This is a genomic window from Rahnella sp. GSA61A, from assembly GCF_019969905.1.
GTDB lineage: Bacteria > Pseudomonadota > Gammaproteobacteria > Enterobacterales > Enterobacteriaceae > Rahnella > Rahnella aceris.
The window spans coordinates 1-57,372 of record NZ_JAHXYO010000008.1 but is presented as its reverse complement, the minus strand read 5'-3'; the positions used below and the strand labels follow the sequence as shown (position 1 = coordinate 57,372).

Here is a 57,372-nt window from a genome sequence, read left to right as displayed (position 1 = left end):
TGAAAAGCGCCGCGACGCTCAGGCTGGTCAGATACAGTTGTGTGGCGTCCTGCGCGTCCAGCCATTGCAGCACGTTCTTTTGCGGGAAGGGGCTAATCATCTCAAGGATGACGGCAGTATTGAGGATGATCATTTCGGTGGCAGTTCCAGATGTTCCACGCTCAGGGAAGAAAAGCGCTGGCGCAGCTGACTGCCCAGACCAAAATCAGGCACTGTAGTGGTCAGCGCCTGTTTTAGTATCAAACGTGCTTCTTCTTCCATCGAATGGCCTTTTCTGGCCGCCGCAATGCGCAATAATTCCTTCACATCATCATCCAGATTACGAACGGTAATCGTCGCCATATCAGGCTCCTCTGACAGCAATGCTGTCATTCTGAAATGCCGCTGGGCTGGTTGCAATAAAAAAGGCGCGGAAGCCCGCGCCTGATAAGAGTTTGCCAGCAGATTAGCGTTTCGGTCCGGCACTGACCAGTGCGGCGCCAGCCGGGGTATCGGTGTATTTGTCGAAGTTATCGATAAATAACTGTGCCAGATGTTCAGCTTTTTCCTGCCACTGTTCACGGCTGGCGTAAGTATTGCGCGGATCCAGAATATGCGTGTCGACGCCCGGCAGCTCAACCGGCACCGCCAGATTAAACAGCGGCAAGGTGAAGGTTTCCGCATCATCAATGGTGCCGTTGAGGATCGCGTCGATAATAGCGCGGGTATTTTTCAGCGAAATACGTTTGCCGGTACCATTCCAGCCAGTGTTCACCAGATAGGCCTGAGCGCCTGCAGCTTCCATGCGCTTCACCAATACTTCGGAGTATTGCGTCGGGTGCAGCATCAGGAACGCCGCACCAAAGCAGGCAGAAAAGGTTGGCGTGGGTTCAGTGACACCGCGCTCAGTTCCGGCCAGCTTCGCAGTGAAACCGGACAGGAAATGGTATTGCGTTTGCGCGGCTGTGAGACGGGAAACCGGCGGCAATACGCCAAACGCATCGGCTGTCAGGAAAATCACTTTACTGGCGTGACCGGCTTTCGATACCGGTTTCACGATATTTTGAATGTGATAAATCGGGTAGGAGACGCGGGTATTCTCAGTCTTGCTGCCGTCATTGAAGTCGATTTTGCCGTCTGCGCTGACCATCACGTTTTCCAGCAAGGCATCGCGTTTTATCGCACCGAAAATTTCCGGCTCGGCGTCTTTGCTCAGTTTGATGGTTTTGGCATAGCAGCCACCTTCAAAGTTAAAGACGCCGTCATCGTCCCAGCCGTGCTCATCATCGCCGATAAGCTGACGCTTCGGATCGGTGGATAAGGTGGTTTTGCCGGTACCGGAGAGACCAAAGAACACCGCCACATCGCCTTTTTCGCCGACGTTCGCTGAGCAATGCATTGAGGCGATACCCTGCAATGGCAGCAGATAGTTCATGACTGCGAACATGCCTTTCTTCATTTCTCCGCCGTACCACGAGCCGCCTATCAGCTGGATACGTTCGGTCAGATTGAAAGCGATGAAGTTTTCAGAATTCAGACCCTGTTTCTGCCAGTCCGGATTGGTACATTTCGCGCCGTTCATCACGATGAAATCAGGCTCGAAATTTTCCAGTTCATTGACTTCGGGGCGAATGAACATGTTCTTGACGAAATGTGCCTGCCAGGCGACTTCCGTAATAAAACGTACTTTCAGGCGTGAGTCTGCATTGGCACCGCAGAAGGCATCAACGATAAACAAACGTTTCCCGGATAGCTGCTTGCTGACCAGCGCCTTGAGTGATGTCCAGATTTCCTGCGACAGCGGTTTGTTATCATTTTTCCCTTTGCCCTGATCAGCCCACCAGAGCGTATCGCGTGTGGTGTCATCACGGACGATATATTTATCTTTCGGCGAGCGGCCGGTGAAAATGCCAGTATCGACATTCACTGCACCGAGCTCTGTCACCTGCCCGCGCTCATAACCTTCCAGGCCCGGGGCCGTCTCTTCTGCAAAAAGAGTTTCGTAATCAGGGTTATAGACAATTTCGCTATTCTGGTGGATCCCATACTGGGAGAGTGTTTCGGCGGTGATCCCGATAGTGGTAGGCATTTCCCTGCTCCTTGCTGAATTTGAATCCCGTAAATAGGGATAAATCAGTTGCTATTGTAGGTATATATCGCTTTTGTGCCACGACAGCTCTCAAAGAATAACGGTAGATGTGAATGTTTTTCCAGAATTGTGATGAAAAACCCGAAAGGTGTGCAAATGAGGTTATGGAATAGCAATAAAAAAGGGACTTTTCAGTGAAAAGTCCCTCAGGCTGCGTGTGTTAACGATCAATGAACGTGGTCATCTCCGGAATGAACGTCGCCGCCAGCTTTCAGTGTCGCCATATCCATCGCGTCAAATTCATAGTCCGTGCCGCAATAATCGCAGTGCATCTCTATTTTTCCATCAGTTTCCAGCATGTCGAGCACATCTTCATCCGGCAGCGTCAGCAACGCTGCTGCACAACGTTCGCGGGAACAGGTGCAACGGAAACAGACATTCTGCGGTTCATACAGGGTGACCTCTTCCTGATGATACAGACGATAAAGCACTTCGTTGGCAGGCAGGGTCAGCAGCTCTTCCGCTTTGATGGTGGTGGTCAGTTGTGCCAGATGGCTGAACTCTTCCGGATCAGTATCTTGCGCTGGCAGAACCTGCAACAACATGCCGCCTGCAGCAGGCTGGCCTTCAACTTCACCCGTGCGGATGAAGATGCGGGTTGGCAGCTGTTCTGACTGCATGAAGTAGTTTTCCAGACACTCTGCCAGGTTTTCGCCTTCCAGCCCTACGACGCCCTGATAGCGTTCGCCGACGGTCGGAGAAATCGTGATCACCATGTAGCCGTTGCCAATCATCTCTTTCAGCGAGCTGCCTTCGGTAATGTCACCCTGCAGACGTGCGACGCCGCGCAGTTCCTGCTTGTTGTTACCGTTGATCACGGCCAGTTTCAGCGGACCATCACCTTGCAACTGCACGGTAATATCGCCGTCAAATTTCAGGGTGGCAGTCAGCAGGCTGGTCGCCACCAACATTTCACCCAGCAGATTGCGCACTTCTGCCGGATAGTCGTGACCGGCAATAACCTGCTGGAAAGTTTCTTTGAGCGAGACCAGTTCACCGCGAACGGCGTGATGATTGAACAGGTAGCGATGCAGTTGGTCGTGATTAGACATAATTTTCTCTCTGTTTAGCGAACTCAAATCCTTCATCCCTCCTGGAAGGACTTTGGATTTATTCAGAATCGCCATATTTAAATTTGATCAGGTTGCGGCGTTCCTTTTTGTCCGGACGTCTGTCCGGATGCGGCATCGCGTTCATTTTGCGTGCTTCGGAGATTTTTTCCCGGCTGGCAATGCTCGCCTCAGTTTCCTGATACAGTTTCTGTGCTTCTTCTGCACTACGGCGCTGAGTGGTCAGCCCCAGAACGATGATCGTTTTTGAGTCATTTCCCTGACGCAATGTAATTTCGGCATTCAGTTCCATCAGCTTGCTGGGTTTCCCCCGCTGGCCGTTGTAATGCACTTTGCCGCCATCAATCATCTCGCGTGCCAGCGCGCGGGTCTTATAAAAACGAGCCGCCCACAACCATTTATCGAGGCGCACTGCATTATCGTCGTCTTCCGTTTTACCTTTCATATTCTTCCCCTGAGCGTACCGGTGTTACTTAGCCGGGCCTGTTACGGGGTGAATTGCAGGCAACAGGCTGCGGTAATCATTGATGGAAGGATGTCCTTCAAATGACTTATTTGCCATGGTCGAGTCCGGATTTTCTATACCCAGACAATAGCGGATGCCGAAGGTTTTTGCCGCATTCAGGATCGGTTCACCGTCATCGACAAATAATGTCCTGTCGGGATTAAAGCCCGTTTGTTGCTGAACTGCAGACCACAGCCGCTGATCTTCCTTCGGATAACCAAATGTGTGGGTGGAAAGTAATAAATCAAGGTGCTGGTCTAATCCGGTATGTTCAATTTTAACGGAAAGACTGTGCGGATGCGCATTGGTGAGCAAAATTGTCTGTCGTCCGCTTTCACGCAGGTGAACCAGAAACGGCAGCGTGTCGTCGCGAAGACGCGCATTTTTGCCGATGTTCGTCGTCATCTGGTAGATATCCAGACTCAGCCTTTCACTCCAGTAGTCGAAGCAATACCAGTTCATGGTGTGCTGGACGGCAAGATATTCGTCATGAATTAACTGGCGCGCGTTTTCAAGCGGGATCGCACGCTGCTGGCTAAGGGCAAGAGGGACATCCTGCAACCAGAACTGGCTGTCAAAAGCCAGATCCAGCAATGTGCCGTCCATATCCAGTAAAACAGTATCGATGCATTGCCAGTCAAAATCGGGGGGCATGAAGACTCCAGGTTCTTGCGGCTGTGAGAAACCGCAGGGGCGAACAGATGAAAGCAGGGAAGGGCGTCAGGGTAGCATAATCTGACCGGGTGGCGCAGGGACACCCGGTGGTTTTCAGCCCAGTTTTTGCACGGGGATTGGCATTAACGTGGGATGAAAGCAGGAGTTATAATATTGCTGAATATCGTCGATTCTGCGCTTATCTTTGATGAAACGGCGGGTAAACAGCACGAGATTGACCGCCAGAACACCGATTAACAGTAACAGTAATAAGCTGGTGCCCAGATAGCGCCAGAGCGTTGAGATATCCGGCTCGCTGTGCAACGAAATGTGACGGGTTCCGTTAGCATCAATGCTGATACTGGTGATCACGCCCTGCGCACTGAACGGTGTATGTAGCAGGAGTGTCGATAATTGTTGCAGTTGCTTCCACTGCTCCTGAGGCGGGTTAGCAAACACGCTGACCGGAGGCGTGGGCATTTCAATCAACTGGCGTCCTTCATCGTTACTGATCAAGAATCCGCCCGGTGGCGGGCTGTTAAGGCTGTCAGCGGCGCGACGGGTTTCCTGAACAAAGAAAGAAGACGTTGCGTTATTCACCAGTTCACTCAGCGATTGCGCGCTGACCGGACGCAGCAGAACGTTAATCCCCTGCAATGTGCCTGCTTTTGCCCGCTTCACCAGCGAATTCCAGTTGCTCGAATTGCCCAGATTCACCAGCGCATTTTTCAGACGAACACAATCGTTACTGTTTCCGCATAGCGTTTCGGTTTTCAGCACGATATCCGCGAAATCATCAAGCAGGATCATCCCGGATTTCTCGATGGCGGTGGCCAGTTGCGGGTTAATGTTTTGCTCGGGGGTTTGGTTCTGGCCGGGATGCAGCTGGTTGTTCACCGTGGTTTGCAGCGCTGTAGCTGCATCAATAATTTCTGACTGCGGCACCGGCAGCGGCGTCGCGGTATTCCAGTAAATCGCGGAACAATCAAAAGGCATAAAACCGGATGCAGAACGGCTGGCCGCCGGTGGCACATAACACATGCCGGTACCCTGAACTTTCAGGGTGTCGCCGACGCGCAGGGCAGCCTTTTCCAGTTCCTGTACGCTGTTAACCTGCGAACTTTGTGCACCTTGCAGCCAGGCTACGCTGAGTTTGAGCGGCAGGCCAAGCGGCACATAAACCAGTAACGCCAGCAGCAAGAGGAAGGCGCTGGTGGCGAGCACCAGGTTTCTTCCCCACTGCTGGAGCGGGAATCTTTTCACTTCCTCGTGCAGTGTCAGATAGCTTCCCTGGCGGACAACGTGGCTGTTCATATAGACTTCCACGTCCGTTGGCTGTCCGAGATCACGACCAATATAGGGCTGCCAGTGAGGCGGATAAATCAGGTCTACCGCACCGAGCGAAATATTGCTGATATCACCTTGTTTGGATTCACCGAACAAACCCCAGCGTTTAGGTAAGCCGCGCAGGCAATGAATTTCCTTACGATTTTTACCTAAACGTTCAGACACAAACCGCCAGATAACCCAGGCGGCTAATCCTGCCGAAATCACCAGCAACCAGGGCAGAAATATCACCGGACTTTGCAGTGTGATGAAAAGCAGAAGCAGAATAGCGGAAACAGCCAGCGCTTCTTTTACACCATTCGAACGGGTCAGCGCATGCTCTTCACGTGTTTCGCGACGCACTTTGACCAGTTCAATATGCTCGCTTTCTTCATGACGGATAGACGCATTTTGCGGCTGAGAAGGTATCACCGCCGAAACCGGCGCCGGGCCTTCGTAAACGTGCTCGGTCAGCGTATGACCGTTGAGTGAAATCACCAGCGGCAGAGTCTGTGTTTTGATCAGCTCGACCTGGTTTTCCTGAGCAATGTATTGCTCCCAGAATGGCGGCAGGTGAATTTCAGTAGAATCGAGGAAGTAACGCCATTTGTTAGGATCTTCGCTCGCCACCCCATAACGGGTGATCGCGCGGGTCAGGCTATAAACATTTTCGCTTTTGGTGGTCAGCGTCAGTTTATCGCGCAGGATAATCAGATTATTGCGGTGGGTGATCGGTGTCTGGCCGAGGCCTTCATTTTGTCGCAGATAGCGTTCTACTGCGTCGCGTTCTTTCTGGGAGAGTTTGCGCTGACTGGGTGTGGAAAAACGCACGACTGACTCGCCGCGTTGGCGGCGACGCAATACGAGCCAAAAATAAGACGCTGTGGCAATAATTGCGATACACAACAACACCAGTGTCACGACTACTGTGCTCATCCGATCCCCGTTCAGACGTGGGTGACTTACGTCAACTCTGTGAAAGTATTATACATATAACGAAATGCACATTCTGCGCATGGGTGCTTTTTGATAGGAATTTTATTATTGTTAACCTGAATCGCGTGCACAAAAATACCATGCTAGAGGATACCTGCATTTGGGAATTAACGGGTATCGGTATAATCCTATTTTTAAGTGAGAGTGTTTTTGTTAAAGCAAAAATGTGACAGCCATGAGTCAACGTGTTTTTTTTGCGCGATTAACGGCGATTATTTAGTGACATTTTGAACGGGAAACAGGCAGGACAAAGACAGTTTTTCAGTAAAGATTGCGATGCTGACGCTCCTTAACGCACAATGACTACCGGTAGCGGCTTTTGAACAGACAAACGAACCCATTAGAACACCTCTGGTCAGGTGAATAATAAGTTGGGGATGAGATGACACAACACCTGCAAAAACCGAAAATTACGAAGGTGGAAACCGTAGCCCGTTCGCGATTATTCACCATCGAATCTGTTGATCTGACATTCAGCAATGGCGCTGAACGCGTGTATGAACGCATGCGTCCTTCCGATCGCGAAGCGGTGATGATTGTACCGATCATTGATGATGAGCTGTTGTTAATTCAGGAATATGCCGTTGGGATTGAAAGCTACGAGCTGGGTTTCCCCAAGGGCCTGATTGATCCGGGTGAAGGTGTGCTTGAGGCGGCGAACCGGGAACTGATGGAAGAAGTGGGCTACGGTGCACGGCACTTTGACGTGCTGGCAAAACTGACTATGGCGCCTTCTTACTTCTCCAGTCGCATGAATATCGTCATTGCTAAAGATTTGTATATGAAAAGCCTGGAAGGTGATGAGCCGGAGCCTTTGCCACAAACGCGCTGGCCGGTGTCACGCATGATGGAACTGCTGCAACATCCCGATTTTTGCGAAGCCCGCAACGTGAGTGCGTTATTCCTGGCGCATGAGTTTCTGATGCGCAATGCCCGCTGAGCCTGCGATAAAACATCATTAAAAAAGCCGGTCATGCATTACGCAGACCGGCTTTTTGCTTTACAGCTCAGGCATCAGAACAGTTCGTGTTCCTGACCGTTATCCATGATGGTTGTTCCGACCTCATGTACAGCATGTTCTGTCGGCTGAGTCCCGTCGATAAAGTATTCCGGGCGACTGTTACCGCCGCCGTCAGAAAGCTTACCGGTACTCTTATCGATAGTGACGGTCACCACACCCGGAGGCGGAGTCTGTGGCTGTTCCGGCACTCCTTCCAGCACGGCTTTCATGTAATCATCCCAGGCTGGCTGAGCACTTTTCGCGCCGCCTTCGGCACCGGAGATTTGATCCGGGATGACACCGGAAGCCGTCGAACGGCCCAAATCACGACGGTGATCGTCAAAGCCAATCCAGACTGATGTCACCACGTCAGGGCCATATCCGGAGAACCAGGCATCTTTCGAGCTGTTGGTTGTCCCGGTTTTGCCGCCAATGTCGTGACGTTTCAGGTCGCGTCCTGCGCGCCAGCCCGTCCCCATCCAGCCCGGTTCCCCGAAGATGTTGGAGTTCAGTGCATCACTGATCAGGAATGACAGAGGAGTACTGATCACATGCGGTGCGTATTGCTGTGCGGCATCAACCTGTGGCGAGTTCGGCGGAACCTGCTCAAGTTGTGGCGTTGGCACACTGGTATTGTTATTGATGGTGGACGTAGCAACATTTTCTACGTTGTCATCCGACAGCACGGCAGATTTCTGCGTATCCCCATAAATAACCGGAATATTACAGGTACGGCAGGCGATTTTAGGTTTGGCTTCAAACTGAACCTGGCCGGACTCATCCACGATTTTGGTGATGAAATACGGATCAACCAGATAACCGCCGTTGGTCAGTGTGGCGTAACCGCGTACCACCTGTAACGGAGTGAATGAAGCAGAACCCAATGCCAGTGATTCGGAATGAACAATGTTCGCCGCCGGGAAGCCAAAACGCTGCAGATATTCAGCCGCGTAATCCACACCCATCGCACGCATCGCACGCACCATCACCACGTTTTTAGACTCGCCCAGACCCTGACGTAAACGGATCGGGCCGTAATACGTTGGCGGGGAGTTCTTCGGCCGCCAGTCGGTACCTGCACCGGCATCCCAGCGGGTGATTGGCATGTCATTCAGGATAGTCGCCAGCGTCAGGCCTTTATCCATTGCTGCGGTATACAGGAAAGGTTTGATGTTCGAACCGAGCTGACGAACCGCCTGATTGGCGCGGTTAAACTTACTCTGGTTGAAGTCAAACCCGCCGACCAGCGCTTCAATGGCACCGTCGTTTGGATTGAGTGAAACGATGGCTGAGTTGACATCAGGCACCTGCGCCAGCCACCAGTCATCACCCACTTTACGTACCCAAACTTGCTGACCAGGGCGCACCACGTCAGTGACTTTTTTCGGAGTCGGGCCCTGAGCATTGTCATTACGGTAAGGTCGCGCCCAGCGCATGCCGCTGAATGGCAGGCTGATGACCGCGCGGTTGGACATCGTTGCCGTCGCCTGAGCGTCGTCCGTTGCGGTGATAACGGCCGGGAACAGCGGGCCATACACCGGCAGGGTTTTCAGCGACTGAACAATCTTGTCCTGATCCCACGCAGGTTCACCCACTTTCCATAACTGATTTGACGGGCCACGGTAACCGTGGCGCATATCGTAATTGAGCACGTTGGTGCGCAGGGCTTCCTGCGCGGCCAGCTGGGTTTTCTTGGTAATGGTGGTGTAAACCATGTAGCCATCGTTATAAGCGTTGTCGCCATAACGTTTCACCATCTCCTGACGCACCATTTCGGTCAGATACGGCGCAGAAAACTCGATATGTGGAGCATGATAATTCGCCACCAGCGGCTCAGCACGCGCCTGATCGTACTGGGCCTGCGTGATGTATTTCTCATCCAGCATACGCGCCAGTACGGTGTTGCGACGCGCCAGAGAACGATCGTGAGAATACAGCGGATTGAAGGTTGACGGTGCTTTTGGCAGACCGGCAATCACCGCCATTTCACTGAGCGTCAGTTGGTTGACATTTTTCCCGAAGTAAACCTGTGCAGCGGCACCCACGCCATAAGCGCGATAACCGAGATAGATTTTATTCAGATACAGCTCAAGGATTTCATCTTTGGACATCATCTGCTCAATGCGGATGGCCAGAAATGCTTCCTTGATTTTACGGGTCAGCGTGCGTTCAGGACTCAGGAAGAAGTTACGGGCCAGTTGCTGAGTAATGGTACTCGCGCCCTGTGAGGCGTGGCCGGACACCAGCGCAACGGAAGCCGCACGGAAAATACCGATCGGGTCCACGCCGTGATGTTCATAGAAACGACTGTCTTCTGTCGCGATAAACGCATGCACCAGTTCCGGTGGGATCTGGTCGAGTTTCAGTGGGATACGGCGCTTTTCACCATATTGAGCGATTAAATCACCCTCGGCACTGAAAACTTGCATCGGTGTTTGCAAGCGCACGTCTTTAAGCGTGGCGACATCGGGTAGCTGTGGCTCGATATATTTATACAAACCGAAGATCGAGGCGGCTCCCAGCAAAATGCAACACACTGCAAGAATCAATAAATACTTTACGAACTTCACCTGAGATTTCCCATTAAGTGTCAATTGGGCAGTTTATAAACAACCGCGCGGTAGTATAAAGGCAAGCCAGCAACATGGATACGTTCTTTTATTTACCTGACGATATGGAGATTGGGCGAAAATGCGACTACAAGCATGGCAGGTAGGTCTGGATATTCAAGCCGGTTTTGCCCGTGCGATCGCCGTTCAGTGGCGGCGTCATGGCTGGCAATTACGTCACTGGTGGCAGCATCCTTTGCCTCCTTTCACATTGCGGGAGGGGATATTACATGAGACCGCGCCGCTGATCGCCCTTTTATCGTGCTGGCGAAAAACGCTGCCGACGTCTTTTTCATTACGAATAAGCCTTCCTGCACAACGTATTATGCAACAGCGAATGGCCGCGCCCGATGCCCGGTTGGGTGAGCCGCAGCGCAGTGCGTTTATTTTCGCTAACGCCGCGAAACAATTCCCCCTCGGCATGGAACATCTGGTGATGGACTACCGGGCTGATCCTCATGGTGATAATCAGTTGGTGGTTACAGCCGCAAGGCAGCAGGAAATTGAACAGTGGGTGCGATGCATGGCGCAGGCACGGTTGTTCCCGGATGCTATTGAACTGGCCCCTTGCGCACTTCAGATGGCGGCCTGTGCTGCCGGCGTTCCGGGTGATGCATTGCTGATTCATCCCCTTGACGATGCCTTTCTCTGGGCTTCGCCGCACAGCTTGCCGTTCCAGTTTGGCTTGCTGGATCACGCAGAGGCCATGACTGAAACCTCAATTTCTCAGAAGATCCGCACACAGTATCGCGCGGCCGCATTATGCCACGCGGAGGACTATTTCAGTGGCGAATCGCCATCTGCGGTAATGCAATGCTGGTCGCCATTAAGCGCAATCGCGCAATTGTCCGCGCCTTTGCCTGCGAATCCCGGTGCATTTGCGCCCGCCGTCGGGCTGGCTATTCGTCAGGCGGATTACTGATGCTCCAGGTCAATTTATTACCGTGGCGAAAGCTGCGCCGTCAAAAGCGGATGCGTTGCTGGCTGAAGATTTTCGTTTCGTTTCCGGTCTCTGTGGTGGTCTGTGCCTGGCTTCTGGCCGCTTTCATTGTGCAGGAGCGGACGTTATTGCAGGTGAAGCTGTCAGCGCTAAATTCAGGCATTCAAAAGATTATGCTTCAGCAGCGTCGTGTGGAGGCCGCATCAGCACAGGTAAAGGTTCTGACTGAAGCACGTCTTTTGAGCCACCAGCGTGTGCAGCGGAGCCGGGACTATCTGCAATTATTGGAGCTGCTGGCGTTAAAAATGCCCGAAGAACTGTGGCTGACTGAGCTGACAGAACATCAGGGAATGCTGACGTTAAAAGGTGAAGGGCGGTTGTACCACGACATTCTGGCATTGAGCGACATGCTGTCGGCAGGAGACTTGCTCAGCAAGGTCAGTCTTTCTGATGTACAGCAACAGCCCAACCAGAATCTGAGCTTCGTGATGAAAACGCAGTTTCGCGCTGAAAGGCCACTGCCTGCGCCGGAAGTACCGCAATGACCGGTTTTCTATCAGAGCGTATTGAACCGCTGATGGAAAAACCCGGCTGGCAGCGGGTATTCATTCTGACCGCATGTTTAGTGATGATGGTTTTAACGCTGTATCAGTTCGGATTGCGCGGATTATGGCAGCAACAGGAAACCCTGAAACGGGAGATTGACATCGCACAACAGACCCTTTCCCTGGCTCAGGTGACGCTAATGCGCATGATTCCACTGGAAAGACTGGAGCAGGAACTGGCCGGTAATGCGACATCACTGCGCAAAAGCCTGCCTCTTGAGCAAGCGTTTTCCCGGCCACTGAAAGACTCTCAGGCGGTGCTGATTCGCTGGCAACCCGTTTCGCAACCGAAACAAGAACCGCAGGGTGAGTTGCAGTTGCAGGTGACTTTTACCGAACTGATGCATTTTCTTCATGCGCTGTTGCAACGTCCTGAACAGCCTGCGTTTAGCGAGCTGAATCTGCATACCACCGGTGGTGGTGGGATGAAAGCATCAGTGTTACTGACACAAACCGCGCCAGCGGCGGAGTTTGTTAGCAGTGTCGTCGCGTCGAAAGCCGTGCGTGATCCGTTTAATACGCCACAGACACCCGACTGTGCTGGTGTTTCTCCGTTATCTGAATGGCTGTTAAGCGGGATTTCAGATGTCGGAGGGCAACGTTATGGCTGGCTGCTTTCTCCGCAGGGGCGCTGGAATAAAGTCGAAACAGGTTCACTCGTTGGGATGCCGCAATGGACGGTTGAAGTGCTCAGCAGTGTGCAGGTTGAACTTAGCCTCAGTGACGCACGTTGCGGCTTACAGCGTCAGATTATCAGGCTGGGTAAAGGTAATGATTCTCCAGGGAAAGGAAAATAATGAAATACGTAAATAAACGGATTGTGCTGTTTTTGCTGTGTTTATGTCTTAGCCCGGTGAAAGCCGGTACGCCACCGCTGATTTCGCTGGAGTTTCAGTCCTCGCCGGTCGGCTTGGTATTGCAGGCGCTGGCGGATGCCCGGCAACTGAATCTGGTCACCGCACCGGGTTTGGACGGGCAGATGAGTGTGAAACTCAAAGATGTGCCGTGGCAGCAGGCGCTCGACATCATTCTGCAAATGAACCATCTCACCAGTCAGTTGCAGGGCAACGTTTTATTGGTGTCGCCTGAAGAAGACCCGCAGGTTGTACAACAGCGGATAAAAGATGCCGCCGATCAGCAGGCGCTGCAAAGCCCGCTGATCAGCCTCACCGTCCCTTTGCAATATGCGGATGCGAAAGAGACGGCGCTTAGCCTGAACGCTCAGAAAGGATCGCTGTTGTCGCAAAAAGGCAATGCTTCTGCAGATACCCGCACCAATACGCTATTGTTACGTGACACGCAGGCGGCGCTGGATGTGGTGGCACCGTGGGTAAAGGAGATGGATTTACCCCTCCAGCAGGTCCAGCTGGCGGCGCATATCGTCACCATGAACAGCGAAAGCCTGCGCGAACTTGGAGTGCGCTGGGGATTTACCGGGGAGGAACCCATTACAAAAGCGGTGCGCATGAACAATTTCAGTATGGGAATGCCGGTCGAAAATCCGATATTTACTGCCGGCTTCAATCTTGCACACATCAGCGGGCGGATCCTTGATCTCGAACTGACGGCGCTTGAGCAGGAAGATAAGGTCGATATTATTGCCAGCCCGCGGCTGCTGACGGCGCATATGCAGACTGCCAGTATTAAACAGGGAACGGAAATCCCGTATCAGGTTTCCAGCGGGGCGAGTGGCAGCACGTCGATCGAATTCAAAGAAGCGGTGCTGGGAATGGAAGTCATGCCGAAAATTCAGCGTGACGGGCGTATTCAACTGGCGTTGCAGATTAGCCAGAACATGCCGGGGCGAAGTATCAAACAGTCCGAAGGCGAGGCGCTGGCGATCGATAAGCAGGAAATAAAAACCCAGGTGACGGTAAAAAACGGGGAAACGATCGTACTCGGCGGGATATTCCAGCGTAAAAACCAAAAAACGGATACGAAAGTCCCTGTCCTGGGTGACATTCCGGTGGTCGGTTCTTTGTTTAAACACCAATACACCAATGAACAGCGGCGTGAGTTGGTGATTTTCATCACTCCGACCTTAATCCTCACCCGTTAAATGGGTATTCTTACCCCTTGTAAATGACTTAATAACGTTGAGCGCATGCAACTTTTTGTGTTGCAAGAGGCTTCTGAGTTTGACGCTGCCGTCGATTTAGCTTACAAGGGTTACCGAATTGAGCACCGTGATCTTTTTATTACGACAGACACGCCGATAAAAACGTACGGTTTCCCTCCTGCGGCGTGCAAAGTGATTTATTCGGTTGCCAAACTACCAAGAGTGTTGAGATAATTTTTTTCTGATCTCGCACTATATCGCTCATGAGGTTTCAGTTTAGGTCCCGCCGCTAATTTGATTGGCGGGGCGGGTTATCATCAACGAATTGTCTTAGTAATACCGAAAAACATGGCAGAGAAACGCAATATCTTTCTGGTTGGGCCTATGGGTGCCGGCAAAAGCACTATTGGTCGACAGTTAGCTCAGCAACTCAATATGGAGTTTTTCGACTCCGATCACGAAATTGAGCGACGTACCGGAGCTGATGTGGGCTGGGTATTTGATTTGGAAGGCGAAGACGGATTCCGCGACCGCGAAGAAAAAGTGATCAACGAACTGACCGAAAAACAAGGCATTGTTCTGGCGACAGGTGGCGGTTCCGTGAAATCACGTGAAACCCGTAACCGTTTGTCAGCGCGTGGCGTTGTCGTCTATCTTGAAACTACCATCGAAAAACAACTGGCGCGTACACAACGCGACAAAAAACGTCCATTATTACAAGTGAGTGCTCCGCCGCGTGAAGTGCTTGAAGCACTGGCGAGAGAGCGCAATCCTTTGTATGAAGAGATTGCCGACGTCACTATTCGTACCGATGATCAAAGTGCCAAAGTCGTTGCTAACCAGATTATCAATATGCTGGAAAGTAACTGATTATTGGTGTCCATCATTGCCTGAGGGTGTCAGTTAAAGAAGGTCACAGAGCACGACATGGAGAGGATTACCGTAACGTTAGGGGAGCGTAGCTACCCCATTACGATTGCTGCCGGATTGTTCCACGATCCGGCTTCTTTTATGCCGGTAAAGGCAGGCGATCAGGTCATGATAGTGACCAATGAAACCCTTGCCCCTCTCTATCTGGATGCAATTCGTTCAGTGCTGGAGCAGGCAGGCGTTCGTGTTGATCAGGTCATTTTGCCTGATGGTGAACAATACAAATCCCTGACTGTTCTAAATGACGTGTTCTCCGCGCTACTCGAAAAGCCGCACGGACGTGATACGACTCTGATCGCTCTTGGTGGTGGCGTAGTCGGTGATTTAACCGGCTTCGCTGCAGCCAGTTATCAGCGCGGTGTACGCTTTGTTCAGGTGCCAACCACGCTGCTTTCTCAGGTTGATTCCTCCGTTGGCGGTAAAACAGCGGTAAACCATCCGCTCGGAAAAAACATGATCGGCGCTTTTTATCAGCCTGCGTCGGTGGTGGTTGATCTCGACTGTCTGCGAACTCTGCCTGCCCGTGAAATGTCATCGGGTCTTGCGGAAGTTATCAAATACGGCATTATTTTGGATGCTGATTTCTTTGTGTGGCTTGAAGACAACATGGATGCTTTACTGGCGCTGGATATGAATGCGCTGGCGTATTGCATCCGTCGTTGCTGCGAGCTGAAAGCCGAGGTTGTGGCTGCCGATGAACGTGAAAACGGACTGCGCGCCTTGCTGAATCTGGGCCATACTTACGGCCATGCTATTGAAGCAGAAATGGGTTACGGTAACTGGTTACATGGCGAAGCTGTGGCAGCTGGAATGGTGATGGCGTGTTATACAGCTCATCGCCTGGGGCAGTTCAGTCTGGGTGATATCGCCCGGGTGAAAGCCCTGCTGACCCGCGCAGGTTTGCCTGTGACGGGCCCCGAAGTTATGGACGCGCAGTCTTATCTGCCGCACATGATGCGTGATAAGAAAGTACTGGCTGGCGAGCTGCGTCTGGTTTTACCGAAAGCAATTGGTCAGTCTGAAGTACGCTCCGGCGTATCGCATGAAATGGTGCTGGCTTCGATTGAAGATTGCCGTTAAGACTGTGGCCATAATGATGGCCAGATAACGACCGATTTTACGTTTGCCAGCAAAGCTTTATATTTTTAGTCAGGATAGTTGCTCCGCGTAAAGCCTCTTGAGGCTTTTGCCGGGTTGGAGGTTTTAGATGGATGATTTAACACCGGAAGACGATCTCAAACCAGACACCAGCGATCGCCGCCCACCGCGCGCGCGCAAACCGTCTCCTTCCATTCCAAAAGTCGCTGTATCCCGTCAGTACGTGATGATCGGCATCGGGATTGTGGTGCTGGTATTGCTGATTGTCGGTATCGGCTCAGCCATGAAGTCACCTTCCTCCAGCCAGCCTGCTCAGCAGACCAATGGTCCGAAAGACATCAGTCTCTCAGGTAACGATGCTGCGGCACCTGCTCAACCTTCTGCTCAGGCTCAGGCTAATACGGCGCAAGCCGTAGACGGTCAACAGCCAGCTGATGGCCAGCAACCGAAGAGTATCGGTTTACCGCCAGTTTCCCCGACACCAACCGAAGCCGAGCCTGTTCCCAATAATGGTCAGGCGAAAGAACGTGTCGATTTGCCGGGTGATATGAGCGATGCGCTTTCTTCCCAGCAAAATCAGGTCGATGGCGTGGCACAAGGCAGTATGGCACCTGCGGCTCAGTCACTGACTTCTTTGCCGACCGCACCAGCGACCGTCAACGGTTCAGCTCATACTCAGGCGCCGGCAGGTTCTCAGCCGTCAGCCACCCATGTACGTCCGGCACAGTCTTCGCGTAATGCGCAGCCTGCTCATACCTCGAAACAGGCTGAGCATAAGACATCAGCAACGGCGTCGCATACCGCGAAAACGCCGGCAACCAAATCCTCCGCGTCACCTGCTCCGGTTGCCTCTGCACCGGCAACAGCTTCTGGCAGCACATCTGCCATTAAGTCTGCGCCAGGTACGCACTTTACCCTGCAACTGAGCGGCGCTTCTCAGTCCAATACACTGAATGCGTTTGCAAAACAGCAGGGCCTGAAAAATTATCTGGTTTATCAGACCGCCCGCGACGGGAAGCCGTGGTTTGTACTGGTGAGTGGTAACTACGCTTCTTCTGCAGAAGCCAAACGTGCTATTTCCAGCTTGCCTGCGGAAGTTCAGGCGAAAAAACCGTGGGTCAAGCCTGTACATCAGGTACAGCAAGACCTGAAAAAATGAAACTGATCTCAACGCGATTTGCTGTCTAAAAACAGGATACAATCCGCGGCTGTGAATTGTATATAAGTAGCTAACTGACGGCATGAAGAAGAACCGCGCGTTTTTGAAGTGGGCTGGCGGCAAATACCCGCTGATTGATGACATCAAACGTCATCTTCCGGTGGGAGATTGTCTGATTGAGCCTTTTGTTGGCGCGGGCTCCGTATTTTTGAATACCGAGTATGACGCTTATATTCTGGCGGACATCAATAGCGACCTGATCAATCTCTACAACATTGTGAAGACACGCACTGAAGAATTTGTGCGTGATGCTCACGTGCTTTTTACGCCAGAGTTTAACGAATCAGATCGTTTTTACGGCCTGAGGGCTGAGTTTAATGCCAGCAGCGATACTTATCGTCGCTCGGTACTTTTCCTCTATCTTAACCGCCATTGTTACAACGGCCTGTGTCGTTATAATCTCAGTGGCGCGTTTAATGTGCCTTTCGGGCGTTATAAAAAGCCTTATTTTCCTGAAGAAGAACTCTACTGGTTTGCTGAAAAAGCGAAGAATGCAGTATTCGTGTGTGAGCATTATCAGGACACGTTGCTGAAAGCGCAGTCTGGCTCGGTGGTTTATTGTGATCCGCCTTATGCCCCGCTTTCTGCGACAGCAAATTTTACGGCGTACCACACCAACAGTTTTAGCATGGATGATCAGCGTAATCTGGCTCGTCTGGCGTATCAGCTTTCCAATGAGAACGATGTGCCGGTGCTGATTTCCAACCACGAAACACCACTTACGCTGGAATGGTATGCACAGGCGAAACAGCTGCACCGCGTGTCAGCGCGTCGCACTATCAGCAGTAAAGTTGCCCAGCGCAGCATGGTGAATGAACTTTTAGCGCTATATCGCTGATTACCGGCCAAGCGGTGATCATCGGATAAACCTATCGTTTGGAGAAGCGGATGAAACAGTTTTTGATTGCACCGTCCATTCTGTCTGCTGACTTTGCCCGTTTGGGCGAAGACACAGCGAAAGCTCTGGAAGCGGGCGGAGATGTGGTCCATTTTGATGTGATGGACAACCACTACGTCCCCAATCTGACGATGGGGCCAGCCATTCTTAAATCACTGCGTAACTACGGCATTACCGCGCCGATCGATGTTCACCTGATGGTCAAACCGGTTGATCGTCTGATCCCGGATTTTGCCGAAGCCGGTGCCTCTTACATTACTTTCCATCCCGAAGCGTCCGAGCATGTTGACCGCTCCCTGCAGCTGATTAAAAGCCATGGCTGTAAAGCCGGTCTGGTGTTTAACCCGGCAACCTCCCTGAGCTATCTCGAATACGTGATGGATAAACTCGACGTGATCCTGCTGATGTCGGTGAATCCTGGCTTCGGCGGGCAGTCGTTTATTCCGGGCACACTGGATAAACTGCGTCAGGTTCGCAAGATTATTGATGCCAGCGGTTATGACATTCGTCTGGAAGTAGACGGTGGTGTGAAAGCCGACAATATCGGCGAAATCGCCGCTGCCGGTGCAGATATGTTTGTCGCCGGTTCCGCTATCTTCAATCAGCCGGATTACCGCACGGTGATTGACCATATGCGCAGTGAACTGGCTAAGGTCTCACATGACTGAAATTCTCGCCGCCCGCGGTTTAGGTTTTGACCTCGACGGTACGCTGGTCGACAGCGCGCCGGGTCTCTCTGAAGCCATGGATATGGCGCTGCGTGATTTCAATTTACCTGTCGCAGGCGTTGAGCGTCTCAGTACCTGGATTGGCAATGGTGCTGACGTGATGGTTGAACGTGCCGTTCGCTGGGCCGAAGGTGATTTGTCGCCAGAGTTTCTGCAGAAAGTGCGCGATAAATTCGATCACTATTATGCCGATACTGCCGCAGGTGGCAGCCGTTTATACCCGCAAGTCAAAGAGACGCTGGCTGCACTGGCCGCAGCCGGGCTGCCAATGGGGCTGGTGACCAACAAACCCACGCCTTTCATCGCGCCTTTGTTGCAATCGTTGGGTATCGACAGCTATTTCACGGTCGTGATTGGCGGCGACGATGTCGTGGCGAAAAAACCGCATCCGGCACCGGTCTACATGACCCTGGCACTGCTCGGATTGCGCGCCAGTGAAATGGTTTTTGTCGGTGATTCTCGCAATGATATTCATGCTGCGCAGGCCGCTGGTTGTCCGTGTGTGGGCATGACTTACGGCTATAACTACGGTGAAACTATCGCGCTGACCAAACCCGATCGCGTACTGGATAATTTCGCCGACCTTTTGCCCACTTTAGGGCTGTTATCTTTAAAAGATCAGGAAGCATAAAATGAGTAAACCCATCGTATTTAGTGGCGCACAGCCCTCAGGCGAATTGACCATTGGCAACTACATGGGTGCGCTGCGTCAATGGGTCAAAATGCAGGACGATTACGAATGCATTTACTGCATCGTCGATTTGCACGCGATCACCGTGCGTCAGGATGCGGAAAAGCTGCGCAAAGCGACGCTGGACACGCTGGCGCTGTATCTGGCGGTCGGCATTGATCCGAAGAAAAGTACCATCTTCGTGCAGTCTCATGTTCCTGAACATAGTCAGCTAAGCTGGGCGCTGAATTGCTACACCTATTTCGGTGAGCTGGGTCGTATGACGCAGTTTAAAGACAAATCAGCGCGCTATGAAACCTCCAACAGCGAAAGCATCACTGCTGGCCTGTTTGATTATCCGGTGCTGATGGCGGCGGATATTCTGCTGTACCAGACCAATCAGGTGCCGGTTGGTGAAGACCAGAAACAACATCTGGAACTGAGCCGCGATATCGCCGCACGTTTCAACGCGCTTTATGGTGATGTGTTTACCGTGCCGGAGCCGTTCATTCCGAAATCCGGTGCACGCGTGATGTCATTGCAGGAACCGACCAAGAAGATGTCAAAGTCGGATGACAACCGTAAAAACGTGATTGGCCTGCTGGAAGATCCGAAAGCGGTGACCAAAAAAATTAAAAGCGCGATGACGGATTCTGAAGAGCCGCCAGTCATCCGTTACGATATTAAAAACAAGCCGGGCGTTTCTAACCTGCTGGATATCCTTTCTGGTGTGACGGGCAAAGCCATTCCTGAGCTGGAAGCTGAATTTGAAGGCCAGATGTATGGTCATCTGAAAGGTGCCGTTGCTGAAGCGGTTTCAGGCATGCTCACTGAAGTGCAGGAACGTTTTAACCGCTTCCGCAGTGACGAAGCTTACCTGCAACAGGTCATGAAAGAAGGGGCTGAGAAAGCCCGTGCCCGTGCCAGCGTGACGCTGAAGAAGGCCTACGAAGCTATTGGCTTCGTCACTCTTCCCTAATTTCTGCTTTGGCCGTTAAATCAAAACCACGTCTTTGGACGTGGTTTTTTGCTTTCAGATCCTCAGTAAACCGCTGTGCTCAATCCGATGGCATCGCTACGGTTTCGCTGGCAAACCAGTTGAGTTTCTGACGTAAGCTCACCACGCTGCCGACAATAATCAGACTGGGGCTTTGCACCTTTTTCGCCAGATTTTCGAGCTCTGTGAGCTTCCCTGTCACCACTCGTTGTTGCTGGCTGGTGCCGTTTTCTACCAGTGCGACAGGCGTTTCTGCTGCCAGGCCATTCTCCAGCAACCGGCGCTGGATCTCTCCGGCCTGCGTAAGCCCCATATAAAACACCAGTGTTTGCTGAGTTTGCGCCATGCAGGCCCAGTCTAAAACTCCATCCTGCTTCGCATGGCCGGTGATCAGCCGCACGCTTTGCGCGTGATCGCGGTGGGTCAGCGGAATACCGCTGTAAGCGGAACAACCGGAGGCCGCCGTGATGCCCGGCACCACGGAGAACGCGATGCCTGCGGCTTTCAGTGCTTCCAGTTCTTCGCCGCCACGACCAAAGATAAACGGATCGCCCCCTTTGAGACGGACAACGCGTTTGCCCATCTGCGCCTGTTCCAGCAGGATTTCATTGATGCGCTCCTGCGGCACACAATGGTGTCCGGCACGTTTGCCCACGAAAATCCGCTCCGCGTCGCGACGTGCCAGATTCAGCACGCTGTCAGAAACCAGCCGGTCGTAAACCACCACGTCGGCCAGTTGCATCTGTTGCAAGCCTTTGAGCGTCAGTAATCCGGCATCGCCCGGTCCGGCGCCGACCAGAATCACTTCGCCATGTTTATCCACGGGCTCGCGGAATAATTCTTCAAGGTATTCGTGGCTTTGCACGTTGTCATTGTTCGCCAGCGACTGCGCCAGGCGATGATGATTAAACAGTTTTTCCCACCAGCGACGGCGCTCAGAAGCATCAGGAAAATGTGTTTTTACCCGCGCCCGCAATCCGCCCGCGACCTGTGCCAGTTTGCCCAGATGCTGCGGCAGAATGGATTCCAGACGTTCGCGCAGCAAACGCGCGAGTACCGGCGCATTACCGCCGGAAGACACCGCGATCATCAGCGGAGAACGGTCAATGATCGACGGCATGATCACGCTGGCACTTTCCGGCGCATCGACCACGTTGCAGAACACGCGGCGGTGATCTGCGGCTTCGCTGACTTCCTGATTCACCAGATCGGAATCGGTCGCAGCGATCACCAGCCATTTTTCATCCACCAGCAGCGGTGAAAATTCACCGCGTAACAGGCGGACTTTGCCTTCATCTGCCCAGATCTGAAATTGCGGCGTAAAGGTGAGGGCGTTCACCGTTAGTTTTGCGCCAGCTTCCAGCAGCAAACGCGCTTTACGCTCTGCAACATCACCGGCACCGACCAGTAAGCAGGCTCTGTTTTTTAACTGACAAAAAAGGGGCAGGTAATCCATAGATAATATTCTCTGAGGCGGCGTTCTTTGAAATAGCGTTCTTTGGAATGAATAATAACGCCGCCCGGAGGCGGCGTGGAAGGCGCGGAGTTTAGCCGATTTCAGCCCGAAGCCTGGTGGTGTTGATTTCCACATTTCCGTCCTGTACGCGGACCTCGTAAGCCGGAATCGAATACTGCTCGTCTTCCATGCAGACACCGTCGGTCAGGCGGAAATGCTGTTTTTTCAGCGGACTGGCTACCCAAAGCTCGCCCTGATGTTCAGCGATAATCCCGCGTGACAGCACGCTGGCCTGTGCGAAAGGGTCGATGTTCGACAGCGCAAAAATCTGCTCATCAGCATAAGGACGAAACAGCGCGACCTGCTGATCGCCTGCCAGTGCGCAAACACCGCATGCAGGCAGGATCTGGTGGACAGAACAAAGCGTTAACCATTGGCTCATAATACTTCCTCCCCGTCGGCGATTTGTCTTACCGGGATACGTTCGTCAGGACGCGCCGGACGATGTTGCTGACGCTCACCGACGAACTGCACGTTCGGGTCACGCTGGCTGCTGTTGATAAAGTGACTGAAGCGGGTTTGCGCCGCCGGATCGTTCAGCGTTTCCTGCCATTCACAAACCGCTGAGTCGCGCAGGCGTGTCAGTTCGGCTTCGAGCTGGTCGTTAATTCCCAGTTTGTTATCGATGATGACTTTACGCAGGTAGTCGATACCGCCTTCGAGATTGTCCATCCAGACCGAGGTACGTTGCAGTTTATCGGCAGTGCGGATGTAGAACATCATGAAACGGTCGAGATAACGCAGCAGGGTGTCGTTATCCAGATCGGCGGCCAGTAAATCACCGTGCCGTGGTTTCATGCCGCCGTTGCCGCAGACATACAGGTTCCAGCCGTTTTCCGTGGCGATAATCCCGACATCTTTGCCCTGTGCTTCCGAGCATTCACGGGTACAACCGGACACGCCAAATTTCATTTTGTGGGGCGTGCGGATGCCTTTGTAGCGGTTTTCCAGGCTGATGCCGAAACCGAGGCTGTCGCCCACGCCGTAACGGCACCAGGTGCTGCCGACGCAGGTTTTTGCCATACGCAGGGCTTTGGCGTAGGCCTGACCGGTTTCGAAGCCGGCGTTAATCAGTTTCTGCCAGATGGCGGGTAAATCGTCCTTTTGCGCGCCGAACATGCCGATACGCTGCGAGCCGGTAATTTTGGTGTAGAGATTGTATTCAGCTGCGATTTCACCAATTGCCTGCAAGCCTTGCGGTGTGATTTCACCGCCCGGCGAGCGCGGTATAACGGAATAGGTACCGTCTTTTTGCATGTTAGCAAGGAACACATCGTTGGTATCCTGCAATGGCGTGTGCTGCGGTTTCAGCACGTAATCGTTCCAGCAGGAAGCCAGCAGCGATCCGACGGTCGGTTTACAGACTTCACAACCGTAGCCTTTGCCGTATTTATTCAGCAAGTCGTCGAATGAGCGGATACCTTCCACGCGGATCAGGTGATAAAGCTCCTGGCGCGAATAGGCGAAGTGTTCGCACAGATGATGGTTAACTTCGATGCCTTGTTTGCTGAGTTCAGCATTTAGCACCTGCGTTACCAGCGGGATACAGCCGCCGCAACCGGTACCGGCTTTGGTCGCCGATTTCAGTGCCGCCACGGTGTGACAACCGCCCTGAACCGCTTTGATGATATCGCCTTTGGTGACGTCAAAACACGAACAGATTTGCGCGCTTTCCGGCAGGGCATCGGTGCCAATCACCGCGCCACCGCTGCCTGCGTGAGCGGGCAGGATCAGCGCATCGGGATTTTCCGGCAGTGGAATACTGTTCAGCACCAGTTGCAGCAGATTGCCGTAATCGCTGGTATCACCGACCAGCACGGCACCGAGCAGCGTTTTATTGTCTTCGCTGACCACCAGGCGTTTGTACAACGCTTTGGTTTCATCCAGATAAACGTAGCTGCGTGCGCCCGGCGTGCGGGCATGCGCGTCGCCGATACCGGCCACATCCACGCCTAACAGTTTCAGTTTGGCGCTCATGTCTGCGCCGGTGAAGGCGTTATCGCGACCGAGTAAATGATCAGCGGTGACCTGCGCCATTTTGTAGCCCGGTGCCACCAGACCGAAAGTACGCTGATTCCACGAAGCACATTCGCCGATGGCGTACACATCCGGGTCACTGGTCTGGCACTGGTCGTTAATCACAATGCCACCGCGCGGAGCGATCTCTAAATCACACTGGCGCGCCAGTTTGTCCTGCGGACGGATACCGGTGGAGAATACGATGAAATCGACTTCAAGGAAGGTGCCATCGGCGAACTCCATCGTTTTACGGGCAGACGTGCCGCCCTGAACAATCTGTTGAGTATTTTTGGCGGTGTGGACGCGTACGCCCATGCTTTCGATTTTCTGGCGTAGCTGGCTGCCGCCCTGCGTATCGAGTTGTTCCGCCATCAGGCCGGGGGCGAATTCTACCACGTGGGTTTCAACCCCGAGGTTTTTCAATGCACCGGCGGCTTCAAGGCCGAGTAGACCGCCGCCGACCACGGCACCGCGTTTGCTACGACGGGCGCAGGATTCGATGGCATGTAAGTCTTCAATGGTGCGGTAAACGAAGCAATCCTGACTGTCAGAACCCGCGATCGGCGGCACCCACGGGTAGGAGCCGGTGGCGATAATCAGTTTGTCGTAATACACCGTGCGGCCGCTGCTGGAATGAATGACTTTTTCACTGCGGTTGAGCGTAATCGCCCGTTCGCCAATCAGCACATTGACGTTATGTTTTTCGTAGAATCCTTCGCGAACCAGTGACAGTTCTTCGGCAGTATGATGTGAAAAATAAGAGGAAAGATGGACGCGGTCATAGGCCACGCGCGGCTCTTCACAAAATACCGTGATATCGAACTGGCCCGGTTCTGCTTTATCCAGTAAATCTTCGATAAAGCGATGGCCGACCATGCCGTTGCCAATAATCGCGATTCTGACTTTGCTCATAATTGCCTCAATATTGATTTTCTGAGGCTAAACATAACCCGCGCGTAACAGGGGGTATTGATGCAAATCAAGCCAGTTCCAATATACTCCTTAGGGGGTATTTGACTGATTTTATTGGGTTTTTGCGTAACCTTTCGATTTATAAACACTTTCAGGCTATTGTTCTAAGATTGGCTTTAACATCACCGACAACGCAGTCTTACTAAAAATGATGAGGTAACGCGTGACGAAAACTCTTTTGCGTACCGTGAAAAATGTACGGTTGCCTGACCGGGAAGGGTTGTGGCAGATAGATATCGAAGGCGGCGTGATACGCCAGATTGTCCCTCAATGGGATAATGCCGACTATGGCGAGCATATCCTGGATGCTGAAGGGGGGTTGGCAATCCCTCCTTTTATCGAGCCGCACATTCATCTCGATACCACTCAAACCGCCGGTCAGCCAGCATGGAATCAGTCCGGTACGTTATTTGAAGGCATTGAACGCTGGGCAGAACGCAAGGCGCTGTTGTCGCATGAAGACGTCAAACAGCGCGCCTGGCAGACGCTAAAGTGGCAGATAGCCAACGGCATCCAGCATGTGCGCACCCATGTGGATGTGTCTGATCCGACGCTGACGGCACTCAAAGCCATGCTGGAAGTGAAAGCTGAAGTCGCGCCGTGGGTCACGCTGCAAATTGTGGCGTTTCCGCAGGAAGGCATCATGTCGTACCCGAACGGCGAAGCCTTGCTGGAAGAGGCGCTGAAGCTGGGCGCTGACGTCGTCGGTGCGATTCCCCATTTCGAGTTCACCCGCGAATACGGTGTGGAATCGCTGCATAAAACCTTCGAACTGGCGAAAAAATACGACAAGCTGATCGACGTCCATTGCGATGAAATTGACGATGAGCAGTCGCGTTTTGTCGAAACTGTGGCCGCGCTGGCCCTGCGTGAAAACATGGGCGCTCGCGTTACCGCCAGCCATACCACCGCGATGCATTCCTATAACGGCGCGTACACTTCGCGTTTATTCCGCTTGCTGAAAATGTCAGGTATCAACTTTGTCGCCAATCCGCTGGTCAATATCCACCTGCAGGGACGGTTTGACACCTATCCGAAACGCCGCGGTATTACGCGTGTGAAAGAAATGCTGGAGGCGGGGATCAACGTCTGTTTCGGCCATGATGATGTGTTTGACCCGTGGTATCCGCTCGGCACCGCCAATATGTTGCAGGTACTGCACATGGGGCTGCATGTCTGTCAGCTGATGGGATATCAGCAAATTAATGACGGGCTGAAGCTCATCACCACCTACAGCGCCCGCACGATGAATCTGCAAGGTTACGGTCTGGAAAGTGGCTATGCTGCCAGCCTGGTGATCCTGCCAGCACAAAGTGGTTTCGACGCGGTGCGCCGCCAGACACCGGTACAATATTCTCTGCGCGAGGGCGTACTGATCGCGCAAACACAGCTGGCAAAAACCCTCATCCATCTTGATGAAGATCACGCTGTGGATTTCAACAGCTAAGGCAGTGAAAAATATGATGTAATATTCTGAAATAATTGGAATATTTATTCCCAAGCGTAAATAAAGGTAAAGGTCTGGCGCTAAGCGTAAAGCCTCTTTAGAATCAGTGGGATCTGTTGTTTGTATTCTGAAGAAAGGAACCGTCATGTTTAAACGTACTTTAGTGGCCCTGACTGCGCTGCTATCCCTGACTGCAATGGAGCCTGTTCTTGCGGCCGCCCAAACCCATGTCATGCTGACCACTTCAGCGGGGAATATCGAATTGGAACTCGACAGTGCGAAGGCACCGGTTTCTGTGAAGAATTTCGTTGATTACGCTCAGAGCGGCTATTACAACAACACCATTTTCCACCGCGTGATCCCGGGCTTCATGGTGCAGGGTGGCGGTTTTACGGCTGACATGCAGCAAAAAGCGCCCAAAGAGCCGATCAAGAACGAAGCGGACAATGGCCTGCGTAACCTGCGCGGCACCATCGCCATGGCGCGTACTGCCGATAAAGACAGCGCGACCAGCCAGTTCTTCATCAACGTGGCAGATAACGCCTTCCTCGATCACGGTCAGCGTGATTTCGGCTATGCCGTATTCGGTAAAGTCATTAAAGGCATGGATGTGGTAGACAAAATGTCTCAGGTCAAAACGGATAATGTCGGGCCTTACCAGAACGTGCCGACGACGCCGATTGTGATCCTGTCTGCGAAAGTGCTGCCTTAATTTTTCAGCCCTTCCTCCAGAATACTGTTTTTCTAAGCCTCCGGTTCCGGGGGCTTTTTATTGCCTATTTATTGACGCCCCTTTGATGAGACTTATAGTTTTATAGAAAGCTCCCCGCCTGCCACTTTCAAGGACAATGAAATGAGTGAAGCCCGTCTGATTGCCAAAGCCATGAATGAAGGTAAACCGGTACAGGATCTGGTGATCCTTCCTGCGCTGGCGAACCGACATGGACTGATTACCGGCGCGACCGGTACCGGTAAAACCGTCACGCTGCAACGAATGGCCGAGCAGTTTTCCCGTATCGGTATTCCGGTTTTTCTGGCCGATGTGAAAGGGGATTTATCCGGTATTGGTGCTGAAGGTGTGGCGTCGGAAAAACTCGCCGCGCGGTTGAATGATATTGGCGTGACGGACTGGCAGCCGCAGGCATGCAGCATTATCCCGTGGGATATCTTTGGTGAAAAAGGCCATCCGATCCGCGCGACGATTTCTGACCTCGGGCCGCTGCTGCTGGCGCGATTGCTCGATCTTAATGACGTGCAAAGCGGCGTGCTGCAACTGGTGTTTAAGATTGCCGACGACAACGGCTTGTTGCTGCTCGATATGAAAGATTTGCGTGCCATGGTGCAGTTTACCGGTGATAACGCTAAACAGTTCCAGACGCAGTACGGCAATATTTCTTCCGCTTCCATCGGCGCCATTCAGCGAGGCTTGCTGACGCTGGAAGGTCAGGGCGCAAATCAGTTCTTCGGTGAGCCGATGCTGGATATTAATGACCTGATGAAAACCGACAAGAAAGGCCACGGTATTATCAACCTGCTGGCCGCGGATAAGCTGATTAATCAGCCTAAACTCTACTCCGTTTTCCTGCTGTGGCTGCTGGCTGAATTGTTTGAGCATCTGCCGGAAGTCGGTGACCCTGAGCAGCCCAAACTGGTGTTCTTCTTTGACGAAGCTCATCTGCTGTTCAATGACGCCCCGCAGGCGCTGCTGACAAAAATTGAACAGGTCGTGCGGCTGATCCGCTCCAAAGGCGTGGGTATTTACTTCGTGACGCAAAACCCGCTGGATATTCCTGACAGCGTGCTCGGGCAGCTCGGTAACCGCGTACAGCATGCCTTACGCGCCTTTACGCCGCGTGACCAGAAAGCGGTCAAAGCGGCGGCGCAAACACTGCGCGCGAATCCGGCTTTCGACGCTGAAACGGCGATCACTGAACTGGGCGTTGGCGAGGCGCTGGTGTCATTTCTGGATGAAAAGGGGCGTCCTGAAATCGTTGAGCGGGCGATGGTGATAGCGCCGGAATCGAAAATGGGCATGACTGGCGACGACGAACGTAACAAAGCGATCAACCAGTCGCCTCTGTATGGTCGCTATGAAGACAGCATAGACCGTGAATCGGCCTACGAAAAAATCACCGCACAAGGTTTCGGCACGATCAACACGCCGCAATCCACAGGCCCGGCCAAACCGGCGGCGCAAACCCCTTCCGGCGGTGGGCTGATGGGGGGACTGAATGAAATATTGTTCGGCAGCACCGGACCACGGGGGGGTAAACGTGACGGTGTGGTACAGGTTGCGGCAAAAAGCATGGCGCGTGATTTAGGTCGTCAGATCCTGCGTGGGGTTCTCGGTTCCATTATGGGAGGCCGTAAAAAGTAACATCCTTCTGCTAACGCGTATAAGCTGAAACGCATCAGCTTATGCGCGTCTCTTCCTGCCTGAGATCTCAGTTTCATTTGCAATTTCTCTCTGAAATTACGATTTTTTGCGAGGTCTGGCACGTTACTGCCTGTCATTTAGCATAAAAACCGCTCAACTTGAAGGCTGTCACGTTTTTCGCCTGCCGGACTTTGTAGGCTGAATTGCTTTTGGGCTAAATCAATTCAGCAAAAAGGGGTTATTGTGAAAAAATTACTCGTTACCGGGATCGTTCTGGGGCTTTTTTCGTGGCAGGCCACTGCACAAACCATCGTGCTGACGGATGCTGAAGCCGGTACAGAACTGGGAAACTGGAAGACCGACAACAAAAAGCTGAACATCGCGGGCGCGGATTTCAGCATCGAACAAAAAGTGCTTCACGGTGGCAAACAGGAAGGGTCAAAAGTCATCACTATTACCAGCAAAGGGCTGACGATTGCGCTGAGCCCGACGCGCGGGATGGATTTACTGCACGTGACCGGCGATAACATCCGCTTAGGTTGGGATTCTCCGGTTCAGGAGGTGGTGAATCCGGCCTATATCAACCTTGAAAGCCGTAACGGTGTGGGCTGGCTGGAAGGTTTCAACGAAATGATGGTGCGTTGCGGCTTTGAATGGACCGGACATCCTGTTACTGCTGACGGCATGATTTACACGCTGCACGGTCGGGCGGGCAATACAACAGCCTCGAAAGTGGTGGTTGATATTGCCGATAAAGCCCCTTATGAAATCACGGTGCGCGGCTTGCTGAAAGAAGACACCTTTAAGAAAGCCAAGCTGGAAACCTGGACTGAGCTGCGTTACGTGCCGGGTAGTCATTCGTGGACCATCCACGACACCCTGACTAACCAGTCGGATTATCCGCACGACTACCAGATTATTTATCACAGTAATTTCGGTCAGCCGATCCTTGAGCAGGGCGCCCGTTTCATTGCGCCGCTGAAATCAATTTCTCCGTTCAATGATTACGCCAAAAAAGGTTTAGCAGACTGGCAGACTTACGCCGGGCCAACCAAAGGCTTCGACGAGATGGTCTTTAACATGGTTCCGCTGGCGGATGCACAGGGTAAAACCATTGCTGGCGTAGTGAACAAAGCGGGCAACAAAGGAGCATCGATTGAATTCGATACCCATCAGTTGCCGCTGCTGACGCTGTGGAAAAACACCGACACTCTGAAGCAGGGTTACGTTACGGGTATTGAACCGGGCACCAACTATGCGTATCCGGTCACTATCGAACGTAAACAAGGCCGCGTGAAACAACTGCAACCCGGCCAGAGCACGGTGTTTGAACTGAAATATTCACTTCTGCCGGATGCGCAGGCGGTGAAACAGCTTGAGGATCGCGTGAAAACGCTTCAGGCAGATCATAAAACAGACGTGAACGAGACCCCTATCGCTGTTGAATAATCCGAGTTTAGGGCGCTGAAGCTGGCGCCCTTTTTTCTCTGTCTATACTTAACTCCACAAGGTATGTGCCCGAATGGCTGTACCCAGGGAGGAAATAATGGCGAAGAAACTGACACTCAGGCAGCAGGAAAAACTTTTTCGCGAACGTCAGCGGCAGAACTTTCAGGCCAGTAGCGCGCTGGATGGTTTGCAGGTTGAGGTTATCACGTTAGACAACGAACAAATTTCACAACGCCTCACCGAACTGAGGAAGCACTATGAACGATAAACTCGTGCCCGGTGCCGACCCTTACTATTATACCGGCATCAATGTGCTGAAAAACCGGCTGGAAATCCGTGAAGAACATCGTCTGTTGCAGGCCGAACTCGCATTTACTGCCCTGCGCGCGTCAGCGATGCCGCTTGGGCCTGCGGTGATGGGACTGCCGCATCTGTGTGCGGTGCATCTGTCTTTGTTCCAGGATATTTACGCCTGGGCAGGCGAGTTCCGTGAAATCGATATCTACAAGGATGACACTCAGTTTTGCCATTTCGAATACATCGAAAAAGAGGGCAACGCGCTGATGCAGGAGCTTGAAGAAGAAGCGTTTCTGGTCGGGTTACCCCTGGATAATCTCGCTGAGCGTCTGGCTCACTATTACACCGGCCTGAATCTGCTGCATCCGTTCCGCGAAGGTAACGGACGTGCGCTGCGGATCTTCATCGAGCAACTGGTCATTCATGCTGGCTACGATATTGACTGGTCCAAAGTGGATCGTGAGCGCTGGCTGGCGGCCAATAAAACGGCGGTGTTTGGTGATGAATCCGAGCTGGTGGCAATTTTTAATACTGTTGTCAGTGAAATCCCGGAAGAACATTGATCGACAAAATACTGAGCCCGAGCTGAAAAATGCGTAGAATTGCCCGGTAAATTTTCCGACTTTTACCGGGTACACTATGCTGCTGCTGATCGACAACTACGATTCCTTCACCTACAACCTCTATCAATATTTTTGCGAGCTAGGTGCAGAGGTGAAAGTGATGCGTAATGATCAGCTGACGCTCACCGACATTGAACAGCTTTCCCCCTCACATCTGGTGATTTCTCCCGGTCCGTGTACGCCTGATCAGGCTGGCATTTCCCTGCAAGCGATTGCCCATTTCTCCGACCGTTTACCGATACTTGGCGTGTGCCTCGGGCATCAGGCGATGGCGCAGGCGTTCGGCGCGAGCATCGTCCGCGCCCGGCAGGCCATTCACGGTAAAACATCCCCTGTCCGCCATACCGGCAGGAGTGTCTTTACCGGGCTGAATAATCCGCTGACCGTGACGCGCTACCATTCGCTGGTGGTCGCGCCACAGACGCTGCCCGATTGTTTCGAGGTTACTGCATGGACAGAACGGGATGGTGGTCGTGACGACATTATGGGCATCATGCACAAAACCTTGCCGCTGCATGGCGTTCAGTTCCATCCTGAAAGCATTTTGAGCGAGCAGGGGCATCAGCTTTTGGATAATTTCCTTAAAATCTAATCAGTTAATATTGCTGAAAAAATTACTTGCCCATCAGATGCGATTTCTGTTTGCCTGTATGTGATTTTTTATGCATATTTTGTGATTATATTTTCATATCAATGGTCGTGAGGGAGAAGGGTAATGGCGGAAAAATCATCGGTAGATCGGGGCACATTCGATAAAGTTATTTTGCCGGTTTATTCACCTGCGAAATTCATTCCCGTGAAAGGTAAAGGCAGTCGCGTGTGGGATCAGCAAGGGAACGAGTATGTTGATTTCGCCGGGGGTATCGCTGTGACGGCGCTTGGACATTGCCATCCGGCACTGGTGAAAGCGTTGCACGAGCAGGGCGAAACCCTGTGGCATGTCAGTAACGTATTTACCAATGAACCCGCCCTTCGACTGGCGCAGAAGCTGATCGACGCCACCTTTGCCGACCGCGTATTCTTCGCCAACTCCGGCGCTGAAGCCAACGAAGCGGCCTTTAAACTGGCGCGCTATTACGCTTCGCACCGTCACAGCCCGTACAAAAGTAAGATCATCGCTTTCCATAATGCCTTCCACGGTCGCACGCTGTTCACGGTTTCCGTGGGTGGCCAGCCGAAATACTCCGACGGCTTCGGCCCGAAACCCGCTGATATTGTGCACGTGCCGTTCAACGATCTGGATGCCGTAAAAGCGGTGATCGACGACCACACCTGCGCCATTGTTGTCGAGCCTGTGCAAGGGGAGGGCGGTGTCACGCCTGCGACCAAAGCGTTTCTGCAAGGTCTGCGCGAGCTTTGTGACAAACATCAGGCGCTGCTGGTGCTGGATGAAGTACAAAGCGGCATGGGGCGCAGCGGCAAGTTGTTCAGCTACATGCATTACGGCGTGACGCCAGACATCCTGACCACTGCCAAAGCGCTCGGCGGCGGTTTCCCGGTTTCCGCCATGCTGGCAACCGAAGACGTGGCCTCGGTGATGGAACCGGGCAAACACGGCACCACCTACGGCGGTAACCCGCTGGCCTGCGCCGTCGCTGAGGCTGCACTGGATATCATCAATACGCCAGACGTGCTGGCCGGGATCAACGAGCGCCGCGAGAAATTCATCAGCGCGCTGGAGGCCATCAACCAGAAATATCACATCTTCAGCGAGTTCCGCGGCCAGGGTTTGCTGATCGGCGCCGAGCTTTCTGATGCGTATAAAAACCGCGCCGGAGAATTCCATGCCGCCGCGGCAGAATTCGGATTGATGATGCTGGTCGCCGGACCAAACGTGATGCGGTTTGCGCCATCGCTTGTTATCGACTTCGCGGATATTGAAGAAGGGATGGAAAGGTTTGAGAAAGCCGTGGGGAAAGTTTGTGGGGGGTGATCCCCACGCCTCCGTCTTTAAACGCTTGATCGAGACAATTTCGGTTTCTCACTAACATTTATCACATGGCCTCTCGCGCCGAAACCGACCAAGAGGGAAAAGTGCTTTTTCCCTCTTGGATCTCCCTTCGCTTTTTCACTGCGCGCTGTCGCGGGCACGGCGGACATGTTCTGGCGCATTAGTGTGTGGCGCAAAATGTCATCGCTGCGCGATTCCCGAATTTCAGGCTTCGAGCCATAGGTCTCGAACCGTTCATTCGGTGCCATTTTTGAGCACGCCAATCGACATTTCTAAAAGATAAAACCCTTCTGCTTTTGAATTTAGAATCCTGCGGGCGAATCAGAAATCTTGCTGAACGGAGCGGCTTCGAGACCAGTGGCTCGAAGACCGAGAGAAGGAACCGCAACGCGGCAAGATTTCCAGCCTGTCGCTGTGGTTGCTGGAACATAGCCTACGAGCGAAGCGCGCAGTTTAAGACGTGGAGATTCCAAAGAGGGCTCGTCTTAGCCCTCTTTGGTCGGTTTCGGCTCGGTGAGTTAAGCGAACACGGCAATTGAAAAACCGAAACTTTCTCAATCCGTTTAAAAGAACGCCAGTACACGGCATCCGTACTTGAGAAACCGAAATTTTCTCAATTTCAAAAAGCAGTCTGACTGCAAGCCAGTAAAAAGGGGATTTGAAAGGGGTCTCCCCCTTCACGCCCGCCGCGTCAGCCAGATCCCATGATGCGGCCTCTGCTTCCACGCCAGTGACGAGATGGTATGCATCACGCTGAGATGTGAAATTACGCGCCGCAGATGGCGTTCCATTTCGGTCAGTGGCATATCCGGGTGAAGTTCCGGCGCATTAAACAGGTTGTTCTCGCTGCCCGGCCCGTCGTAGAGCAGTCGTTGTTGACAGCTTTGCAGCGCGATTTCGCAGGTCTGTAAATACTCCGTCGCCAGTTTTTCCGGCAGCATGTAATGCTCGCGGGCGAGGATCGTCATCGCGTTGATATGCTCAACCACAAACTGACTGTGCGTCACCCACAAACGCATATCCGCCAGATAATGTGAGTTAAAACCCGGCTCCTGCATCGCCTGATTTAGCGAAGTGAACAGCTTATTGTGCGCCTGATTGACCTGCATACGGGTGTACGCCAGTTTGGCGGTGTCGGGGCTTTCCTCGAGCAGCAGGCGGATAGCGTCCTGATAGATTTCCAGCGCCTGGTGTGCATTCTGGCGCAGCAAACCGCTTTGCCATTGCGGCCACAACCAGATAGTGCCACCAAAGGCCAGCGCGCAGCCGATCAGGGTATCGACCAGTCGTGGTACCAGAAAATGCACGCCGTTCATCGCCAGCAATTGCAGGGTATACACTGCAGTCACCGTCATGCCGACCATCGCCAGTCCGTAGTTTTTGCGCAGAACGGTATAGGACAACAGGGTGATCAGCAGCATGCACAGCAGCGTGGTGCCTTCCGGCAGTTCCAGTTTGAGCAAGCCTGAGGCAATCAGCAATCCGGCCAGCGTACCGAGTGCACGGTGCTGGATCCTCACCCGCGTGGCGTTATAACCGTTCTGGCTGACCAACATGATAGTCAGCAAGATCCAGTAGGGTTTGGGCAAATTGAAGAACAGACCCAGACTGCTGCCAATCGCCAGAATAATGCCCAAACGTGCGGCATTACGCAGTGCCACGGATTTGAAGGAAAGATAGCTTTTCAGCGCGGGCCAGAAGGGCAAACGCGGCTGGGTGTTCATCAGGTCACGTTTGTACAACGGCCGCTGTGTGCGTAACAGACGGGCAATGCGGCTGAAATGGTAATAACAAAACTGACCTACCGGATTGTCCGGGTTGCGCGCGGCGATTTTCTCCAGCGCGGTCAGCTCATTGGCCATCGTAAAGCGCCCGGATAAACGGTGATAAAGAATATCGTCGGCAATCACCCGAAGACGGGTGGAAATCACCTGTGCATTTCGGCGGATAACCGCTTCGGCATGGCTTTCCTCCACCAGTTTCTGCACTTCTTCCGGCTGATGCAGGCTCACTGTAATGTGCTCCTGCAAATCGAGCGCCACCTGAAAACGCTGAAATAGCCGCTTATGGTGATGATGATGTCCGTGCTGGGGCAACATGTGTAATTGCTGATAAAGCAGGGCAATCAGGTCGATAACCTGCTGCTGGCGGGCTAGCAGTGGGGGTAACGCGGTTTCGGGATCGGTGTGTTGCGTCAGCAGGCTGTACTTGGCTTCGAAATAATCCGCGAGTTGCAGATAGAGCTGGCTGAGCGTTTCGCGCATCGGCTGTTCTTCCGAAATACGAAACCACGCCCAGTTAAACAATCCGTACCAGGCTGTGCCAGCGGCGAACAACACCGGGGCCTGCCACATCGGGCGCACGCCCACCATACTCAGCGTGAAGATAGTCGCCACCAGCGCACCGGGCAACAGGCGCGCATGCAGCGGGCTGATTTCACCGGTGACGCCGAGCAGTAACGCCAGCGACAGCATGATCAGCGGCAGCGGTATATGCCAGCTTTCGAGCATCAGTTGCAGCAGAAGGCTGCTCACGGCAAAGAGTGAACCGCCGACGAGCAGGCGTTTGAAAAAGCGTTTATGCGGGGTATCCAGACCGGCGATGTTACAACAGGCCGGGCAGAGGGAAAACAGCAGGCCCATTTGCAAATTGCCAAACAGCCAGCAAATGCCAACAGGTAAGCACAACACCAGCGTCTGGCGCAGCGCGTAGTTCACTTCAGGATGGTAAAACAGTCTTCGCCATAGCGTCATGGGTAAAGCTTAGCCCATAAAAAAGGCGCGACAGTGTTTTGCCGCGCCAATTTTTGAGGGATTAACGTGTGCCGTAAACGACAATCGTTTTACCGTGTGCGGAGATCAGGCTTTGATCTTCCAGCATTTTGAGAATGCGTCCGACTGTTTCACGTGAACAACCGACGATTTGGCCAATTTCCTGGCGGGTAATCTTGATTTGCATCCCGTCCGGATGGGTCATTGCATCAGGCTGTTTAGCCAGATTGAGCAAGGTTTGAGCGATACGACCGGTAACGTCAAGGAAGGCAAGGTTGCCGACTTTCTCTGACGTCACTTGCAGACGGTTGGCCATCTGCGCGGAGAGACGCATCAGAATATCCGGGTTAACCTGAATCAGCTGGCGGAATTTTTTATACGAAATTTCAGCCACTTCACAGGCAGTTTTAGCACGTACCCAGGCACTGCGTTCCTGACCTTCTTCGAAGAGTCCCAGCTCACCGATGAAGTCACCTTGGTTAAGGTAGGACAGTATCATTTCCTTGCCTTCTTCATCTTTAATCAGGACAGCAACTGACCCTTTCACGATGTAGTAAAGCGTTTCGGCTTTTTCACCCTGGTGAATCAGCGTACTTTTAGAAGGATACTTATGTATATGACAGTGAGACAGGAACCATTCAAGAGTCGGGTCTGTTTGTGGCTTGCCGAGAACCATTTGCTATTATCCTCTGTTGTTATCGCTGCCCAAAATCACAGGGCTCAGAGTTCCCTGTACGGCACTTCAAATCCAAAGCGCCCTTTCAGCATATAACTCTCCAGAAATGCTGCAAGCGGATGTCGGAGTGCAACAGCCTGTTTATTGCTGTCATCACCGTGGGTTCTGTACTTAAACCGCAAAAACCGTCACCGCAATTTACTGGAAAGTATGTTTCGGCTTTGTTTGTAGCACAGGTTTGAGATGCTGTCTTCTGTTGTCTCGCTTCAGCATGATGGCGATCGGGTTACGTTGCCAGATTTTAGGTGAAAGGGTACTCTGAGAGCAGATTTCGACAAGTTTATTCACCGGGAGAATAGTTCATGCATGCACGTGTCAAATGGGTTGAAGGACTGACATTTTTAGGTGAGTCTGCATCGGGTCATCAGATTTCAATGGATGGAAACGCGGGTGATAAAGCCCCAAGCCCGATGGAAATGTTACTGATGTCCGCAGGGGGGTGTAGTGCAATCGACGTGGTGTCAATTTTGCAAAAAGGTCGTAATGACGTGCGTGATTGTGAAGTGAAGCTGACCTCACAACGCCGCGAAGAAGCGCCGCGTCTGTTCACTCACATCAATCTGCATTTTATCGTCACCGGTAAGGATCTGACCGATAAGATTGTTGAACGCGCAGTCAGCCTGTCTGCCGAAAAATACTGTTCTGTGTCTCTGATGCTGGGGAAAGCGGCCACAATCACCCACAGCTTTGAAGTGATTGCAGCCGAATAAAGTTTACTCGATCTTCTTGCCTTCCATCAGGCGCTGCACCAGCGGCGCCATGATCAGCTCCATCGCCAGCCCCATTTTGCCGCCCGGCACCACCAGTGTTTTGATGTGCGAGATAAACGACCCTTGCAGCATGGCCAGCAGATACGGGAAATCGATGTCATCCAGTCCCTGAAAATGAATCACCACAAAGCTTTCATCCAGTGACGGAATGGCTTTGGCGGCAAACGGGTTCGAGGTGTCGATGGTGGGTACCCGCTGGAAATTGATGTGTGTGCGGGAAAACTGCGGCGTAATGTAATTGATATAGTCATCCATCGAACGCACGACGGAATCCATCACCGCTTCACGGGAATGCCCGCGCTCGCCGGTATCGCGCACCAGTTTCTGGATCCATTCGAGGTTGACGATAGGCACTACGCCGACCAGCAGGTCGACCTGCGCGGCAACGTCAATTTTGTCCGCCACCACGCCACCGTGTAACCCTTCGTAAAACAAAATATCCGTCGGTTCCGGCAACGCCTGCCACGGCGTAAAGGTACCCGGCACCTGATTGTAGGGAACGGCTTCGTCATAAGTATGCAGATACTTACGTGAACGACCAGTGCCTGTTTTACCGTATTCGATAAAGCTTTTTTCCAGCAAACCAAAGTCATTGGCTTCCGGCCCGAAGTAGCTGATATGACGTCCCAGATCGCGCGCCTTGCGTATTGCCGCATCCATTTCAGGACGGGTGAAATGATGAAAACTGTCGCCTTCCAGTTCCGCCGCACGCAAACCAAGCTGCTGAAATATTTTACGAAATGCCACGCTGGTGGTCGTGGTGCCTGCACCGCTCGAACCGGTCACGGCAATAACAGGATGTTTGGCTGACATAATGCGCTGTTCTCCATAAAGGTGATGCAGGCAGGCGAGACGCGGTCTTTTCTGTGGTCGAAGTTCTGGCGTCAAGGCTGCGCATAATTAAGCCTATTGTTACCATATTTATTCGCGAAGCCAAAGAGGGCATCACTATTCTAAACCCGCCAGCAACGGTTGGATCAGCGGGTCCTTCTGGTGGAACAGAGAAACAATGTCATGCAGCGCCTTGCCTGTGTACTCCTTTTTCCACGCCAGACTGAGCGGGGAAGGGGCGCGCGGATAGCGGATTTGTCGGGCGATCAGCTCGCCGCTGTCGAGATATGGCTGGCACAGATGGCGCGGCAGAAAACCGATACCCATTCCCTTCAGGTGACAGGCCAGTTTAGTCGCCACATCTGCCACGATGATCTGCCGTTGCCCGGTCAGCAACCAGGCTACCCGCTTGTTCAGATGGCGCGAGGTGTCTTCCACATTGATGGCAATGTACTGACGCAACACCGCTTCTTCCAGCATGCCAGTGATGTGCTGCAGCGGATGAAAGGGCGCATGAACAAAAATCCAGTCCACTTCACCCAGCGGCAGCAGATTCACGGCGTTAGAAAGAGATTCGGTGCCGGTGACGCCAATCGCCAGCTGAAAATCTTCGTACAGCAGCGTATCCCATACCCCCATGTAAATCTGTCGTGTGAAAGTGAACTGCGTGAACGGGTAGCGCTGCGTCAGACAGCTTAATAACGCCGCCAGAGTTTCAGGGCAGTACATCAGATTGTTCACCACCACATTCAGCTGGCGCTCAATGCCGTCGTTAATCTGCTGCAGTTCTGCCGGTACACCCTCCAGCCAGGTTAGCCACTGGCGACATCGTTCAAGCAGATGCTGTCCGGCGGGCGTCAGCGACACCGTACGGGTCGTGCGGTTGAGCAATAACGTCCCGGCACTGTCTTCCAGCATCTTAATTCGATAGCTGATGGTCGCGGGCGTTTTATGCAGCATCTCTGCCGCGCGGGAAAAGCTGCCTGTTTGTGCGACGTGCATAAAGGTTTTAATCGACTCCTCATCCAGCATAGGTCACCCGAAGTAATGTTAATGCATTGAATGAAAAAGATTTTATAGATTTAACCGGATGAGAATTGTGGACTTCATCAATTTTATGGAATCTTTTTCCATATTTCGATTGAGCAAGTTGGAAAAAGTTTCTACAGTAATTGCATTGAGGATAAATCCGCCAATCTGGCGGGCTTATCTCACCGGTTTTATTTTAAATGCAGGGATGAATGCCATGGAACTTCCGGTTTACCCGCTGACCCAGGCGGCCTTCGCGGCTTACGGCGATGTGATTGAGACGACAGGTCGCGATTTTTTTCATATCAACGACGGCAAGGTTGAGCGGTACCACGATCTGACCAACGTGGAAATCCTCGGGCAGGATCGCCCGCTGGTCAGCATCAACCGCGCCCAGCCAGCACCGTTGCCCATTGTGGTGACGCAACTCGAAAAACACCCGCTCGGTTCACAGGCGTTTGTGCCGATGCAGGGCGAGCGCTTTATCGTGATTGTTGCGGCAGGGGGCGAGACGCCGGACATCTCCACGCTGAAAGCCTTTATCACCAACGGCCTGCAGGGCGTGAATTATCACCGGAATGTCTGGCACCATCCGCTGTTTGCGTTTGAGACGGTGACGAATTTTCTCACCGTCGATCGTGGCGGCGCAGACAACTGTGATATCAGTCAGTTACCTCAGGGCTATCAGCTTATTTTACCCGTTGCGGCGGGATTAAAGTCGTGACGCTATAAAGCATCTTGCATAAGATACAAGCATCTGAAAACAAGCGAAACGCGGGCGCTCAGCGCCTGATGCTGGAGAAATGTGAGATGGCCGAAGTAAAAAAACGGGGGCGTCCTAGCCAGCCTGGTTCTGGTTCGCAAAAGGGCGCTCAGGCCTTAGAACGCGGCATTGCGGTGTTGAATTATCTGGCGCAGTCCGGCGGCAGTTCTTCTGTCAGCAACATTGCAGAGAATTTGTCGCTGCCCCTTTCCACCACCTTTCGACTGCTGAAAGTGCTGGAAGAGGCCGATTTTGTTTATCAGGATGCGCAACTGAGCTGGTGGCACATTGGCTTACAGGCGTTTACGGTCGGATCGTCTTATATCCATAACCGGGATGTATTGTCAGTCGCCGCGCCTTATATGCAGCGCCTGATGTTGTTGTCGGGCGAAACGGCCAATCTGGCGATCCGCAACGGTTTCGAAGCGGTACTGATCGGCCAGCGGGAATGCCAGTCGATGGTGCGGATGTGCGCGCCGCTTGGCAGCCGTCTGCCACTGCATGCCTCCGGTGCCGGGAAAGCGTTGCTGTATTCGCTGGATGACGAGGCGCTGATGAGCCTGATGATGCAGGCGGGGTTGAAGAACTTTACGACGCACACGCTGGATAATCTGAATGCGTTGAAAAAGGATCTGCAACACGCGCGTCAGCAGGGTTTTGCACAGGACAGCGAAGAGCATGTGACAGGGCTGAACTGTCTGGCCTCGGCGATTTTTGACAGCAATAACAATGCGGTGGCGGCGATTTCGATCTCCGGCCCCAGCTCCCGCTTAACGACGGAGCGTTTTACCGATTTAGGCGAACTGGTGCGGGATACCGCGCGTGACATCAGTCTGGCCCTGGGCCAGCGCCACTAACCGGTTCGTCCTGCGATCCCCGCTCTGTCGTGAGCGGGATTTTTTTCAGTCAAATTAAAGTTGGAAACTTTTTCCGTTATTTTATGCAAAGCGGAATTACCTGAGGATTTAGCTATGGCTCGTATGACAGCTGCACAGGCAGCAATGTATGTGTTGGAAAAAGAAGGGATCACCACCGCGTTTGGTGTACCGGGCGCAGCGATTAACCCGTTTTATAACGCCATGCGCCTGCATGGAAAAATCCGTCATGTGTTAGCCCGTCATGTGGAAGGTGCATCGCATATGGCCGAAGGTTATACCCGTGCGAAAGCCGGGAACATCGGCGTGTGCCTGGGGACGTCTGGCCCGGCGGGTACCGACATGATCACCGCGCTGTATTCCGCCTCGGCGGATTCCATTCCGATCCTGTGCATTACCGGTCAGGCACCGCGCGCCCGTCTGCATAAAGAGGATTTTCAGGCGGTGGATATTCAGGCGATTGCCGGGCCAGTGAGCAAAATGGCGGTGACCGTGCTGGAACCTGCGCTGGTGCCGCGTGTCCTGCAACAGGCGTTCCATCTGATGCGCTCCGGTCGCCCCGGTCCGGTACTGGTCGATCTGCCGTATGACGTGCAGACCGCCGAAATCGAATTCGATCCGGAAACTTATGAATCGCTGCCCGCTTACAAGCCTGCCGCCACCGTTGCTCAGGCCGTCAAAGCGATGGAAATGCTCAACGCCTGTGAGCGTCCGCTGATTGTGGCCGGTGGCGGTGTGATTAACGCTGATGCCGCCGCGCTGTTGCAGCGCTTTGCCGGTCGGTGACTTTTTTGATCATACACCGGACCTGCGCACGCTCACATCATCGGTCAGTTGTGCCTATCTGCATCATGCGGTGAGAAGACAATTTTCCACCCCATTGCTGCATCTGATTCGTGCCCGGCGCGCAGAGCAGGTTCTGGCGCTGGGGCACACGTCGGGTGCCGATACGCTGCTTGGCGTCTGGCTGGCATTGACGCTTTTCAGGGAACACTTTCTTTAAGGAGGAAACATGGAAACTTTAGTGGTCGCACTGGGCGGTAATGCGCTTTTACAACGTGGCGAATGCCTGTCGGCTGAAAATCAGTATCGCAATATTGCGACGGTGGCCGATGCGCTGGCGCGGCTGGCGACGCGCTACCGTCTGGCGATTGTTCACGGCAACGGACCCCAGGTCGGATTGTTGTCATTACAAAATCAGGCGTATACGGAGGTGCCCGCCTATCCGCTGGATATTCTGGTCGCAGAAACACAGGGCATGATCGGGTTTATGCTGGCGCAAATGCTCGGGCAGCAGACGGGCATGCCAGAGGTGTCCACCGTGCTGACGCGCATTGAAGTCGACAGCCGCGATCCGGCGTTTGCCTCTCCCGAAAAATTTATCGGGCCGGTGTACCCGCCGGGATCTCAGCAGGAACTGGAAAACCTGCATGGCTGGAAAATGAAAGCCGACGGGGCTTATTTGCGCCGCGTGGTGGCGTCACCCGTGCCTAAGCGGATTGTGGATATCGACGCTATTCAGCAATTGCTGGCGCGCGGGCACGTGGTGATTTGTAATGGCGGTGGCGGCATTCCGGTGTTTGAAGATGGCAACGGCGCGCAGGCGGTAATCGACAAGGATTTGTCGGCAGCGCTGCTGGCGCGTCAACTGAAGGCGCAAAAGCTGGTGATCCTGACCGATGCCGATGCGGTGTATGAACACTGGGGCACGCCGCAGCAACGGGCGATCCGTCGTGCGACGCCCGCGCAGCTCGCGCCTTTTGCGCAAAACGACGGTTCGATGGGCCCCAAAGTCGCGGCGGTCAGCGCGTTTGTGAATTACAGCGGCTATCCGGCCTATATCGGCGCGCTGGATCAGATCGAGGCGGTGCTGGCGGGAGACGCCGGAACCTGTATTTCGGCAACGGCGTAAGAAAACGGCTCCGCATCGACGGAGCCGTGAGTTACCAGTCCTGCGGGGTTTCTTCCTGCCCGGCGCGGAACTGACCACGCGGCATAATGTTCAGCGTTTCATGCAGTTCTGACCAGACCAGCACAACCTCGCCACTTTTCAGCTGACGTTTCACGTCATCGACTTTTTGTTCCAGAGATCGTTCCTGCTCGCCGTAATCGGTGCCTTCGCGCAATACGAAGGATTCCACCACGCTGGTGAGCAGTTCAGCGTCCAGTTCCTGCCAGGGAATAATCACTCTGTTGTTTCCTTAGTCTTATTTTCTAAATACGGGGCGATCCAGGCCGGAATGCGTTGCTCCAGCCACATCTGCGGATGACGTAAGCTGCCGGAAACAAACCCGACATGTCCGCCATGTTCTGTTAACTGATATTCCACGCAATCCGGTAAATCTTCTGCTTTCGGGATGACCTCCGGCGTCATAAACGGGTCGTCTTTGGCGTGGATAATCAGCAACGGCGTTCTGATCTGCGCCAGTAACGGCAGGCCGCTGCACCGGCGGTAATAATCCAGCGCGTCGGTAAATCCGTGTGCTTTTGAGGTGATGGCGTCGTCGAATTCACGAAGGTAACGCATGGCTTTTAGCTGCTCCAGCGTGACGGGCAATGTGCCCGGATATTTCGCCAGTTTGCGCGAGGCATTGCCTTTGAGCTGATCGAGCAGATAGCGCTGATAAATCCGTGATGAACCTTGTTCCAGCCGGTAAGCGCAAGGTTCCAGCATCAGCGGCGCGGAGACCACCACGGCGGCGCTCAGCGTACACGTTTCCCCTTCCTGCCCGAGATAACAGGCCAGCATATTGCCGCCGAGCGACACGCCCACCGCGCCGGTCGGGACTTCGCCATAAGTTTCATTGAGCCAGCGAATGAAAAAACGGGCGTCTTCGGTTTCACCGGAATGGTAAATACGCAGCAGTTTATTGGGTTCACCGCTGCATCCGCGAAAATGCATGACGACGCCGAGCCAGCCTTTGTCTTTCCAGGCCTGCAATAGACCGTGGGCATAAGGGCTGAAGAAACTGCCTTCCAGTCCGTGAAACAGGATCATGCGTGGTTTATGTCGCGCCTGTTCCGGGTCTTCAGTCCAGGCTAAATCCAGAAAATCCCCGTCCGGCGTATCCAGCCTTTGCCAGTGAGGTTTGAGTTTTGCGTGCCGCCGAACGAGCCGCGGTAACAGCGTCTGGATGTGAGGATTACTGGCTCCGCGCAGGGGGCGAAAGGATTCAAACATAAGATGAATAAATTTCTCTTAAGAGACTCTTGTGCGATCAATATCACGCTGTTAGCTTCAATGCTATCGCACATCTTTCGGGTCGGAGAACCCAAATTAAATGGAACCTGGTTTATTTTTCTCGATGCTTGGATTTTTATGGGTCGCCGCTATCACCCCTGGCCCGAACAATATGTTGTTAACCACGTCTGGCGCTAACTTCGGGTTCTTCCGCTCACTCTGGCTGATGGTCGGCATTATGCTTGGCATGCAAAGTATTTTGCTGCTGGTGGCGTTTGGGGTCGGCGGGCTCATCACGATTTATCCTGCGTTACATCTGTTCCTCAAAATCGCCGGTAGCCTGTATCTGCTGTGGCTGGCGTGGAAGATTGCGACATCTGCCTATGAAAAACTGGAAACCGGCGCCCCGCCACCCAGGCCGATCCGCTTGTATCAGGGCTGGTTGCTGCAATTCCTCAACCCGAAAGCGTGGCTGATGGGGCTGGGCGCGGTCGCGAGCTTCAGTCTGGCCGGTGCCGCCTATAACCACTCTATTGCCGGTATCAGCCTCGGGATGTTCCTGGTCAATCTGGTGTCCGGGATCATCTGGCTTGGCTTCGGTACCGTAATTGGCCGCCTGCTGCGCAGCAGGCGTGCGTGGTATACCTTTAATATCGCGATGGGGATCCTGACCGCCGCCTGCGTATTGCTGATCTGGCACTGATTTGCAGACAAAAGAAAGGCGCCGTCGTGGCGCCTTTCTCATTTCTTACCGAACGATCTTCTAGTCGAGATCAAAGGCCTTCGACATGTCTTCCAGTTGTTCCTGTGCATCGAGCCAGGTCATTTCGGTCTCTTCCAGCGCGCCTTTCACTTTGGTCTGCTGTTGCAGACATTCGGTGAGATCGGCTTTACGGCTGTTGTCGTAAATCGCGGAATCAGCCAGACGCTCTTCAATGGTCGCCAGTTCTGTACTTAATTTTTCCATCTGCGCTTCAAGTTTGGTGATTTGCTTACGCAGCGGCTGGGTCTGATTGCGGAAATCGGCTTCGCGACGTTTCTGGTCTTTACGCGACTGCGCGCTGTTAACGCCGCCGTCTTTGGCCGGTGCGTCCTGCTGGCTTTCCTGACGCTGAATGTCCACCAGCCATTGCTGATAATCTTCCAGATCGCCGTCGAACTGTTCCACTTTGCCGCCGTGTACCAGATACAAATCGTCAGTGGTGGAGCGCAGTAAGTGGCGGTCATGCGACACGACAACCATCGCGCCCTCGAAGTCGATCAGCGCTTCGGTCAGCGCCTGACGCATATCGAGATCCAGGTGGTTGGTCGGTTCATCGAGCAACAGCAGGTTAGGGCGCTGCCAGACAATCAGTGCCAGCACCAGACGCGCTTTTTCACCGCCGGAGAATCGCCCGGTAGGATCCGTCACTTTATCGCCGTGGAAACCAAATCCACCGAGATAATCGCGCAACTGCTGTTCGGTTTCTTTGTTCGCCAGGCGCACCAGATGTTGCAGCGGCGAATCTTCTGCGCGCAGGAACTCCAGCTGATGCTGCGCGAAGTAACCGAGTTTGACGCCTTTCGCCAGACCAATGTCACCGTGAAGCGGCGGCATGGTGCCAGCCAGCAGTTTGATCAGCGTGGACTTCCCGGCCCCGTTACGGCCCAGTAAGCCGATACGTGAACCCGGCACCAGATTCAGTTTGATCGACTCCAGAATCGTGGTGTCGCCATAACCGGCGCTGACTTTTTCCATCCGCAACAGCGGATCGGGCAAACTTTCCGGCGAGCGGAAGCTAAAATGAAAAGGATTGTCGACGTGCGCCGGGGCTATCAGCTCCATGCGTTCCAGCATTTTAATACGGCTTTGCGCCTGCTTGGCTTTGGTCGCCTGCGCACGGAAACGGTCAATATAACTTTGCAGATGCGCCACTTTCTCCTGCTGACTTTCAAACAATGCCTGCTGTTGCGACAGTTTGGTCGCACGCTGGCGTTCGAAAGACGAGTAGTTACCGGTGTATTCGTTCAGCGTCTGCTGTTCGATATGCAGTATTTTATCGATGATCGGATCGAGAAAGTCCCGGTCATGGGAAATCAGCACCAGCGTGCCGGTGTAGCTTTTCAGCCATTTCTCCAGCCAGATGACGGCGTCGAGATCCAGGTGGTTAGTCGGTTCATCGAGCAGCAGTAAATCAGAACGGCAAATCAGCGCCTGCGCAAGGTTGAGACGCATGCGCCAGCCGCCGGAGAATGATTTGACTGGCTGCTGCAACTGATTCTGAGTAAAGCCTAACCCGCTGAGCAGGCTCGCCGCGCGCGCCGGAATGGTCCAGGCGTTGATGGCGTCGAGTTTACCGTGCAGCGTGGCGATGGCGTGGCCGTCATCACGCTCGTTAGCGTGCTGCAATTGCGCTTCCAGTTGGCGAAATTCGCGGTCACCGTCGATAACATACTCTATCGCAGGCTGGTCCAGAGCGGGTGTTTCCTGATTTACCCAGGCCAGCGCCCAGTTGGACGGAAACGTCAGGTTGCCTGCATCGGCGCTCATTTCACCTTTAAGCAGCGAAATCAGGGTGGATTTACCGCAGCCATTTTTGCCCACCAGCCCGACTTTCTGGCCGGGATTGATGGTCGCAGACGCGTTGTCCAGCAGCACGTTAGTGCCGCGTCGGATTTGTAAGGAGGAGAAAACAATCATAAAGCGCCGTGTTGAGAGTATGTTAAATTGTCATGATAATGATTTAAACAAGACGTATCGCGTCCCATTTTGTCTTTGCGAAGCATGGTAACGGAAAAACCGCACCCTGACGACGCTTTGGAGGTATTGATGTCGCAGCCACCAAAGGTTTTGCTGCTGTACGCCCACCCGGAATCACCCGATTCAGTCGCCAACCGCGTTTTGTTACAGCAGGCACAGCAACTTGAGCATGTCACCGTGCATGATTTGTACGCCCACTATCCTGATTTTTTTATTGATATCCACCGCGAACAACAACTGCTGCGTGAACACAAAGTGATTGTCTTCCAGCATCCTCTTTATACCTATAGTTGCCCGGCTTTATTAAAGGAATGGATGGATCGCGTGCTGGCCCGGGGGTTTGCCAGCGGTGCTGGCGGGAATGCGCTTAACGGCAAATACTGGCGTTCGGTCGTTACCACCGGCGAGCCGGAAGGCGCTTACCGTGCGGGCGGTTATAACCGTTATCCGATGTCCGATATTATGCGTCCGTTCGAGCTGACGTCGGCGATGTGCCATATGCACTGGATGACGCCAATCGTTATTTACTGGGCGCGACGTCAGAAACCTGATGTGTTGCAGAGCCATGCCGAAGCGTACGGCGAATGGCTGCAATCCCCGTTGCCGCATGGGGGGATCGTCTGATGGACGTTTCAAGTATTCCTACGGCAATCCTGCTGTTTTTATTCGCTGCGGTGGTCGCCGTGCCTCTGGCGCAACGTTTAGGTATCGGCGCGGTACTCGGCTATTTGCTGGCGGGGATTGCCATCGGCCCGTGGGGCTTAGGTTTTATCCGTGACGTGGATGAGATCCTGCACTTCTCCGAACTGGGCGTGGTTTTCCTGATGTTTATCATCGGGCTGGAACTGAATCCCGGTAAGTTGTGGGCGCTGCGGCGGCAAATCTTTGGCGTCGGTGCCGGGCAGGTGATCCTGACCGCGCTGGTGCTTGGCGGTTTGTTGTATCTCACGAAGTTTTCCTGGCAGGCGGCGGTGATTGGCGGTATCGGGCTGGCGATGTCATCCACGGCGATGGCATTGCAACTGATGCGCGATAAAGGCATGACGCGTAACGAAGGCGGCCAGTTGGGTTTTGCCGTGCTGCTGTTCCAGGATATCGCGGTGATCCCGGCACTGGCCCTGATCCCGATTCTGGCGGGGGGCTCCGAAGGCAGCAATAACTGGGAAATGATCGGCCTGAAAGTGCTGGCCTTTGGCGGGATGTTGATTGGCGGACGCTATCTGCTGCGGCCGATTTTCCGGCTGATTGTGGCCTCCGGCGTGCGTGAAGTGTTTACCGCCGCCGCGTTGCTGGTGGTGCTCGGCTCGGCGCTGTTTATGGATACGCTGGGCTTTTCGATGGCGCTCGGTACCTTTATCGCCGGGATTTTACTGGCAGAAAGTGAATATCAGCACGAACTGGAAATCGCTATCGAGCCATTTAAGGGTTTACTGCTCGGGCTGTTCTTTATTTCTGTCGGCATGGCGCTGAATCTGGGCGTGCTTTACACCCACATTTTGCTGGTGCTGGCGGGCGTGATTGTTCTGGTGACCGTCAAAGGTGCCTTGTTGTACGGGCTGTCCCGTGTATTTGGTTTGCGCACCTCGGTCCGGCTGCAATTTTCCGCCGTGCTCAGTCAGGGCGGTGAATTTGCTTTCGTGCTGTTCTCGGCGGCGGGCGCGCAGAAAGTGATTTCTTCGTCGCAGCTTTCGCTGTTGCTGGTGGTGGTGACGTTATCAATGATGACCACGCCGCTGCTGATGCAGTGGGTTGACCGGATTTTGGTGCGACGCTACAACGACGGCGAAGAAAGCGACGAAAAGCATTTTGTTCAGGATGATGAGCCGCAGGTGATTATTGTCGGGTTCGGGCGCTTCGGGCAGGTGATCGGACGTTTGCTGATGGCGAACAAAATGCGCATTACGGTGCTGGAGCGTGATATCAGCGCCGTCGGGTTGATGCGGACTTACGGCTACAAAGTCTATTACGGCGATGCAACCGAACTGGAGTTACTCAGGGCGTCCGGCGCGGAAAAGGCAAAGTCGATCGTTATTACCTCCAATGAGCCGGAAGATACGATGGCTATCGTGCATTTATGCCAGCAGCATTTTCCCCATCTGAATATTCTGGCGCGTGCCCGTGGCCGTGTGGAAGCGCATGAGCTTTTGCAGGCCGGCGTAGTGAATTTTTCCCGCGAGACGTTTTCTAGTGCGCTGGAGCTTGGGAAGAAAGCACTCGTGACGCTGGGCATGCATCCGCACAGTGCGTATCGCGCGCAGCAACATTTTCGCCGGCTCGACATGCGGATGTTGCGTGAACTGGTGCCGCAAAACCGCGGCGACGTTGCGCAGATTTCCCGCGTGAAAGAGGCCCGGCGAGAGCTGGAAGACATCTTTCAGAGTGAAATGCATAACGAACGTCGCCAGCTTGATGGCTGGGACGATGACGAATAGCCCGGTAGCAGAAAAATAATTTCGGTGGTTGATCGAAAACTGACCGGACGCAATATCGGAAATTTCAGGAGAAGTAACATGGCTACAACCCGTAAACGGTTCATCGCTGGTGCGGTGTGTCCGAAATGTAAGGCGATGGATACACTGGCTTTATGGCAGGAAGATCAGGTTGAAGTGGTGGAGTGTGTAAAGTGCGGACACCATCAGCGTCAGACTGACGCGCAGGTCAGCAAGAAGCTTCGCCCGGAAGAGCAGGTGATTGGTATTTTCGATCCGAAGTAGCGTTATGGCTCGTGTTTTTTTATGCTGGTAGTACAGAGACGCGGATTTCCGCTACACTCTTCGCCAAATTTATCCGATCGCGCTTTTCAGGATGATCTCATCGAAAAGTGGCCGTCACTGAATTAGCCTTAAGCGAAGTTGCGTGCGTTATGCAACGCCCGCAGACAAAAAATTGAGTTTCCAACGGTAGGAGTTATCATGAAAGTAGCAAAAGACCTGGTCGTCAGCGTGGCATATCAGGTACGTACAGAAGACGGTGTGTTGGTTGATGAATCTCCGGTGAGCGCACCGTTGGATTACCTGCACGGCCATGGTTCCCTGATCTCCGGTCTGGAAACTGCACTTGATGGTCATGCAATTGGTGACGTATTTGACGTACATGTTGGCGCGAACGATGCTTACGGCAACTACGACGACAACCTGGTTCAGCGCGTGCCTAAAGACGTGTTCATGGGTGTTGATGAGCTGGAAGTCGGTATGCGTTTCCTGGCTGATACCGATCAGGGCCCGGTTCCTGTCGAAATCACTGAAGTTGATGGCGACCACGTTGTGGTTGATGGCAACCACATGCTGGCTGGCCAGAACCTGAACTTCCACGTTGAAGTGGTGGCAATCCGTGAAGCGACCGAAGAAGAACTGGCTCATGGCCACGTTCATGGCGAACACGGCCACGATCATGGTCACGACCATGAACACGGTGACGGTTGCTGCGGTGGTCACGGCCACGACCATGATCACGGCCACGACCATGATCACGACCACGGTCATGATCACGGCAAAAAAGGCGGTTGCGGCGGTAACGGCGGCTGCGGTTGTCATTAATCGCCCGCACAGTGATATAACAGTGATATAAACGAAAGGCGCCGCAAGGGCGCCTTTTTGTTGCGTCGCAATCCGTATCAATAATGCGGTGGCGGCGTTTCTTCCGACTGATCGGCAATCATTGATGGCTGGCTGGCACGCAGTTTGTCTGTCAGCAGGCGCAGGTGATCGTGCAGTCTGCTCATTTCCAACTGATGCTGTGTGACAATCATGTTCAGCTCTTCAATGGTAATTTCCTGAAAAGCCAGTTTGTTTTCCAGCATCTCCAGACGTTGTTCAATGGTATTTGAGTTCATCATCATTACCTCACTGTATGGCTCGTGTTGATCATGTTGTGCACTGACCTGAACCTCATCCTGTATTGTAGACCGGCGATTCTACCCGTAAAGCCGCAGGATTACCTGACCTCCCTGACGCTTTATCCGTATATCCCGATCGTGTGACGAAACTTATTGATGTAAAAAAGGTCGGAATAAGACGCTAATGGCGTGTATAGAGATTGTTTTGTCGTGAGACGGACAGTTATAGTAACCGCCGAACTTTCGTAATTATTACCAGAGGTCACAGATTTCTGGTCCTGGAGAAATGGATGAAATCACTGTTTAAAGTAACTCTGCTGGCAACCACCATGGCTATCGCCCTGAATGCCACTCAGGTTATGGCTGCTGAAGCCACAGCACCGGCCGCTGCTGCAACTGCGCCAGCCGCTGCCCCTGCTGCAACTGCTCCGGCAGCAACAGATACGGCCAAATTCAAAAGTGATGATGAGCAGGCTGCGTATGCTCTGGGTGCATCGCTGGGTCGCTACATGGACAACTCCCTGAAAGAGCAAGAAAAGCTGGGCATCAAACTGGATAAAGACCAGTTGATCGCCGGTGTTCAGGACGCGTTCGCGAACAAAAGCAAACTGTCTGATCAGGAAATCGAGCAGACTCTGCAAACCTTCGAAGGCCGTGTGAAAGCATCAGCACAGGCTAAGATGGAGCAGGACGCGAAAGCTAACGCTGACAAAGGCGACAAATTCCGTGCTGATTTCACCAAAGAAAAAGGCGTGAAGAAAACTGAGTCAGGTCTGTTGTATCAGGTTGAAAAACCAGGTGCCGGCGCAGCGCCTAAAGACAGCGATACCGTTGTCGTTAACTACAAAGGTACCCTGACCGACGGTACAGAGTTTGATAATTCTTATACCCGCGGTGAGCCGCTGTCCTTCCGTCTTGACGGTGTAATTCCTGGCTGGACTGAAGGCCTGAAACACATCAAGAAAGGCGGCAAAATCAAGCTGGTCATCCCACCGGCACTGGCCTACGGTAAAACTGGCGTTCCGGGGATCCCGGCTAACTCCACTCTGGTGTTCGATGTTGAACTGCTGGATGTGAAAGCGGCACCTAAGGCTGACCCGAAAGCAGCTGAAAAACCTGCTGAAGCAGCACCAAAAGCAAACTAAGTTGCTGCTGAGTCGTTGCAGAAAACCGTCGCTAAATGCGGCGGTTTTTTTTCGCCTCTCACTTTTCTTGCCGCCTGTCCTTCATTTTATTGAGGTTACTCTATGATGATAACTTGACGCTTTTGTTTCCCCGGCATAACGTCACAGATCCATATAATCGTAAGGCCGTTTTTTCTGTGTCTTTGATACAGTAACGACCGTGGAATGATGAATAATGCGTCCTGACTCCCGTTGGAAGGCGCGATAGAGAGGGTGGTAGCTTCGATGTCTAATTCGCTTATAACTGGCGAAACCGGTGAACTGGATTTGCTGGACCAACGTCCGTTCAGCCAGGTCGATCATGAGATTTTGTCTTCATACGAGGCCGTGGTGGACGGGCTTGCGATGCTGATCGGTGAGCATTGCGAAATTGTTCTGCATTCACTGGAAGACCTGAAATGTTCAGCGGTCCGTATTGCTAATGGTGAGCATACTGGTCGTAAAATCGGCTCGCCAATTACGGATTTAGCGCTGCGCATGTTGCATGACATGACCGGTGCGGACAGTAATGTGTCCAAAGCTTATTTCACCCGCGCGAAAAGTGGTGTGCTGATGAAGTCAGTCACCATCGCTATTCGCAACCGTGAGCAACGCGTGATTGGCTTGCTGTGCATCAACATGAATCTTGACGTACCTTTCTCGCAAATCATTCAGACCTTTATGCCGCCTGAGACGCAGGAAGTGGCATCGTCCGTGAACTTCGCGTCATCCGTAGATGATCTGGTGGCTCAGACGCTGGAATTCACCATTGAAGAAGTCAACGCTGACCGCAACGTATCTAACAATGCGAAGAACCGTCAGGTGGTTCTGAATCTTTATGAAAAGGGTATTTTTGATATCAAAGACGCGATTAATCAGGTTGCGGATCGCCTCAACATTTCTAAGCACACGGTCTACCTGTATATCCGCCAGTTTAAAAGCGGTGATCTGGTGGGGAACGAACGTTGAAACTGCGTTACTGCCTGCTGGTCACCGGCCCTGCATACGGCACTCAGCAAGCCAGTGCCGCGTATCAGTTTGCACTGGCGCTGATCGCCAGCGGTCATCATCTCGACAGCGTGTTTTTTTATCGTGAAGGTGTGCTCAATGGTAATTTGCTTTCCGCGCCGGCATCCGATGAATTCGATTTAGTCCGATCCTGGCAGCGCATGGCGGCAGATTACCAGGTGGCACTCAATGTGTGCGTAGCTGCCGCATTACGCCGCGGTGTGATAGATGAAACAGAAGCCCATAATCAGGGGCACGGGCAGACTAACTTGCAGCCGGGTTTTACCCTGACCGGACTGGGCAGTCTGGCTGAAGCTTCGTTGACCTGTGATCGTCTGGTGCAGTTCTGATGTGTGAATGCAGGGAGCAATAATGAAGAAGATCGCGTTTGTATTCACCCAGGGTCCGCACGGTACGTCTGCAGGACGGGAAGGGCTGGATGCGTTGCTGGCAACGTCAGCGCTGACCGAAGATATTGGTGTATTTTTCATAGCTGATGGTGTTTTCCAGTTAATGCCAGCGCAGCAGCCGGAAAAAATTTTGGCGCGTAATTATATTGCCACGTTCGGCGTGTTATCTCTTTACGATGTCGATCAGTGTTTCGTTTGTGAAGAGTCATTAAAGACACGGGGCCTGTCGGCTGGCCATGAATGGGTTCTGGATGTTGAGCCGTTGCCCGTGACTGAAATTCGCCAGCGACTGGCCGAATATGATGTGGTAATGACGTTTTAAATCAGGAAACTCCATGCTTTTTACTCTTGCCAATTCCCCGCAACATTGTGATTTTTCATTGCTTATTCACATGATCGCCCAGGACGATGCGCTTCTGCTGATGCAGGATGGCGTGCTGGCTGCACTTGATGGCAGTGAGGCATGCAACCTGATGAGTCAGCATGTGCAGTCCATTTATGTTTTAAGCGAAGATTTGGCGGCTCGTGGTCTGGTTGGTCAAATTTCACACAGAATCACATTGATCGACTATACTGGTTTCGTCGCGCTGACTGAGAAACATACCCAGCAAACAGCATGGTGAAACAACGATGTGCTGTATATTTCTTGACACCCTCTTAGGTCAGCCCTAAAATTCTGCGTCCCCATATTAGCTAATGCTTTTTATGGGGCGATTTATCACGCGTTTACAAAGTAGTTTATGAACCAAAATCCAGGAGCTTTTTAATGGCAACAATTAATCAGCTGGTACGCAAACCACGCTCTACGAAGGTTGCTAAAAGCAACGTTCCAGCGCTGGAAGCTTGCCCGCAGAAACGTGGCGTATGTACTCGTGTATATACCACCACTCCTAAAAAACCAAACTCCGCACTGCGTAAAGTCTGCCGTGTGCGTTTGACTAACGGTTTTGAAGTTACCTCCTACATCGGCGGTGAAGGTCACAACCTGCAGGAACACTCCGTGATCCTGATCCGTGGCGGTCGTGTAAAAGACTTGCCAGGTGTGCGTTATCACACCGTCCGTGGCGCACTGGACTGTTCAGGCGTTAAGGATCGTAAGCAATCTCGTTCTAAATACGGCGTTAAAAAGCCGAAGTCTTAATGGTTCTCCGTTAAGTAAGGCCAAACATTTTCACTTTACTGTCAAAATAAACTCTTAGAGTTTTGGACAATCCTGAATTAACAACGGAGTATTTCCATGCCACGTCGTCGCGTCATTGGTCAACGTAAAATCCTGCCAGATCCTAAGTTCGGATCCGAACTGCTGGCAAAATTCGTCAACATTCTGATGGTAGATGGTAAAAAATCTACTGCAGAAGCAATCGTCTACACTGCTCTTGAGACCCTGGCTCAACGTAGCGGTAAAGGCCACCTGGAAGCTTTCGAAGTCGCACTGGACAACGTTCGTCCGACTGTCGAAGTTAAGTCCCGCCGCGTAGGTGGTTCTACTTATCAGGTTCCAGTTGAAGTCCGTCCGGTTCGTCGTAATGCTCTGGCAATGCGTTGGATCGTTGAAGCTGCTCGTAAACGCGGTGATAAATCCATGGCTCTCCGCCTGGCGAACGAACTTTCTGATGCTGCAGAGAACAAAGGTACTGCAGTTAAGAAACGTGAAGACGTTCACCGTATGGCTGAAGCCAACAAGGCGTTCGCCCACTACCGCTGGTAATCACTTCGCAGTAGTTATGCTAACCAAGCGGGCGCTTCAAGAAGCCAACCCGCTTGGGTTAACTGAACTTGAACGTCCTAGTTATAGAGGAATCAAATGGCTCGTAAAACACCCATTGAGCGCTACCGTAACATTGGTATCAGTGCTCACATCGACGCCGGTAAGACAACCACTACCGAACGTGTTCTGTTCTACACCGGTGTAAACCACAAAATCGGTGAAGTTCATGATGGCGCAGCCACCATGGACTGGATGGAACAGGAACAGGAACGTGGTATTACCATCACGTCTGCTGCCACCACCTGTTTCTGGTCTGGTATGGCTAAGCAGTTCGAACCACACCACATCAACATCATTGACACCCCAGGGCACGTTGACTTCACCATCGAAGTAGAACGTTCCATGCGTGTTCTTGATGGCGCGGTAATGGTTTACTGTGCTGTTGGCGGTGTTCAGCCACAGTCTGAGACCGTATGGCGTCAGGCAAACAAATATAAAGTTCCTCGTATCGCGTTCGTTAACAAAATGGACCGTATGGGTGCTAACTTCCTGAAAGTTGTTGACCAGATTGAAAAACGTCTGGGCGCAACTCCGGTGCCACTGCAACTGGCAATCGGCGCGGAAGAGAAATTCACCGGTGTTGTTGACCTGGTGAAGATGAAAGCTATCAACTGGAACGAAGCTGATCAGGGCGTTACCTTCGAATACGAAGAAATCCCTGCCAACATGCAAGAACTGGCTGAAGAATGGCGTCAGAAACTGGTTGAAGCCGCTGCTGAAGGCTCTGATGAGCTGATGGAGAAATTCTTTGGTGGCGAAGAGCTGACTGAAGAAGAGATCAAAACTTCTCTGCGTAAGCGCGTTCTGAACAACGAAATAATCCTGGTTACCTGTGGTTCTGCGTTTAAAAACAAAGGCGTACAGGCAATGCTGGATGCTGTTGTTGAGTATCTGCCAGCACCAACTGACGTTGAAGCTATCAACGGCCTGTTGGACGACGGTAAAGACACTCCGGCAGTTCGCCATTCTGACGATTCAGAGCCGTTCTCTGCTCTGGCGTTCAAAATCGCTACTGACCCATTCGTGGGTAACTTGACGTTCTTCCGTGTTTATTCCGGTCTCGTCAATTCAGGTGACACTGTATTTAACCCAGTGAAATCTCAGCGTGAACGTCTGGGTCGTATCGTTCAGATGCACGCTAACAAGCGTGAAGAAATCAAAGAAGTTCGTGCGGGCGATATCGCTGCTGCGATCGGTCTGAAAGACGTGACTACAGGTGATACCCTGTGTGATCCGGATAACGTGATTATCCTGGAACGCATGGAATTCCCTGAGCCGGTAATCTCCGTTGCGGTAGAACCAAAAACCAAAGCTGACCAGGAAAAAATGGGTCTGGCTCTGGGCCGTCTGGCAAAAGAAGACCCATCATTCCGCGTTTGGACTGATGAAGAGTCTGGCCAGACAATCATCGCAGGTATGGGTGAACTTCACCTGGATATCCTGGTTGACCGTATGCGTCGTGAATTTAACGTTGAAGCTAACGTCGGTAAGCCGCAGGTTGCATACCGTGAAGCTATCCGCGCTAAAGTTACCGATGTTGAAGGTAAACACGCTAAGCAGTCTGGTGGTCGCGGTCAGTATGGTCACGTTGTGATCGACATGTACCCATTAGAACCTGGCACAAATCCGAAAGGGTATGAGTTTGTCAACGAAATCAAAGGTGGTGTAATTCCTGGTGAATTCATCGGCGCGATTGACAAAGGCATCCAGGAACAGCTGAAGTCTGGTCCACTGGCCGGTTACCCGGTAGTCGATCTGGGCGTGCGTCTGCACTTCGGTTCTTACCATGACGTTGACTCCTCCGAGCTGGCGTTTAAACTGGCCGCTTCTATTGCCTTTAAAGATGGCTTTAAGAAAGCGAAACCAGTCCTGCTTGAGCCGATCATGAAGGTTGAAGTAGAGACTCCGGAAGAGAACACTGGTGACGTCATCGGTGACCTTAGCCGCCGTCGTGGTATGCTGAAAGGCCAAGAATCTAACGCTACTGGCGTTGTGATTCATGCTGAAGTTCCGCTTTCCGAAATGTTCGGTTATGCAACTCAGCTGCGTTCACTGACCAAAGGCCGTGCATCTTACTCCATGGAATTCCTGAAGTACGATGATGCGCCGAATAACGTGGCCCTGGCCGTTATTGAAGCTCGTGGCAAATAAGCCACTGGTTTAAACACAATGATCCCGTGCTCTCTCTTTGAAGGGAGAGCACAAGAGTAAGGAATATAGCCGTGTCTAAAGAAAAATTTGAACGTAACAAACCGCACGTTAACGTTGGTACTATCGGCCACGTTGACCACGGTAAAACTACCCTGACTGCAGCAATCACTACCGTTCTGGCTAAAACCTACGGCGGTTCTGCACGCGCATTCGACCAGATCGATAACGCACCAGAAGAAAAAGCTCGTGGTATCACCA

58 protein-coding genes and 1 pseudogene (1 of these 59 only partly in view) are annotated in these 57,372 nt (G+C 52.8%); 40 read left to right on the top strand and 19 right to left on the bottom strand.

All coding sequences use genetic code 11. From position 1 onward, the window contains the following. The 7 genes from LC431_RS12325 to LC431_RS12295 all read right to left on the bottom strand — a co-directional run. A protein-coding gene (locus LC431_RS12325) for a twitching motility protein PilT (protein ID WP_013573601.1) crosses the window boundary here: on the bottom strand, positions 1–133 show its 5' end (the start). 347 nt of this gene lie to the left of the window's left edge; 133 of the gene's 480 nt are visible here — the first part of the coding sequence; the start codon lies at positions 131–133; its stop codon lies beyond the left edge, outside the window. Next, the gene (locus tag LC431_RS12320; protein ID WP_013573602.1) at positions 130–342 is read right to left on the bottom strand and encodes a plasmid stabilization protein; all 213 of its coding nucleotides are present in this window, start codon (positions 340–342) and stop codon (positions 130–132) included. Before LC431_RS12320 ends, LC431_RS12325 begins: the two co-directional genes overlap by 4 nt. A gap of 103 nt (positions 343–445) precedes the next feature. Further along, the gene (pckA, locus tag LC431_RS12315) at positions 446–2,068 is read right to left on the bottom strand and encodes a phosphoenolpyruvate carboxykinase (ATP) (RefSeq protein ID WP_013573603.1); all 1,623 of its coding nucleotides are present in this window, start codon (positions 2,066–2,068) and stop codon (positions 446–448) included. 227 nt (positions 2,069–2,295) lie between these two features. Further along, entirely contained in the window at positions 2,296–3,180 is an 885-nt protein-coding gene (gene hslO / locus LC431_RS12310) for an Hsp33 family molecular chaperone HslO (protein WP_014411506.1), read from the bottom strand. A gap of 58 nt (positions 3,181–3,238) precedes the next feature. Beyond that, complete coding sequence (gene hslR, locus LC431_RS12305; protein ID WP_013573605.1) at positions 3,239–3,643, bottom strand: ribosome-associated heat shock protein Hsp15; 405 nt, start codon at positions 3,641–3,643, stop codon at positions 3,239–3,241. A gap of 24 nt (positions 3,644–3,667) precedes the next feature. Further along, positions 3,668–4,357, bottom strand: a complete 690-nt coding sequence (gene yrfG, locus LC431_RS12300) for a GMP/IMP nucleotidase (RefSeq protein ID WP_119261116.1) — start codon at positions 4,355–4,357, stop codon at positions 3,668–3,670. Between the two features lie 114 nt (positions 4,358–4,471). Continuing rightward, positions 4,472–6,619: an intracellular growth attenuator family protein gene (locus LC431_RS12295; protein WP_014411507.1), complete on the bottom strand. Its 2,148-nt coding sequence runs from the start codon at positions 6,617–6,619 to the stop codon at positions 4,472–4,474. 442 nt (positions 6,620–7,061) lie between these two features. Here LC431_RS12295 and nudE point away from each other — a divergent pair, with 442 nt between their 5' ends. Further along, entirely contained in the window at positions 7,062–7,619 is a 558-nt protein-coding gene (gene nudE / locus LC431_RS12290; protein WP_013573609.1) for an ADP compounds hydrolase NudE, read from the top strand. Between the two features lie 74 nt (positions 7,620–7,693). Here the strand turns inward: nudE and mrcA are convergent, their stop codons facing one another. After that, a complete protein-coding gene (gene mrcA / locus LC431_RS12285) occupies positions 7,694–10,249 on the bottom strand; it encodes a peptidoglycan glycosyltransferase/peptidoglycan DD-transpeptidase MrcA (RefSeq protein ID WP_013573610.1) in 2,556 nt (851 codons plus the stop codon). A 121-nt stretch (positions 10,250–10,370) separates the two neighbouring features. Here mrcA and pilM point away from each other — a divergent pair, with 121 nt between their 5' ends. From pilM to trpS, 11 genes are all read left to right on the top strand, one after another. After that, positions 10,371–11,210 (top strand): pilus assembly protein PilM, encoded by an 840-nt coding sequence (pilM, locus tag LC431_RS12280; RefSeq protein ID WP_223509915.1) that lies wholly within the window; start codon positions 10,371–10,373, stop codon positions 11,208–11,210. Further along, entirely contained in the window at positions 11,210–11,773 is a 564-nt protein-coding gene (locus LC431_RS12275; protein WP_013573612.1) for a PilN domain-containing protein, read from the top strand. Before pilM ends, LC431_RS12275 begins: the two co-directional genes overlap by 1 nt. Beyond that, positions 11,770–12,630, top strand: coding sequence for a hypothetical protein (locus LC431_RS12270; protein ID WP_013573613.1), 861 nt, complete (start codon positions 11,770–11,772; stop codon positions 12,628–12,630). Before LC431_RS12275 ends, LC431_RS12270 begins: the two co-directional genes overlap by 4 nt. Beyond that, entirely contained in the window at positions 12,630–13,892 is a 1,263-nt protein-coding gene (gene hofQ / locus LC431_RS12265; RefSeq protein ID WP_013573614.1) for a DNA uptake porin HofQ, read from the top strand. The genes LC431_RS12270 and hofQ overlap by 1 nt, the downstream gene beginning before the upstream one ends. Before the next feature lie 348 nt (positions 13,893–14,240). Continuing rightward, positions 14,241–14,762, top strand: a complete 522-nt coding sequence (gene aroK / locus LC431_RS12260; protein ID WP_014333540.1) for a shikimate kinase AroK — start codon at positions 14,241–14,243, stop codon at positions 14,760–14,762. A gap of 57 nt (positions 14,763–14,819) precedes the next feature. Then, entirely contained in the window at positions 14,820–15,902 is a 1,083-nt protein-coding gene (gene aroB, locus LC431_RS12255; protein WP_013573616.1) for a 3-dehydroquinate synthase, read from the top strand. Positions 15,903–16,029: 127 nt separating this feature from the next. Then, positions 16,030–17,079 (top strand): SPOR domain-containing protein, encoded by a 1,050-nt coding sequence (locus LC431_RS12250; RefSeq protein ID WP_112151928.1) that lies wholly within the window; start codon positions 16,030–16,032, stop codon positions 17,077–17,079. A gap of 82 nt (positions 17,080–17,161) precedes the next feature. Continuing rightward, positions 17,162–17,977 (top strand): adenine-specific DNA-methyltransferase, encoded by an 816-nt coding sequence (gene dam / locus LC431_RS12245; RefSeq protein WP_013573618.1) that lies wholly within the window; start codon positions 17,162–17,164, stop codon positions 17,975–17,977. Positions 17,978–18,027: 50 nt separating this feature from the next. After that, complete coding sequence (gene rpe / locus LC431_RS12240) at positions 18,028–18,705, top strand: ribulose-phosphate 3-epimerase (protein ID WP_013573619.1); 678 nt, start codon at positions 18,028–18,030, stop codon at positions 18,703–18,705. Next, positions 18,698–19,396, top strand: a complete 699-nt coding sequence (locus LC431_RS12235) for a phosphoglycolate phosphatase (RefSeq protein ID WP_013573620.1) — start codon at positions 18,698–18,700, stop codon at positions 19,394–19,396. Before rpe ends, LC431_RS12235 begins: the two co-directional genes overlap by 8 nt. 1 nt (position 19,397) lies before the next feature. Beyond that, complete coding sequence (trpS, locus tag LC431_RS12230; protein ID WP_013573621.1) at positions 19,398–20,414, top strand: tryptophan--tRNA ligase; 1,017 nt, start codon at positions 19,398–19,400, stop codon at positions 20,412–20,414. 79 nt (positions 20,415–20,493) lie between these two features. Here the strand turns inward: trpS and cysG are convergent, their stop codons facing one another. From cysG to nirB, 3 genes are all read right to left on the bottom strand, one after another. Beyond that, positions 20,494–21,888 carry a siroheme synthase CysG gene (gene cysG / locus LC431_RS12225; RefSeq protein WP_013573622.1) on the bottom strand — a complete coding sequence of 465 codons (1,395 nt, stop codon included), beginning with the start codon at positions 21,886–21,888 and terminating at the stop codon, positions 20,494–20,496. Between the two features lie 91 nt (positions 21,889–21,979). Beyond that, entirely contained in the window at positions 21,980–22,330 is a 351-nt protein-coding gene (nirD, locus tag LC431_RS12220) for a nitrite reductase small subunit NirD (protein ID WP_223509913.1), read from the bottom strand. After that, entirely contained in the window at positions 22,327–24,879 is a 2,553-nt protein-coding gene (gene nirB / locus LC431_RS12215; RefSeq protein ID WP_112198417.1) for a nitrite reductase large subunit NirB, read from the bottom strand. Before nirB ends, nirD begins: the two co-directional genes overlap by 4 nt. A 223-nt stretch (positions 24,880–25,102) precedes the next feature. On the opposite strand from nirB, the gene LC431_RS12210 reads away from it, so the two are divergent. The 8 genes from LC431_RS12210 (at position 25,103) to LC431_RS12175 (ending at position 33,065) form a co-directional block, all read left to right on the top strand. Then, positions 25,103–26,386 carry a cytosine deaminase gene (locus LC431_RS12210; protein ID WP_013573625.1) on the top strand — a complete coding sequence of 428 codons (1,284 nt, stop codon included), beginning with the start codon at positions 25,103–25,105 and terminating at the stop codon, positions 26,384–26,386. A 145-nt stretch (positions 26,387–26,531) separates the two neighbouring features. After that, positions 26,532–27,098: a peptidylprolyl isomerase A gene (ppiA, locus tag LC431_RS12205; RefSeq protein WP_013573626.1), complete on the top strand. Its 567-nt coding sequence runs from the start codon at positions 26,532–26,534 to the stop codon at positions 27,096–27,098. Positions 27,099–27,239: 141 nt separating this feature from the next. After that, positions 27,240–28,763: a helicase HerA-like C-terminal domain-containing protein gene (locus tag LC431_RS12200; protein WP_037033645.1), complete on the top strand. Its 1,524-nt coding sequence runs from the start codon at positions 27,240–27,242 to the stop codon at positions 28,761–28,763. A 243-nt stretch (positions 28,764–29,006) separates the two neighbouring features. Next, positions 29,007–30,212 carry an aldose 1-epimerase family protein gene (locus tag LC431_RS12195; protein WP_223509911.1) on the top strand — a complete coding sequence of 402 codons (1,206 nt, stop codon included), beginning with the start codon at positions 29,007–29,009 and terminating at the stop codon, positions 30,210–30,212. A 97-nt stretch (positions 30,213–30,309) separates the two neighbouring features. Beyond that, positions 30,310–30,480: a YhfG family protein gene (locus LC431_RS12190; RefSeq protein ID WP_013573629.1), complete on the top strand. Its 171-nt coding sequence runs from the start codon at positions 30,310–30,312 to the stop codon at positions 30,478–30,480. After that, positions 30,470–31,072: a putative adenosine monophosphate-protein transferase Fic gene (locus LC431_RS12185; protein ID WP_014411515.1), complete on the top strand. Its 603-nt coding sequence runs from the start codon at positions 30,470–30,472 to the stop codon at positions 31,070–31,072. Before LC431_RS12190 ends, LC431_RS12185 begins: the two co-directional genes overlap by 11 nt. Before the next feature lie 76 nt (positions 31,073–31,148). Beyond that, a complete protein-coding gene (locus tag LC431_RS12180; protein ID WP_013573631.1) occupies positions 31,149–31,724 on the top strand; it encodes an aminodeoxychorismate synthase component II in 576 nt (191 codons plus the stop codon). Between the two features lie 123 nt (positions 31,725–31,847). Beyond that, entirely contained in the window at positions 31,848–33,065 is a 1,218-nt protein-coding gene (locus LC431_RS12175; protein WP_013573632.1) for an aspartate aminotransferase family protein, read from the top strand. Between the two features lie 695 nt (positions 33,066–33,760). Here the strand turns inward: LC431_RS12175 and LC431_RS12170 are convergent. Together LC431_RS12170 and crp are read right to left on the bottom strand one after the other, a co-directional pair. Further along, a complete protein-coding gene (locus LC431_RS12170; RefSeq protein ID WP_119261126.1) occupies positions 33,761–35,836 on the bottom strand; it encodes a YccS/YhfK family putative transporter in 2,076 nt (691 codons plus the stop codon). 61 nt (positions 35,837–35,897) lie between these two features. Continuing rightward, positions 35,898–36,530 (bottom strand): cAMP-activated global transcriptional regulator CRP, encoded by a 633-nt coding sequence (crp, locus tag LC431_RS12165; RefSeq protein WP_013573634.1) that lies wholly within the window; start codon positions 36,528–36,530, stop codon positions 35,898–35,900. Between the two features lie 362 nt (positions 36,531–36,892). Between crp and LC431_RS12160 the strand changes: the two genes are divergently transcribed. After that, the gene (locus LC431_RS12160) at positions 36,893–37,300 is read left to right on the top strand and encodes an OsmC family protein (protein ID WP_013573635.1); all 408 of its coding nucleotides are present in this window, start codon (positions 36,893–36,895) and stop codon (positions 37,298–37,300) included. 3 nt (positions 37,301–37,303) lie between these two features. Here the strand turns inward: LC431_RS12160 and LC431_RS12155 are convergent, their stop codons facing one another. Both LC431_RS12155 and allS read right to left on the bottom strand, forming a co-directional pair. Next, the gene (locus tag LC431_RS12155) at positions 37,304–38,173 is read right to left on the bottom strand and encodes a phosphoribulokinase (protein WP_013573636.1); all 870 of its coding nucleotides are present in this window, start codon (positions 38,171–38,173) and stop codon (positions 37,304–37,306) included. A gap of 135 nt (positions 38,174–38,308) precedes the next feature. Further along, entirely contained in the window at positions 38,309–39,223 is a 915-nt protein-coding gene (gene allS, locus LC431_RS12150; protein WP_112151925.1) for an HTH-type transcriptional activator AllS, read from the bottom strand. 214 nt (positions 39,224–39,437) lie between these two features. Between allS and LC431_RS12145 the strand changes: the two genes are divergently transcribed. The 5 genes and pseudogenes from LC431_RS12145 to LC431_RS12125 all read left to right on the top strand — a co-directional run bounded on the left by LC431_RS12145 (position 39,438) and on the right by LC431_RS12125 (position 42,770). Next, on the top strand, positions 39,438–39,944 hold the full coding sequence (locus LC431_RS12145; RefSeq protein ID WP_037033635.1) for an ureidoglycolate lyase: 507 nt from the start codon (positions 39,438–39,440) through the stop codon (positions 39,942–39,944). Between the two features lie 86 nt (positions 39,945–40,030). Beyond that, positions 40,031–40,840: an HTH-type transcriptional repressor AllR gene (gene allR / locus LC431_RS12140; protein WP_013573639.1), complete on the top strand. Its 810-nt coding sequence runs from the start codon at positions 40,031–40,033 to the stop codon at positions 40,838–40,840. A 114-nt stretch (positions 40,841–40,954) separates the two neighbouring features. Further along, a pseudogene (locus tag LC431_RS12135) lies at positions 40,955–41,635 on the top strand (thiamine pyrophosphate-binding protein); the annotation flags it as partial. Then, positions 41,607–41,861, top strand: coding sequence for a DUF2877 domain-containing protein (locus LC431_RS12130; protein ID WP_223509909.1), 255 nt, complete (start codon positions 41,607–41,609; stop codon positions 41,859–41,861). The pseudogene LC431_RS12135 and the gene LC431_RS12130, both read left to right, overlap by 29 nt. Before the next feature lie 9 nt (positions 41,862–41,870). After that, positions 41,871–42,770, top strand: a complete 900-nt coding sequence (locus tag LC431_RS12125) for a carbamate kinase (RefSeq protein ID WP_126124594.1) — start codon at positions 41,871–41,873, stop codon at positions 42,768–42,770. Between the two features lie 31 nt (positions 42,771–42,801). Here LC431_RS12125 and LC431_RS12120 read toward each other — a convergent pair whose 3' ends face one another. Together LC431_RS12120 and LC431_RS12115 are read right to left on the bottom strand one after the other, a co-directional pair. Continuing rightward, the gene (locus LC431_RS12120; RefSeq protein WP_013573654.1) at positions 42,802–43,047 is read right to left on the bottom strand and encodes a YheU family protein; all 246 of its coding nucleotides are present in this window, start codon (positions 43,045–43,047) and stop codon (positions 42,802–42,804) included. Then, positions 43,044–44,039: a hydrolase gene (locus tag LC431_RS12115; RefSeq protein WP_014411530.1), complete on the bottom strand. Its 996-nt coding sequence runs from the start codon at positions 44,037–44,039 to the stop codon at positions 43,044–43,046. Before LC431_RS12115 ends, LC431_RS12120 begins: the two co-directional genes overlap by 4 nt. Before the next feature lie 100 nt (positions 44,040–44,139). Between LC431_RS12115 and LC431_RS12110 the strand changes: the two genes are divergently transcribed. After that, positions 44,140–44,742, top strand: coding sequence for a LysE family translocator (locus tag LC431_RS12110; protein WP_013573656.1), 603 nt, complete (start codon positions 44,140–44,142; stop codon positions 44,740–44,742). A gap of 60 nt (positions 44,743–44,802) precedes the next feature. Here the strand turns inward: LC431_RS12110 and LC431_RS12105 are convergent, their stop codons facing one another. After that, on the bottom strand, positions 44,803–46,719 hold the full coding sequence (locus LC431_RS12105; RefSeq protein WP_013573657.1) for an ABC transporter ATP-binding protein: 1,917 nt from the start codon (positions 46,717–46,719) through the stop codon (positions 44,803–44,805). A gap of 129 nt (positions 46,720–46,848) precedes the next feature. On the opposite strand from LC431_RS12105, the gene kefG reads away from it, so the two are divergent. From kefG to slyD, 4 genes are all read left to right on the top strand, one after another. Continuing rightward, positions 46,849–47,403: a glutathione-regulated potassium-efflux system ancillary protein KefG gene (gene kefG, locus LC431_RS12100; RefSeq protein WP_014411531.1), complete on the top strand. Its 555-nt coding sequence runs from the start codon at positions 46,849–46,851 to the stop codon at positions 47,401–47,403. Further along, entirely contained in the window at positions 47,403–49,211 is a 1,809-nt protein-coding gene (kefB, locus tag LC431_RS12095; protein ID WP_013573659.1) for a glutathione-regulated potassium-efflux system protein KefB, read from the top strand. Before kefG ends, kefB begins: the two co-directional genes overlap by 1 nt. Positions 49,212–49,289: 78 nt before the next feature. Further along, positions 49,290–49,493 carry a YheV family putative zinc ribbon protein gene (locus LC431_RS12090; RefSeq protein ID WP_013573660.1) on the top strand — a complete coding sequence of 68 codons (204 nt, stop codon included), beginning with the start codon at positions 49,290–49,292 and terminating at the stop codon, positions 49,491–49,493. Between the two features lie 198 nt (positions 49,494–49,691). Further along, the gene (slyD, locus tag LC431_RS12085; RefSeq protein WP_223509907.1) at positions 49,692–50,315 is read left to right on the top strand and encodes a peptidylprolyl isomerase; all 624 of its coding nucleotides are present in this window, start codon (positions 49,692–49,694) and stop codon (positions 50,313–50,315) included. Between the two features lie 77 nt (positions 50,316–50,392). Here the strand turns inward: slyD and LC431_RS12080 are convergent, their stop codons facing one another. After that, the gene (locus LC431_RS12080) at positions 50,393–50,611 is read right to left on the bottom strand and encodes a protein SlyX (RefSeq protein ID WP_014411533.1); all 219 of its coding nucleotides are present in this window, start codon (positions 50,609–50,611) and stop codon (positions 50,393–50,395) included. 293 nt (positions 50,612–50,904) lie between these two features. Here LC431_RS12080 and fkpA point away from each other — a divergent pair, with 293 nt between their 5' ends. The 9 genes from fkpA to LC431_RS12035 all read left to right on the top strand — a co-directional run. Continuing rightward, on the top strand, positions 50,905–51,759 hold the full coding sequence (fkpA, locus tag LC431_RS12075; protein WP_013573663.1) for an FKBP-type peptidyl-prolyl cis-trans isomerase: 855 nt from the start codon (positions 50,905–50,907) through the stop codon (positions 51,757–51,759). A 264-nt stretch (positions 51,760–52,023) separates the two neighbouring features. Beyond that, positions 52,024–52,746, top strand: coding sequence for a transcriptional regulator (locus LC431_RS12070; RefSeq protein ID WP_013573664.1), 723 nt, complete (start codon positions 52,024–52,026; stop codon positions 52,744–52,746). Next, positions 52,743–53,135 carry a sulfurtransferase complex subunit TusD gene (gene tusD / locus LC431_RS12065; RefSeq protein WP_013573665.1) on the top strand — a complete coding sequence of 131 codons (393 nt, stop codon included), beginning with the start codon at positions 52,743–52,745 and terminating at the stop codon, positions 53,133–53,135. Before LC431_RS12070 ends, tusD begins: the two co-directional genes overlap by 4 nt. A 22-nt stretch (positions 53,136–53,157) precedes the next feature. Then, complete coding sequence (tusC, locus tag LC431_RS12060) at positions 53,158–53,517, top strand: sulfurtransferase complex subunit TusC (protein ID WP_013573666.1); 360 nt, start codon at positions 53,158–53,160, stop codon at positions 53,515–53,517. A 13-nt stretch (positions 53,518–53,530) separates the two neighbouring features. Beyond that, entirely contained in the window at positions 53,531–53,818 is a 288-nt protein-coding gene (gene tusB / locus LC431_RS12055) for a sulfurtransferase complex subunit TusB (protein WP_013573667.1), read from the top strand. 143 nt (positions 53,819–53,961) lie between these two features. Next, a complete protein-coding gene (gene rpsL / locus LC431_RS12050; protein WP_013573668.1) occupies positions 53,962–54,336 on the top strand; it encodes a 30S ribosomal protein S12 in 375 nt (124 codons plus the stop codon). Positions 54,337–54,432: 96 nt separating this feature from the next. After that, positions 54,433–54,903, top strand: a complete 471-nt coding sequence (gene rpsG / locus LC431_RS12045; RefSeq protein ID WP_005969574.1) for a 30S ribosomal protein S7 — start codon at positions 54,433–54,435, stop codon at positions 54,901–54,903. A 96-nt stretch (positions 54,904–54,999) separates the two neighbouring features. Continuing rightward, a complete protein-coding gene (gene fusA, locus LC431_RS12040; protein WP_013573669.1) occupies positions 55,000–57,114 on the top strand; it encodes an elongation factor G in 2,115 nt (704 codons plus the stop codon). Between the two features lie 71 nt (positions 57,115–57,185). After that, positions 57,186–57,372: GTP-binding protein (locus LC431_RS12035; RefSeq protein WP_238483025.1), on the top strand; the 187-nt coding region annotated here is incomplete at its 3' end.

Coding starts and splice junctions, on each gene's coding strand:
- LC431_RS12320 (WP_013573602.1), bottom strand. CDS start 342: ATGGCGACGATTACCGTTCGTAATCTGGATGATGATGTGAAGGAATTA.
- pckA (WP_013573603.1), bottom strand. CDS start 2,068: ATGCCTACCACTATCGGGATCACCGCCGAAACACTCTCCCAGTATGGG.
- hslO (WP_014411506.1), bottom strand. CDS start 3,180: ATGTCTAATCACGACCAACTGCATCGCTACCTGTTCAATCATCACGCC.
- hslR (WP_013573605.1), bottom strand. CDS start 3,643: ATGAAAGGTAAAACGGAAGACGACGATAATGCAGTGCGCCTCGATAAA.
- yrfG (WP_119261116.1), bottom strand. CDS start 4,357: ATGCCCCCCGATTTTGACTGGCAATGCATCGATACTGTTTTACTGGAT.
- LC431_RS12295 (WP_014411507.1), bottom strand. CDS start 6,619: ATGAGCACAGTAGTCGTGACACTGGTGTTGTTGTGTATCGCAATTATT.
- nudE (WP_013573609.1), top strand. CDS start 7,062: ATGACACAACACCTGCAAAAACCGAAAATTACGAAGGTGGAAACCGTA.
- pilM (WP_223509915.1), top strand. CDS start 10,371: ATGCGACTACAAGCATGGCAGGTAGGTCTGGATATTCAAGCCGGTTTT.
- LC431_RS12275 (WP_013573612.1), top strand. CDS start 11,210: ATGCTCCAGGTCAATTTATTACCGTGGCGAAAGCTGCGCCGTCAAAAG.
- LC431_RS12270 (WP_013573613.1), top strand. CDS start 11,770: ATGACCGGTTTTCTATCAGAGCGTATTGAACCGCTGATGGAAAAACCC.
- hofQ (WP_013573614.1), top strand. CDS start 12,630: ATGAAATACGTAAATAAACGGATTGTGCTGTTTTTGCTGTGTTTATGT.
- aroK (WP_014333540.1), top strand. CDS start 14,241: ATGGCAGAGAAACGCAATATCTTTCTGGTTGGGCCTATGGGTGCCGGC.
- aroB (WP_013573616.1), top strand. CDS start 14,820: ATGGAGAGGATTACCGTAACGTTAGGGGAGCGTAGCTACCCCATTACG.
- LC431_RS12250 (WP_112151928.1), top strand. CDS start 16,030: ATGGATGATTTAACACCGGAAGACGATCTCAAACCAGACACCAGCGAT.
- dam (WP_013573618.1), top strand. CDS start 17,162: ATGAAGAAGAACCGCGCGTTTTTGAAGTGGGCTGGCGGCAAATACCCG.
- rpe (WP_013573619.1), top strand. CDS start 18,028: ATGAAACAGTTTTTGATTGCACCGTCCATTCTGTCTGCTGACTTTGCC.
- LC431_RS12235 (WP_013573620.1), top strand. CDS start 18,698: ATGACTGAAATTCTCGCCGCCCGCGGTTTAGGTTTTGACCTCGACGGT.
- trpS (WP_013573621.1), top strand. CDS start 19,398: ATGAGTAAACCCATCGTATTTAGTGGCGCACAGCCCTCAGGCGAATTG.
- cysG (WP_013573622.1), bottom strand. CDS start 21,888: ATGGATTACCTGCCCCTTTTTTGTCAGTTAAAAAACAGAGCCTGCTTA.
- nirD (WP_223509913.1), bottom strand. CDS start 22,330: ATGAGCCAATGGTTAACGCTTTGTTCTGTCCACCAGATCCTGCCTGCA.
- nirB (WP_112198417.1), bottom strand. CDS start 24,879: ATGAGCAAAGTCAGAATCGCGATTATTGGCAACGGCATGGTCGGCCAT.
- ppiA (WP_013573626.1), top strand. CDS start 26,532: ATGTTTAAACGTACTTTAGTGGCCCTGACTGCGCTGCTATCCCTGACT.
- LC431_RS12200 (WP_037033645.1), top strand. CDS start 27,240: ATGAGTGAAGCCCGTCTGATTGCCAAAGCCATGAATGAAGGTAAACCG.
- LC431_RS12190 (WP_013573629.1), top strand. CDS start 30,310: ATGGCGAAGAAACTGACACTCAGGCAGCAGGAAAAACTTTTTCGCGAA.
- LC431_RS12185 (WP_014411515.1), top strand. CDS start 30,470: ATGAACGATAAACTCGTGCCCGGTGCCGACCCTTACTATTATACCGGC.
- LC431_RS12180 (WP_013573631.1), top strand. CDS start 31,149: ATGCTGCTGCTGATCGACAACTACGATTCCTTCACCTACAACCTCTAT.
- LC431_RS12175 (WP_013573632.1), top strand. CDS start 31,848: ATGGCGGAAAAATCATCGGTAGATCGGGGCACATTCGATAAAGTTATT.
- LC431_RS12170 (WP_119261126.1), bottom strand. CDS start 35,836: ATGACGCTATGGCGAAGACTGTTTTACCATCCTGAAGTGAACTACGCG.
- crp (WP_013573634.1), bottom strand. CDS start 36,530: ATGGTTCTCGGCAAGCCACAAACAGACCCGACTCTTGAATGGTTCCTG.
- LC431_RS12160 (WP_013573635.1), top strand. CDS start 36,893: ATGCATGCACGTGTCAAATGGGTTGAAGGACTGACATTTTTAGGTGAG.
- LC431_RS12155 (WP_013573636.1), bottom strand. CDS start 38,173: ATGTCAGCCAAACATCCTGTTATTGCCGTGACCGGTTCGAGCGGTGCA.
- allS (WP_112151925.1), bottom strand. CDS start 39,223: ATGCTGGATGAGGAGTCGATTAAAACCTTTATGCACGTCGCACAAACA.
- LC431_RS12145 (WP_037033635.1), top strand. CDS start 39,438: ATGGAACTTCCGGTTTACCCGCTGACCCAGGCGGCCTTCGCGGCTTAC.
- allR (WP_013573639.1), top strand. CDS start 40,031: ATGGCCGAAGTAAAAAAACGGGGGCGTCCTAGCCAGCCTGGTTCTGGT.
- LC431_RS12130 (WP_223509909.1), top strand. CDS start 41,607: ATGCCGCCGCGCTGTTGCAGCGCTTTGCCGGTCGGTGACTTTTTTGAT.
- LC431_RS12125 (WP_126124594.1), top strand. CDS start 41,871: ATGGAAACTTTAGTGGTCGCACTGGGCGGTAATGCGCTTTTACAACGT.
- LC431_RS12115 (WP_014411530.1), bottom strand. CDS start 44,039: ATGTTTGAATCCTTTCGCCCCCTGCGCGGAGCCAGTAATCCTCACATC.
- LC431_RS12110 (WP_013573656.1), top strand. CDS start 44,140: ATGGAACCTGGTTTATTTTTCTCGATGCTTGGATTTTTATGGGTCGCC.
- LC431_RS12105 (WP_013573657.1), bottom strand. CDS start 46,719: ATGATTGTTTTCTCCTCCTTACAAATCCGACGCGGCACTAACGTGCTG.
- kefG (WP_014411531.1), top strand. CDS start 46,849: ATGTCGCAGCCACCAAAGGTTTTGCTGCTGTACGCCCACCCGGAATCA.
- kefB (WP_013573659.1), top strand. CDS start 47,403: ATGGACGTTTCAAGTATTCCTACGGCAATCCTGCTGTTTTTATTCGCT.
- LC431_RS12090 (WP_013573660.1), top strand. CDS start 49,290: ATGGCTACAACCCGTAAACGGTTCATCGCTGGTGCGGTGTGTCCGAAA.
- slyD (WP_223509907.1), top strand. CDS start 49,692: ATGAAAGTAGCAAAAGACCTGGTCGTCAGCGTGGCATATCAGGTACGT.
- LC431_RS12080 (WP_014411533.1), bottom strand. CDS start 50,611: ATGAACTCAAATACCATTGAACAACGTCTGGAGATGCTGGAAAACAAA.
- fkpA (WP_013573663.1), top strand. CDS start 50,905: ATGAAATCACTGTTTAAAGTAACTCTGCTGGCAACCACCATGGCTATC.
- LC431_RS12070 (WP_013573664.1), top strand. CDS start 52,024: ATGTCTAATTCGCTTATAACTGGCGAAACCGGTGAACTGGATTTGCTG.
- tusC (WP_013573666.1), top strand. CDS start 53,158: ATGAAGAAGATCGCGTTTGTATTCACCCAGGGTCCGCACGGTACGTCT.
- tusB (WP_013573667.1), top strand. CDS start 53,531: ATGCTTTTTACTCTTGCCAATTCCCCGCAACATTGTGATTTTTCATTG.
- rpsL (WP_013573668.1), top strand. CDS start 53,962: ATGGCAACAATTAATCAGCTGGTACGCAAACCACGCTCTACGAAGGTT.
- rpsG (WP_005969574.1), top strand. CDS start 54,433: ATGCCACGTCGTCGCGTCATTGGTCAACGTAAAATCCTGCCAGATCCT.
- fusA (WP_013573669.1), top strand. CDS start 55,000: ATGGCTCGTAAAACACCCATTGAGCGCTACCGTAACATTGGTATCAGT.